The organism is Pseudarthrobacter sp. CCNWLW207 (assembly GCF_037203945.1).
Classification (GTDB): domain Bacteria; phylum Actinomycetota; class Actinomycetes; order Actinomycetales; family Micrococcaceae; genus Arthrobacter.
The window spans coordinates 1-56,676 of record NZ_JBBCBS010000012.1; the positions used below are offsets into that span (position 1 = coordinate 1).

At 64.3% G+C, this 56,676-nt stretch carries 53 protein-coding genes, 3 tRNA genes and 1 riboswitch (1 of these 57 only partly in view); of the genes, 14 read left to right on the plus strand and 42 right to left on the minus strand.

Annotation, left to right across the window (positions count from 1 at the left end; all coding sequences use genetic code 11):
• From V9L17_RS17665 to V9L17_RS17770, 22 genes are all read right to left on the minus strand, one after another.
• On the minus strand, positions 1-815 hold an 815-nt coding region (locus V9L17_RS17665; RefSeq protein WP_337352314.1), incomplete at its 3' end, for a carboxyl transferase domain-containing protein.
• 177 nt (positions 816-992) lie between these two features.
• Complete coding sequence (locus tag V9L17_RS17670; protein ID WP_337352315.1) at positions 993-2,318, minus strand: dihydrolipoamide acetyltransferase family protein; 1,326 nt, start codon at positions 2,316-2,318, stop codon at positions 993-995.
• Positions 2,315-3,325: an alpha-ketoacid dehydrogenase subunit beta gene (locus V9L17_RS17675; protein ID WP_337352316.1), complete on the minus strand. Its 1,011-nt coding sequence runs from the start codon at positions 3,323-3,325 to the stop codon at positions 2,315-2,317. Before V9L17_RS17675 ends, V9L17_RS17670 begins: the two co-directional genes overlap by 4 nt.
• On the minus strand, positions 3,322-4,422 hold the full coding sequence (pdhA, locus tag V9L17_RS17680) for a pyruvate dehydrogenase (acetyl-transferring) E1 component subunit alpha (RefSeq protein ID WP_337352407.1): 1,101 nt from the start codon (positions 4,420-4,422) through the stop codon (positions 3,322-3,324). Before pdhA ends, V9L17_RS17675 begins: the two co-directional genes overlap by 4 nt.
• 824 nt (positions 4,423-5,246) lie before the next feature.
• On the minus strand, positions 5,247-6,317 hold the full coding sequence (locus V9L17_RS17685) for an IS110 family transposase (RefSeq protein WP_337352317.1): 1,071 nt from the start codon (positions 6,315-6,317) through the stop codon (positions 5,247-5,249).
• A 978-nt stretch (positions 6,318-7,295) separates the two neighbouring features.
• Entirely contained in the window at positions 7,296-7,562 is a 267-nt protein-coding gene (locus V9L17_RS17690) for a recombinase family protein (protein ID WP_337352318.1), read from the minus strand.
• Between the two features lie 167 nt (positions 7,563-7,729).
• Positions 7,730-8,149 (minus strand): DUF1772 domain-containing protein, encoded by a 420-nt coding sequence (locus V9L17_RS17695; protein ID WP_337352319.1) that lies wholly within the window; start codon positions 8,147-8,149, stop codon positions 7,730-7,732.
• A 49-nt stretch (positions 8,150-8,198) separates the two neighbouring features.
• Entirely contained in the window at positions 8,199-8,333 is a 135-nt protein-coding gene (locus V9L17_RS17700; protein ID WP_443198049.1) for a hypothetical protein, read from the minus strand.
• Positions 8,334-8,335: 2 nt separating this feature from the next.
• The gene (locus V9L17_RS17705) at positions 8,336-8,623 is read right to left on the minus strand and encodes an ester cyclase (protein WP_337352320.1); all 288 of its coding nucleotides are present in this window, start codon (positions 8,621-8,623) and stop codon (positions 8,336-8,338) included.
• 47 nt (positions 8,624-8,670) lie between these two features.
• Positions 8,671-8,838, minus strand: a complete 168-nt coding sequence (locus tag V9L17_RS17710; RefSeq protein ID WP_337352321.1) for a hypothetical protein — start codon at positions 8,836-8,838, stop codon at positions 8,671-8,673.
• Between the two features lie 355 nt (positions 8,839-9,193).
• A tRNA-Ala gene (locus tag V9L17_RS17715) sits at positions 9,194-9,269 on the minus strand.
• A gap of 125 nt (positions 9,270-9,394) precedes the next feature.
• Positions 9,395-9,796: a ribosome silencing factor gene (rsfS, locus tag V9L17_RS17720; RefSeq protein ID WP_337348197.1), complete on the minus strand. Its 402-nt coding sequence runs from the start codon at positions 9,794-9,796 to the stop codon at positions 9,395-9,397.
• A 48-nt stretch (positions 9,797-9,844) separates the two neighbouring features.
• Positions 9,845-11,035: a hypothetical protein gene (locus V9L17_RS17725; protein ID WP_337352322.1), complete on the minus strand. Its 1,191-nt coding sequence runs from the start codon at positions 11,033-11,035 to the stop codon at positions 9,845-9,847.
• 7 nt (positions 11,036-11,042) lie between these two features.
• Entirely contained in the window at positions 11,043-11,669 is a 627-nt protein-coding gene (gene nadD / locus V9L17_RS17730) for a nicotinate-nucleotide adenylyltransferase (RefSeq protein WP_337348228.1), read from the minus strand.
• A gap of 40 nt (positions 11,670-11,709) precedes the next feature.
• Positions 11,710-11,940 (minus strand): hypothetical protein, encoded by a 231-nt coding sequence (locus tag V9L17_RS17735; RefSeq protein WP_337348199.1) that lies wholly within the window; start codon positions 11,938-11,940, stop codon positions 11,710-11,712.
• 76 nt (positions 11,941-12,016) lie between these two features.
• Positions 12,017-13,390, minus strand: a complete 1,374-nt coding sequence (locus V9L17_RS17740; protein ID WP_337352323.1) for a glutamate-5-semialdehyde dehydrogenase — start codon at positions 13,388-13,390, stop codon at positions 12,017-12,019.
• Positions 13,391-13,415: 25 nt separating this feature from the next.
• Entirely contained in the window at positions 13,416-14,513 is a 1,098-nt protein-coding gene (proB, locus tag V9L17_RS17745; protein WP_376046729.1) for a glutamate 5-kinase, read from the minus strand.
• Between the two features lie 43 nt (positions 14,514-14,556).
• Complete coding sequence (gene obgE / locus V9L17_RS17750) at positions 14,557-16,146, minus strand: GTPase ObgE (RefSeq protein WP_337348202.1); 1,590 nt, start codon at positions 16,144-16,146, stop codon at positions 14,557-14,559.
• A gap of 116 nt (positions 16,147-16,262) precedes the next feature.
• On the minus strand, positions 16,263-16,526 hold the full coding sequence (gene rpmA, locus V9L17_RS17755; RefSeq protein ID WP_009372867.1) for a 50S ribosomal protein L27: 264 nt from the start codon (positions 16,524-16,526) through the stop codon (positions 16,263-16,265).
• A 59-nt stretch (positions 16,527-16,585) separates the two neighbouring features.
• A complete protein-coding gene (rplU, locus tag V9L17_RS17760; protein ID WP_066291943.1) occupies positions 16,586-16,894 on the minus strand; it encodes a 50S ribosomal protein L21 in 309 nt (102 codons plus the stop codon).
• Between the two features lie 272 nt (positions 16,895-17,166).
• On the minus strand, positions 17,167-18,741 hold the full coding sequence (locus tag V9L17_RS17765) for a bifunctional hydroxymethylpyrimidine kinase/phosphomethylpyrimidine kinase (protein ID WP_337352325.1): 1,575 nt from the start codon (positions 18,739-18,741) through the stop codon (positions 17,167-17,169).
• A riboswitch (TPP riboswitch) is annotated at positions 18,724-18,820 on the minus strand. It overlaps the preceding gene by 18 nt.
• A gap of 132 nt (positions 18,821-18,952) precedes the next feature.
• Complete coding sequence (locus tag V9L17_RS17770; protein WP_337352326.1) at positions 18,953-22,318, minus strand: Rne/Rng family ribonuclease; 3,366 nt, start codon at positions 22,316-22,318, stop codon at positions 18,953-18,955.
• A 505-nt stretch (positions 22,319-22,823) separates the two neighbouring features.
• Between V9L17_RS17770 and V9L17_RS17775 the strand changes: the two genes are divergently transcribed.
• Complete coding sequence (locus tag V9L17_RS17775; RefSeq protein ID WP_337352327.1) at positions 22,824-23,504, plus strand: vitamin K epoxide reductase family protein; 681 nt, start codon at positions 22,824-22,826, stop codon at positions 23,502-23,504.
• Positions 23,505-23,602: 98 nt separating this feature from the next.
• Here V9L17_RS17775 and ndk read toward each other — a convergent pair whose 3' ends face one another.
• Genes ndk through ileS form a run of 4 tightly spaced genes read right to left on the minus strand, consistent with a single transcriptional unit; the run spans position 23,603 to position 29,186 of the window.
• Positions 23,603-24,022, minus strand: a complete 420-nt coding sequence (gene ndk, locus V9L17_RS17780; protein WP_267275371.1) for a nucleoside-diphosphate kinase — start codon at positions 24,020-24,022, stop codon at positions 23,603-23,605.
• A gap of 37 nt (positions 24,023-24,059) precedes the next feature.
• Complete coding sequence (locus tag V9L17_RS17785) at positions 24,060-24,497, minus strand: DUF4233 domain-containing protein (protein ID WP_337348206.1); 438 nt, start codon at positions 24,495-24,497, stop codon at positions 24,060-24,062.
• A 3-nt stretch (positions 24,498-24,500) separates the two neighbouring features.
• Positions 24,501-25,859 (minus strand): bifunctional folylpolyglutamate synthase/dihydrofolate synthase, encoded by a 1,359-nt coding sequence (locus tag V9L17_RS17790; protein WP_337352328.1) that lies wholly within the window; start codon positions 25,857-25,859, stop codon positions 24,501-24,503.
• A 3-nt stretch (positions 25,860-25,862) separates the two neighbouring features.
• The gene (gene ileS, locus V9L17_RS17795; protein ID WP_337352329.1) at positions 25,863-29,186 is read right to left on the minus strand and encodes an isoleucine--tRNA ligase; all 3,324 of its coding nucleotides are present in this window, start codon (positions 29,184-29,186) and stop codon (positions 25,863-25,865) included.
• A gap of 357 nt (positions 29,187-29,543) precedes the next feature.
• Here ileS and V9L17_RS17800 point away from each other — a divergent pair, with 357 nt between their 5' ends.
• Positions 29,544-30,620 (plus strand): endonuclease/exonuclease/phosphatase family protein, encoded by a 1,077-nt coding sequence (locus tag V9L17_RS17800; protein WP_337352330.1) that lies wholly within the window; start codon positions 29,544-29,546, stop codon positions 30,618-30,620.
• Here the strand turns inward: V9L17_RS17800 and V9L17_RS17805 are convergent, their stop codons facing one another.
• Entirely contained in the window at positions 30,621-31,394 is a 774-nt protein-coding gene (locus tag V9L17_RS17805; RefSeq protein ID WP_337352331.1) for an SDR family oxidoreductase, read from the minus strand. It lies immediately after the preceding gene.
• 82 nt (positions 31,395-31,476) lie between these two features.
• Here V9L17_RS17805 and valS point away from each other — a divergent pair, with 82 nt between their 5' ends.
• Entirely contained in the window at positions 31,477-34,095 is a 2,619-nt protein-coding gene (gene valS, locus V9L17_RS17810) for a valine--tRNA ligase (RefSeq protein ID WP_337352332.1), read from the plus strand.
• Between the two features lie 366 nt (positions 34,096-34,461).
• On the opposite strand, the gene V9L17_RS17815 is transcribed toward valS, so the two are convergent.
• The 6 genes from V9L17_RS17815 to V9L17_RS17840 all read right to left on the minus strand — a co-directional run bounded on the left by V9L17_RS17815 (position 34,462) and on the right by V9L17_RS17840 (position 39,683).
• The gene (locus V9L17_RS17815) at positions 34,462-35,076 is read right to left on the minus strand and encodes a mycothiol-dependent nitroreductase Rv2466c family protein (RefSeq protein ID WP_337348212.1); all 615 of its coding nucleotides are present in this window, start codon (positions 35,074-35,076) and stop codon (positions 34,462-34,464) included.
• A 51-nt stretch (positions 35,077-35,127) separates the two neighbouring features.
• The gene (gene clpX, locus V9L17_RS17820) at positions 35,128-36,408 is read right to left on the minus strand and encodes an ATP-dependent Clp protease ATP-binding subunit ClpX (RefSeq protein ID WP_337348213.1); all 1,281 of its coding nucleotides are present in this window, start codon (positions 36,406-36,408) and stop codon (positions 35,128-35,130) included.
• A 180-nt stretch (positions 36,409-36,588) separates the two neighbouring features.
• On the minus strand, positions 36,589-37,248 hold the full coding sequence (locus tag V9L17_RS17825; protein ID WP_267275380.1) for an ATP-dependent Clp protease proteolytic subunit: 660 nt from the start codon (positions 37,246-37,248) through the stop codon (positions 36,589-36,591).
• A 35-nt stretch (positions 37,249-37,283) separates the two neighbouring features.
• A complete protein-coding gene (locus tag V9L17_RS17830) occupies positions 37,284-37,907 on the minus strand; it encodes an ATP-dependent Clp protease proteolytic subunit (protein WP_337348229.1) in 624 nt (207 codons plus the stop codon).
• A 219-nt stretch (positions 37,908-38,126) separates the two neighbouring features.
• Entirely contained in the window at positions 38,127-39,524 is a 1,398-nt protein-coding gene (tig, locus tag V9L17_RS17835) for a trigger factor (RefSeq protein WP_337352333.1), read from the minus strand.
• Between the two features lie 84 nt (positions 39,525-39,608).
• Positions 39,609-39,683: transfer RNA gene (locus tag V9L17_RS17840), tRNA-Pro, on the minus strand.
• A gap of 161 nt (positions 39,684-39,844) precedes the next feature.
• Here V9L17_RS17840 and V9L17_RS17845 point away from each other — a divergent pair.
• A tRNA-Gly gene (locus V9L17_RS17845) sits at positions 39,845-39,918 on the plus strand.
• 171 nt (positions 39,919-40,089) lie between these two features.
• Here the strand turns inward: V9L17_RS17845 and V9L17_RS17850 are convergent.
• The 3 genes from V9L17_RS17850 to V9L17_RS17860 form a co-directional block, all read right to left on the minus strand.
• Positions 40,090-40,980: an Fpg/Nei family DNA glycosylase gene (locus V9L17_RS17850; RefSeq protein ID WP_337348215.1), complete on the minus strand. Its 891-nt coding sequence runs from the start codon at positions 40,978-40,980 to the stop codon at positions 40,090-40,092.
• A complete protein-coding gene (locus V9L17_RS17855; protein ID WP_337348216.1) occupies positions 40,980-41,474 on the minus strand; it encodes a ribose-5-phosphate isomerase in 495 nt (164 codons plus the stop codon). Before V9L17_RS17855 ends, V9L17_RS17850 begins: the two co-directional genes overlap by 1 nt.
• Before the next feature lie 92 nt (positions 41,475-41,566).
• Positions 41,567-42,577 (minus strand): hypothetical protein, encoded by a 1,011-nt coding sequence (locus V9L17_RS17860; RefSeq protein ID WP_337352334.1) that lies wholly within the window; start codon positions 42,575-42,577, stop codon positions 41,567-41,569.
• 135 nt (positions 42,578-42,712) lie between these two features.
• On the opposite strand from V9L17_RS17860, the gene pepN reads away from it, so the two are divergent.
• Positions 42,713-45,289, plus strand: coding sequence for an aminopeptidase N (gene pepN / locus V9L17_RS17865; RefSeq protein WP_337352335.1), 2,577 nt, complete (start codon positions 42,713-42,715; stop codon positions 45,287-45,289).
• Positions 45,290-45,298: 9 nt separating this feature from the next.
• On the plus strand, positions 45,299-45,772 hold the full coding sequence (locus tag V9L17_RS17870) for an OsmC family protein (protein WP_337348219.1): 474 nt from the start codon (positions 45,299-45,301) through the stop codon (positions 45,770-45,772).
• 77 nt (positions 45,773-45,849) lie between these two features.
• Here the strand turns inward: V9L17_RS17870 and V9L17_RS17875 are convergent, their stop codons facing one another.
• The gene (locus tag V9L17_RS17875) at positions 45,850-46,842 is read right to left on the minus strand and encodes an NAD-dependent epimerase/dehydratase family protein (protein ID WP_337352336.1); all 993 of its coding nucleotides are present in this window, start codon (positions 46,840-46,842) and stop codon (positions 45,850-45,852) included.
• Positions 46,843-46,962: 120 nt separating this feature from the next.
• Here V9L17_RS17875 and V9L17_RS17880 point away from each other — a divergent pair, with 120 nt between their 5' ends.
• A complete protein-coding gene (locus V9L17_RS17880; RefSeq protein ID WP_337348221.1) occupies positions 46,963-47,658 on the plus strand; it encodes a mechanosensitive ion channel family protein in 696 nt (231 codons plus the stop codon).
• 4 nt (positions 47,659-47,662) lie between these two features.
• Entirely contained in the window at positions 47,663-48,115 is a 453-nt protein-coding gene (locus V9L17_RS17885) for a globin (RefSeq protein WP_337352337.1), read from the plus strand.
• A gap of 31 nt (positions 48,116-48,146) precedes the next feature.
• On the opposite strand, the gene V9L17_RS17890 is transcribed toward V9L17_RS17885, so the two are convergent.
• The gene (locus V9L17_RS17890) at positions 48,147-48,806 is read right to left on the minus strand and encodes a hypothetical protein (protein WP_337352338.1); all 660 of its coding nucleotides are present in this window, start codon (positions 48,804-48,806) and stop codon (positions 48,147-48,149) included.
• A gap of 63 nt (positions 48,807-48,869) precedes the next feature.
• Between V9L17_RS17890 and V9L17_RS17895 the strand changes: the two genes are divergently transcribed.
• Positions 48,870-49,850 (plus strand): acyl-CoA thioesterase, encoded by a 981-nt coding sequence (locus tag V9L17_RS17895; protein WP_337352339.1) that lies wholly within the window; start codon positions 48,870-48,872, stop codon positions 49,848-49,850.
• A 95-nt stretch (positions 49,851-49,945) separates the two neighbouring features.
• On the opposite strand, the gene ettA is transcribed toward V9L17_RS17895, so the two are convergent.
• The 4 genes from ettA to V9L17_RS17915 all read right to left on the minus strand — a co-directional run bounded on the left by ettA (position 49,946) and on the right by V9L17_RS17915 (position 53,404).
• Positions 49,946-51,628 carry an energy-dependent translational throttle protein EttA gene (gene ettA / locus V9L17_RS17900; protein ID WP_337349033.1) on the minus strand — a complete coding sequence of 561 codons (1,683 nt, stop codon included), beginning with the start codon at positions 51,626-51,628 and terminating at the stop codon, positions 49,946-49,948.
• Positions 51,629-51,673: 45 nt separating this feature from the next.
• Complete coding sequence (locus V9L17_RS17905; protein WP_337352340.1) at positions 51,674-52,207, minus strand: DUF6993 domain-containing protein; 534 nt, start codon at positions 52,205-52,207, stop codon at positions 51,674-51,676.
• Between the two features lie 91 nt (positions 52,208-52,298).
• Positions 52,299-52,847, minus strand: coding sequence for a single-stranded DNA-binding protein (locus V9L17_RS17910; RefSeq protein ID WP_337352341.1), 549 nt, complete (start codon positions 52,845-52,847; stop codon positions 52,299-52,301).
• 239 nt (positions 52,848-53,086) lie between these two features.
• Positions 53,087-53,404: a helix-turn-helix domain-containing protein gene (locus V9L17_RS17915; RefSeq protein ID WP_337352342.1), complete on the minus strand. Its 318-nt coding sequence runs from the start codon at positions 53,402-53,404 to the stop codon at positions 53,087-53,089.
• A gap of 485 nt (positions 53,405-53,889) precedes the next feature.
• Here V9L17_RS17915 and V9L17_RS17920 point away from each other — a divergent pair, with 485 nt between their 5' ends.
• The 5 genes in view from V9L17_RS17920 to V9L17_RS17940 are tightly spaced (each overlapping or abutting the next) and all read left to right on the plus strand, a layout consistent with a single transcriptional unit that may run on beyond the window.
• Complete coding sequence (locus V9L17_RS17920; RefSeq protein ID WP_337352343.1) at positions 53,890-54,501, plus strand: hypothetical protein; 612 nt, start codon at positions 53,890-53,892, stop codon at positions 54,499-54,501.
• A complete protein-coding gene (locus V9L17_RS17925) occupies positions 54,498-54,731 on the plus strand; it encodes a hypothetical protein (protein WP_337352344.1) in 234 nt (77 codons plus the stop codon). The genes V9L17_RS17920 and V9L17_RS17925 overlap by 4 nt, the downstream gene beginning before the upstream one ends.
• Positions 54,728-54,925, plus strand: coding sequence for a hypothetical protein (locus V9L17_RS17930; protein ID WP_337352345.1), 198 nt, complete (start codon positions 54,728-54,730; stop codon positions 54,923-54,925). Before V9L17_RS17925 ends, V9L17_RS17930 begins: the two co-directional genes overlap by 4 nt.
• Positions 54,922-55,305: a hypothetical protein gene (locus V9L17_RS17935; protein ID WP_337352346.1), complete on the plus strand. Its 384-nt coding sequence runs from the start codon at positions 54,922-54,924 to the stop codon at positions 55,303-55,305. The genes V9L17_RS17930 and V9L17_RS17935 overlap by 4 nt, the downstream gene beginning before the upstream one ends.
• Positions 55,302-56,676, plus strand: the 5' portion of a protein-coding gene (locus V9L17_RS17940; RefSeq protein ID WP_337352347.1) for a ParB/RepB/Spo0J family partition protein. It continues 11 nt past the right edge of the window; the window shows 1,375 of its 1,386 coding nt (coding positions 1-1,375); its start codon is at positions 55,302-55,304; the stop codon falls past the right edge of the window. Before V9L17_RS17935 ends, V9L17_RS17940 begins: the two co-directional genes overlap by 4 nt.

Below are 56,676 nucleotides of genomic sequence, written 5' to 3' on the forward strand. Positions count from 1 at the left end.
GGGGCCGCCGGCCTGGGAAGGGTGGCCACGATGTCGCGGATGATCTGCAGGGCATGCTCGTCATTTTCGGCCAGGTGGTCCGTGACGCCGGAGACCTTCGAGTGCACGTCACCGCCGCCGAGCTCCTCCGCGGTCACGGTTTCACCGATAGCCGCCTTCACCAGCGGCGGACCACCCAGGAAAATGGTGCCCTGGTTCCTGACGATCACCGTTTCATCGCTCATGGCGGGCACGTAAGCCCCACCTGCCGTGCACGAACCCATCACCGAAGCGATCTGCGGGATCTTCGCGGCAGACATCTTCGCCTGGTTGAAGAAGATCCGGCCGAAATGCTCCTTGTCCGGGAACACCTCGTCCTGCTTCGGAAGGAACGCCCCGCCCGAATCCACCAGGTAAATGCACGGCAGCCGGTTCTCCAGCGCGATCTCCTGGGCACGAAGGTGCTTCTTCACCGTCATCGGATAGTAGGTGCCGCCCTTGACGGTGGCGTCGTTGGAAATCACCAGCACCTGGCGGCCATGGACCAGGCCGATGCCCGCAATGACCCCGGCACCGGGCGACTCATCGTTGTACATCCCGTTTGCCGCCAGCGGCGCGATCTCCAGGAACGGGCTGCCATCATCCAGCAGCCGGTCGATGCGCTCACGCGGCAGCAACTTGCCGCGGCCCACATGGCGCTCCCGCGACTTCTCCGGCCCGCCCAACGCGGCGTCAGCCAGCCTGGACCGGAGCTCGGAGGCCAGCGCGAGCTGGGCCTCGCGGTTCGCGGCATAGGCGGCGCTGGCGGCGTCTACCTGGCTGAAAATTGTCTCCACTGATACGTATCCATTCCGAGTCGTGGGGCACGACGTCTAATGCTGATTGGTACTAAATGCTGCGTTCTCTACCGCGGTACTCTTCCTGAACCGGCCTCGCACAGTGTCGATGTGAATGCCTTGTCCACGCGTCCGGTGGCTTCAATACCCTGAGGGCACCGGAACGTCTGGGGTGCCTTAGACCATCGCGAGGACCATACCCGGATCGGCTAGCATGGTCCCGAGGTCCTGGAGGAACCGCGAACCCTGCTCGCCATCGACCAGGCGGTGATCAAAGGACAGGCTCAGCGTCATGACCATGCGCAAGGCAACCTCGTCCTTGTACTCCCACGGCACCTTCCGGACCGCACCGAGGGCCAGGATGGCGGCCTCGCCGGGGTTCAGGATGGGCGTGCCCGCGTCAATGCCGAAGACGCCGATGTTCGTGATGGAGATCGTGCCGCCCGAGAGAGCCCCGGGACCCGTCTTGCCGGCACGGGCCGTGTCCGTCAGTTCCGTCAGCGCGGTGGAGAGCCCCAGGAGGGACAACCGGTCCGCGTCCTTGATGTTCGGAACCGTCAGCCCCCGCGGGGTCGCGGCCGCGATGCCCAGATTCACATAGTTGAACTGGACGATCTCCTGGCTGGCCTCGTCCCACCGGGCATTGAGCGTCGGGTGGTTCCGCAGCGCGATCAGCACCGCCTTGGAGACCAACGTCAGCGGCGTCAGCTTGTACCCAGCGAACACACGGCTGGCCTTAAGCCGTGCCAGGAGCTCCATCGTAGGGGTGACGTCAACGGTCAGGAACTCCGTGACGTGCGGTGCGGTGAAGGCACTGGCCACCATGGCGGCGGCCGTGAACTTCCGCACGCCCTTGATCGGGGTGCGGGTCTCCCGCTCGCCCTTGGTATGGGGCCCGATAGCTTCCGCCTGCGTTCCGACGCGTTCCTGGGCGGCCGCCGGCAGGTCCCCGCCGCCGACGACGTTCCGGACATCGTCACGGGTAATGAGCCCATCTTCCCCTGTGCCGGTCACAACCTCGAGGTCGACGCCGAGATCCTTGGCCAGCTTGCGCACCGGCGGGGTGGACCGCGGACGATCGACGAGTGGCGCTACGACCATCACCGGGGCAACTCGTTCTGGACGCAGGGCGGCGAGCGTGCGGGCGCGGCGGGCGGGCCTTCCGGAGGCTTCGAGGACAGCGCCGTAGCCCACCAGGTTCGGCTCGCGCTTGGCGTCCGCCGCGTCAGGCGCGGAACCCCCGGCCCCGTCGTCCTCAATCTCAAAGGAGACGATCGGCTTCCCAACCTCCACTACCGTGCCGGGCTCTTCGTGCAGGGCTGCGACCACGCCGGCGAACGGCGAGGGCAGTTCGACGACGGCTTTGGCCGTCTCCACCTCGGCGATGATCTGGTTGAGCGTGACGGTGTCCCCTACCGCGACCTTCCAGACGATGATTTCCGATTCGGTCAGTCCTTCGCCGAGGTCCGGCAGCCTGAATTCCCTGATCATTGTGGCGCTCATCCTTCCACCCCGCTGAGGGAGTTGGGGCGGCCCAGGGCACGGTCGACGCCGTCGAGGATCCTGTCCAAGCTCGGCAGGTGGTGCATTTCCAGCTTGGAGTACGGGTACGGGACGTCGAAACCTGTCACCCGGACCGGCGCGGCCTCGAGGTAGTAAAAGCAGCGTTCGGTGATGCTCGCGGTAACTTCGGCACCGAGCCCGCCGGACTGAGCGGCTTCGTGCGTGATGACCAGCCGGCCGGTCTTCCGGACCGAGGCCTCAAGGGTGGCGAAGTCCAGCGGGGCCAGCGAGCGGAGGTCGATGACCTCGACCGAGACGCCTTCGTCCGCGGCCGCTAGAGCGGCGTCGCGGGCGGTCTTGACCAACGGACCGTACGCCACCAGTGTGACGTCCTTGCCCTCGGTGACGACGCGGGCCTTTTCCATGGACGGCGCAGTGCTCAGGTCGAGGGACTCGTCCACCTCGCCCTTGTCGTGGTAGCGCCGCTTGGGCTCGAAGTAAAGCACTGGATCATCGGAGGCGACGGCCTGCTGGATCATGCTGTAGGCCTCCTGCGGGTTGGAGACGCTGATGACGCGCAGCCCGGAGGTGTGCGTGAAGTACGCCTCCGGGGACTCGGAATGATGTTCCGGCGAGCCTATCCCCCCGCCGAAGGGCACCCGGATGGTGATGGGCATCCTGACTTTGCCCTGCGTCCGATAGTGCAGCTTGGCTACCTGGCACACGATCTGGTCGAACGCTGGGTAAATGAACCCGTCAAATTGAATCTCGACAACGGGGCGGTAGCCCCGATAGGCGAGGCCAACGGCGCTGCCCATGATTCCGGCTTCCGCAAGGGGCGTATCGATGACCCGATGACTGCCGAAGTCTTTCTGCAGTCCATCGGTTACTCGAAATACGCCGCCCAGTTTACCGATGTCTTCTCCCATGAGTACGACCTTTGGGTCGTTCTCCAAGGCCCTGCGCAGGCCGGCGTTGATGGCTCGGCTGAAGGTCATGGTGCTCATCGGTCTATCCCTTCACTGCTGTCAACCGGGAAGGAGTCGAGGTATCGGGCGTAGTGTTCCTTCTGCACATCCAGTGACGAATTTGGCGTGCTGTACACATGGGCAAAAACATCCATAGGTAAGGGGTCCGGCATGTTGATGCAGGCTTCACGCATTTCCTTGGCAACGGCGTCCGCCTTGGCAGCGACGGAAGCCTCAAGTTCCGGCGTGAACATCCCTTCGTTTTCCAGGAGGGCTGCCACCCGGGCAATTGGGTCTCTGGCCGCCCAGATCTCGAGTTCGTTTGCGTCTCGGTAGCGGCTTGGGTCATCAGCGGTGGTGTGTGGGCCCATGCGATACGTGACTGCCTCGATAAATGTCGGGCCGCCTCCGGTTCGAGCCCGGTGCAGGGCGACACGCGTGGCGGCCATAACTGCCAGGACGTCGTTGCCGTCCACTCGCAGGGACGGGATGCCGAATCCGGTTGCCCGGGATGCGATGGGAATCTGCGACTGAAGCCCTACAGGTTCTGAGATCGCCCAATGGTTGTTCTGGCAGAAGAAAATCACGGGCACCTGGAAACTGGCAGCGAACACCATCGCCTCGTTTACATCGCCTTGGCTTGTCGCGCCGTCGCCGAAGTAAGCAACGGCGACAGAGTCCGCGCCGTCGTTCTTGATGCCCATGGCGTAGCCGGTTGCGTGCAGTGTTTGAGCGCCGATAATGACTTGGGGTGTAGCCATATTCACTTCAAAGGGATTCCATCCCGAGTGTGCATTGCCACGCCACACTCGGACGATGCCCCCGTAATCTACTCCCCTGCAATAGGCGACGCCATTCTCCCGGTAGCTGGAAAAGACGAAATCGTCGCTCCGTAGCGCCCGAGCCGATCCAATCTGTGCGGCCTCCTGGCCAAGAAGCGGCGGCCAGAGGGCGAGTTCCCCCTGCCGCTGGAGATAGGTGGCTTCCGTATCGATCCGGCGGATGACAATCATGTCTTCGTACAGCGAAGCAAGCTGCACGTCGGAGACGTCCTGTACCCACCGATCGAAGTCCGGATGTCCCACCCGATCACCTGCAGGGCTGACCAGCTGAATGAGCTGAGTGTCCCCTATCATCTCCGAATCCTGTCCGCTTGTGGAAAGGTTCAACTCATCTACACGCAAAGTTCACGCACCCTTTTGTCTCGACCTATGAGGACCCGAATCTTCGATGGTCCTGATGCGCGGGCTGTTGGCCCTGCACCTGTGACCGTACTCACGCGTTTGAACGCCTACAACACCCCGACGCCGGGTTGGACACTGTGCCCAATAACAACATCCTGGGTTGGGTGCCACTGAGCACCATGTACGTGTCACCCGGTTACGATGGTCCGCTTTTCGTCATTCTGCGGCGGGAGCGAGGATGACAAAGAACGGAAAATAGCCGGAAGAGGTCGGCTCGAGTTATGTCCCTCACGTCACGGCTGCCGGGCCAGTGGCCACCTTGGGCGAGAAGGCAGCGGCAACCGCAATCACTCGTTGCCAGACGTGAGGATGCCGCCGATGGTTTCGGTGTGGTGTTCGCGGCGGAGTGCATCGTCGACGAGGGCAATGTAGAAGTTGAGTTTCCCGAGATCATGAGCAGCTGCGCATATTCGGCTGCTCGGGTTTGATTTTTCCCGCCTTCAGTTCCACCACAACGCAACTGGTTAGCCGCACTAACTTACTGCTGTCAGGGCACATGGTCTATGCAAGTCTTCTGCGAGTCACCACAGCATGCGACACGGCAACCGCGTGTCGGGAAAACGCGCTGTGACTCACGCTCGTCTGGCTCGGGCAGGAATTATCCAAAGCTCACTGGACAATTGGCGGATGCCGACCGCTGCGATTACGGAAAAGTGGTCCTCGTAGGATCACGATTCAGCGAGACGTAAGGTCCAGTATCGACTCTTCTATGGTTGTCAACGTAGCGATGGCTTGAGGCAGTTGGCATTAAGCGTGCGGTAGATCCGTCGGGCGCGGTAGCGTTTCACGCACCGACGGATCTCCTTCTTGGTTAGACCTTCTGCCTTCCGTTTGGCTACGTATGCGATGGTTTCTGGATCGAATGCCATCCTTGTTAGAGCAATCATGTGCAGTGCTTTATTGAGGGTCCTGCCGCCTCCGCGGTTGAGCCTGTGACGGACGGTATTTCCGGATGAAGCGGGAATGGGGTTGACTCCGGCCAGGGAGGCGAAAGCTGCCTCGGACCGTACTCGGCCCTGATGAGACCAAGCGGTGAGACAAATGGCTGTCGTGACTGGTCCGAAGCCGGCTTCCTGCAGCAGGGGCGCGGCTTCGCTTACCTCAACCAGTTCGGTGATCCGGGAGCCGTTTGCTTTGATTTCAGCATCAAGGTCGCCGATGCGCTTAGCGAGCCTAACGGCTTCGGAACGGGCCACCGACACCGCAAGAGGTTCTTCACGGGCCCGCCAGCGCGACACCTCCAGTATCTGACTCCCGGTCAACGAGCTGCGCGCATCCAACCCCAAATCATTCGTCCGGAGCAGTGCGGTCAACGCATTCACGGTCCTGGTCCGGTCGGTTGTCATCGACTGACGTGCACAGACCAGGACCCGCAAGGCCGCGCGGACCCCGTCGTTCAACCGTGGCCGGCGCAACTTGTCCTCTTCCAAGGCAAGGACCGCAGAAGCGATCCGGTGCGCGTCCAACGGATCCGACTTTCCAACCCCACGACGCGGCAGGGCATCCATGCGCGTGGCTTCGGCGACCTGGTAACCGGCGGCTGCGACAGCCCCGGCCAGCACGGCACCATAAGAAGCGGCGCCCTCGATCACCCAAAGAGTGGCTAGATCGGCTTCGGTGCGACGAGCGACCCAAGCTATAGCGCGGTTGATCCCGGCGCCCGTCGCTGGGAAATCCCGGTTGTCGATCCGTTCGCCGCTTGGCACGGCGATGATGGCGAAGACGTGCTTCCGGGCGTGGGTGTCGACACCCACGACAAACGGATGGGAATGGGCAACGATAGTCATAGCGGTTCTGGCACCTTCCTCATTTCGCGGATATGGTCAGGCCGTTACGGGCCGGTACCAGTCCGGGTAGAGGTCACTTCGGAACAGCACTGTGACGAGCCACGCCCCGTACGGAGCGGACAATCTTCTGATCAAGTCACCGAGGTGGGCCGGGCAGGTGCCGGCCGCGCCACCCAGCAGACGGACATGTCGATAACAGGACACCCAGAAAGAGCCGGGGCCAAGCGTTTAATGAGTCACGACCGCCAGGGTGGAACGGCCTGCACTTACTCTGCCAGCCAATCCCAGACCAGCCACCCCAATCCTCACAGGCGTTTAACTTGGCTCGCAGTAGATGCAAAAACGCGCATCTGGTCTGTGGTTTCTACCAAAGGGGGGTGCGGCGGATGGGTGTCGCTCCGGGTTTCGTCCCGCAGATGCTGGTGGATTACGATGTTGCGCTTTTTCGAGCCGACGAGCGGAGTTTTCACGACCTTGCTGGATGGCCGGCGGGCACAGATGCTGGCCCGTAAGCTCACGACACAGATCCTCAAGCGGAGCTGCCACCTGTAACTGGGTAAGGGAGCGTGCCGCTACCGGGCGTCGGTGACGGGCGAGACAGGGTAGAGCTGACAGGCGTTGGGCACGGTTTCGTCCGAGCGCCGTTAGATGAACACCATCGTCTCGGCCGGCGTTGGACGCGTCCCCGCGTCAACACGAGCACAGGCGTCTAATGCCCCGATCCCGCCTCCCTGGAATAGCTGGTGCCAGCGATGGAGATCTTGTCTTCGACGTGCAATCGAAGAATCCGCCACGGCTCGCTGCCATCCCTGTCGCAGCTACAGCATTGCGGTTTCTCGTAACAGTGAGGGCCGGCTTGTGGCTGTAGAGAGTTGCCCGGCTCCACGCGACGAGACGTACCCGCCACTTCGGCAGTGCGGCCCTTCGCGCGGGCTTCCGTTACGGCGCGGAGGGTGTCGGCCATTACGTCCGGATCGGCTAGTGGCTGGCGAATCTGGTTCCGCCTTTTCTAGCTGTGGCGATGCCGGCGTTCACGCGTTCTACGATCAACACCGGCTCGTACTCAGCCCAGGTCGCGAGCATGTTCAGCATCAGCCGGCCCGATATTGTTGCGGGGTCACTGCCGTCCGACATGGATCTCAGGTCCACACCCGCGTTTCCCCGGTTGGTCACCGTGTTCAAGACATTCCGGACGTCGTTGTTTCCTTCGCTCTCCAGAGCATGACATCCATGTCTTGAAAACATGTACCATCATTGAGGCATTCGATCGGACGCCATTCGAAGGTTGTTTGCCGTGCGCGATGTGAAGTTGGCAGAGGTTGTCAAAGTGACTCGTCTCCCTGGCCAGATGAGCCGGCAGGCCCACCCCGGCGCGCGGCGTTTCTACTCGATCGCGTACGACCATGGGCGGGTCAACTGATGATGAGGCTGGCACCGAGAGCGAGGATGGCCAGACCCTGTAGAGTGGCGCGGAGCACAATGATGCGGTCCCAGCCGGTTTGGAGCGCCCGGGCATTGGCCGGCGTCTCGTGATTGTCGACTGCGGCGGTTAGGATGCGGTTGATCGGCGCGCTGATTCGCGCATAGAGCACCGTCCAGACGACCAGCAAAACAACGGCCACTCCCGCGGTGACAGCTTGGGCAGGATTGCCGCCGAACGTGGCGAGCATCCCTGCGGCCGCGGCGGCGACGAGGCCAACGACGCCCGGCACGGGCATCCGCCGGTCACCGTATCGATGCACGTTGCCCATCACCGCGGTCAGCGCTACGTCGTCGACCCGGGCGAGCGCCGGCCGCTGGACAAGCGCGCCGAAGGCGTCGGTGCCGTACACAACCCCACGCCCATGACCGCGAGGAGCGCGGTGAGCTGTGCCAGGAGGATCATGACAGGCCCTCGATGGTTCCACCGAGAGGCGGCAGCACGCCCACCTGCTGGAACACCTCCATAAGGTTCAGCTCGTCCCAGTGCTCGACGAACAGGCCATCTCTGACACGCCAGATGTCGATGCTGCGCATTTCTATCTGCTTGCCGCTAGCCGGGATGCCCAGGAGGTCCCCGGTGTGCGTGCCGCGGACACGAAGCGACCGACGACACGGTCGCCCGCAATAACCAGATCATCCATGATGGCCGTCAGGTCCGGCACACCCATGAAGAACGCGGTCCAGAATTTCCGGTTGGCTTCACGCCCATCGGCCACTACTGCGTTGTGATTGATGTAGTCCACGGCTACGAACTCGTCGACCAAGTCCGCGTCGTGAGTGTTGAGCATCCTGAGATAGGTCTCGGCGAGTGCTTGTTCGGTCATGGTGATCTCCTACCTCCAAGGTCTGAGGTTAGCGCCGCTAACCGACGCTACAGGACTGCGACGCCAAAGAAGAGAACCTGCTCGATCTCGCCGCCGACGGCACTATAGCCAAGGACAAGATCCGCACGCGACTGACCGACATCGAGCGCCAGCGCACCAGAGTCCGCGAGCAGCTCAACAGCGTCGAATCCAATCTGGAAGCAGGAGCCCGCCATCTCGAAACCTACCTGGACCTACTGACCGCTCCGGAAGCCCTGTACCAGGCAGCCAGCGACCAAGAGCGCCGCCAGCTCAACCAAGCAGTCTTCGTCAAAGTCCTCGTCGAAGACGAAGAAATGCCTGGGACGCTTCTGGCTGAACCGATTGCCACGCTGGCTGCCGCTCACGCAGGCCACCAAGCACTCCGTGCTGGCGCTGCCCGCGCGGACGCCCTTGGTCGCGCACAAGCCTTCCAAGCGGCCCACAGCGGCACAGAAAAGGGAACCACCAGATCTGGTGGTTCCCTTTTCGTATCTGCTGAGGACTTACTCAATGGCATCGACTCTGTCGATGGTTCGAATAAGGTCAATATGGTGGAGCTGAGGGGACTCGAACCCCTGACCCCCTGCATGCCATGCAGGTGCGCTACCAGCTGCGCCACAGCCCCAGATTTCTTCATTGCTCCAGCGTTTCCCCCGAAGCAACTCAAATATCTTAGAACAGCATTTCCGAAAATTCCAAATCGGGCATATTCGGCCTGCCAGTGCTGCTCCCGGCGTTTTCGCGAAGCGCCTACTCCGCCTCGGAAGCAGCGGCAGCCTTGGCGGAGGTGTCATCGCCCAACTGGAGGTCCACCACCGGGCAGTCCTTCCACAGCCGCTCCAGGGCGTAGAAAACACGGTCTTCCTCGTGCTGGACGTGGATGACGATGTCGGAGTAGTCCAACAGCACCCACCGGCCGCCGGAACGTCCTTCACGACGGACGGGGCGGAGGTCCTGCTTGGACAGTTCCTCTTCAATACCGTCAACGATGGCGTTGACCTGGCGTTCACTCGGTGCGGAAGCAATGAGGAACACGTCGGCCAATGCCAGGCGCTCACTGACATCCAAGGCCACGATGTCCTGGGCTATCTTGTCCGCGGCCGCTTTGGCTGCGTGGCGGGCTGTGGCGATGGATGAATTTGATGCAGTCACGGGACTCCTTGTAGTTTTCAAAAACGATAATTGGTGGCCGCAGCCAGGTCAGCGCGTGATGCCGCTGATAATAAGCATGATCCCGGAGACCAGGGCGAGGATTCCGAAGGCCAGGACGCAATACTGAATGACACGCATCCTCTTGGCACGGGCGAGCCCTGCTGTTGCCGCGTCCAGCGGCTCCAGTCCGTACGCCGAACTTGCCGGTATCCGTGGCAGGTCATCAAAAAGATCTTCCGACTGCCCGGCCGCTTCAGCCGGGGTGAAGATCACCGGCTTTGGCCGGGTGGAAGCCTTGGCTGCGGCCTCTGCGCGTGCGATCACTCGTGAGCGGCCACTTGCACCAGGGGCGTCGGCGTCGTCGGCTGTCCGCGGGGCATCAGCCGGACGGCGGCCCTTGCCGGCTGATGGCTGGAGTGTGGGTCCCGGATTGGTGACGACCGGGACATAGGACGTCGCCGGCGGCTTCATAACGGGACGGTCAATGCCCGGTACCTTGACGAACTCCAGCGGCGTGACCATGGCGAGGTTGCTTGCCGCGGAAGGGGCGGGGCGGGGCGGGGCGTCCTGAGCCGGCGGGGCTGCCTGTTCTGCCAGTTTCTGCTTGGCCATGGCGCGGCGGTTCAGTACAGCCGCACGCTCGGCCAAAGCAATCTGCTCAGCAAGGATTTCCGGGTCCACAGCCTCCGGGTCCAGGGAGGCGATGTGTTCCATTTTGGCCAACTGGTTCTTGGCCTGTTCGGCGATCAGGGACCTGGCCGCCAACGCCTGTTCAACGCTCATGCCATCCGGGATACGTGGGCTGTCAGGCGAAGCAGGGGACTTCCGGGACGCGGCAGCTTGTGGTGCTGCCGGAACCGGTGCGGCCTCAGGTTGAGGTGTTTTCGAGGCAGCGCTTTGGCCGGACTCGGGAAGCGCAGGGGCAACAACAGGGTTGGCAGAGGTAACGGCCTGTTCCTTGAGCTGCTGGAGCCGCAGCTGCCGGCGGGTGGGCGGTCCGCCGGCCGCGAGCTGTCCCTCTTTCTCTTCGAGTTCCTTGATGGTGCGCAGGGCCGCCCTGTCCCGTGCCCTGATCTGCGAGGAGCGCTGTGCCTGTGCATGGTCAGCTGCGGGGCTTGCCGGAGGTTGTTTAGAGGCAGGCGAAACCTGGCCCGGACCGGTGGATCCGTTAGCCTGCTTCTCATCTCTGGCCCGCCGAAGTTCACGGCGGCTGCGGACGGGGGGCTGTTCCTGACTCATTGAGAACTCATTCAGTACTGGCTGGTTCGTCTGTTTTGGTAGTTGGTTCACCATTGGCGGCGCCCTCGGCATACAGTCCATATTTGGCGATGTACTGAACCACTCCGTCCGGCACGAGGTACCAGACAGGGTTGTGCTGGGCTACCCTGGCGCGGCAGTCCGTGGAGGAGATGGCCATGGCCGGGACCTCCAGGAGACTGACGTCCTTCCGTCCCATGCCGTCCAGCACGTGCCCGGGCCTGGTTACCCCAACAAAATGTGCCAGCGACCAGAGCTCGTCGATGTCTTTCCACGACAGGATCTGCGCCAAGGCGTCGGCGCCGGTGATGAAGAAAAGGTCGGCGTCCGGACGCTGGGTCCGAAGGTCACGCAAGGTATCAATGGTATACGTTGGACCGGGCCGGTCCACATCCACCCGGCTCACGGTGAAACGCGGGTTGGATGCCGTAGCGATCACTGTCATCAGGTAGCGGTGCTCCGGCAGGCTGACCTGCTTGTGCGTTTTCTGCCATGGCTGGCCGGTGGGGACGAACACCACCTCGTCCAGGCCGAATTTGGCGGCTACTTCGCTGGCCGCGACCAAGTGGCCGTGATGGATCGGATCGAAGGTCCCACCCATCACGCCCAGCCGCAGCCGCCCTTCGGCACCTTGATGGCGCAGAATGCGGGAAATGTTAGTGGCCCTGGCCGTGATCGTGCTTGTTAGGGTGCTGGCGGTGCGGATCAGCGTGCTCTTCCGTGGCGGTGTGGCGGTTCCCGAGGTTGGAGTAGGACAGCGTGACGAACATCAACACCAGCAGGATGGCGAAAATGGCCACACCGAAGACCCACGGTTCAGCCCACAGCGGGGCGAGTTCGTGTTCTTCGCCTTCGGCGATGGTCGTGGCGATCTGCTGGAGCAGCATGTTCTCCCCTAGGGTTCAAAGGATGTGGCAGCGGATATCCCCGCCGTTCCGGACTTCTGTCTATGTTACCGCGTTGCTACCCGCGGACTTGGCCCTCGCCCTGCACGATCCACTTGGTGGTGGTGAGCTCGGTCAGCCCCATAGGCCCGCGGGCGTGCAGCTTTTGGGTGGAGATTCCCACTTCGGCGCCAAGGCCCAGTTCGCCGCCATCAGTAAAGCGGGTGGATGCGTTGACGATGACTGCCGCGGAGTCCACCTCCGCGATGAACCGCTCGGCGTTGGCGAGATCGTTGGTGAGGATGGCTTCGGTGTGGCCCGTGGACCAGGTGCGGATGTGCTTGACGGCCTCGTCCAGGCTGTCCACCATGGCTACTGCCAGGTCCAGGTCCATGTACTCCGTGCCCCAGTCCTCGTCCGTGGCCGGCTCGGACACAATCGATGCAGGCAGTGCCGCCCGGATGCGCTCGTCCGTGTGCAGCGTAACGCCGGCCTCACGCAGGGCCGCGGCGACCGCGGGGAGCACGGTGGATCCCGAGTGAACCAAAAGCGTCTCCACGGTGTTGCACACGCTGGGACGCTGGGTCTTGGCGTTCAGCAGGATTTCCACGGCCATGGTTTCACTGGCCGATTCGTCGATGAAGATGTGGACGTTGCCTTCGCCGGTCTCGATGACGGGCACCGCGGAGTTGGTGACGACGGTCTGGATGAGTTCCCGGCCGCCGCGGGGAATCAGGACGTCGACCTTTCCGCGGGCGCGCATCAGCGCATTGGCGCCTTCGCGGCCGTACTGGTCGACGGTTTGCACGGCGTCGGACGGAAGTCCGACGGAATCCAGGGCTTCGCGCAGGACCTGGACGAGGGCCTCGTTGGTGGCTGCAGCGGCAGTTCCGCCGCGCAGGATCACGGCATTGCCACTTTTGAGGGCGAGGCCGGCGATGTCCACGGTGACGTTGGGGCGAGCCTCATAAATGGCTGCCACTACTCCCATGGGAACGTTGATCTGGCGCAGGCGCAGGCCGTTGGGAAGGGTCTGCCCGCGGACGACGTTTCCCACGGGATCGGGCAGGCTGGCGAGTTTTTCCAGTGCGGCCACGAGTCCATCGATCCGGGCGTCCGTGAGGGTGAGCCGGTCCAGCAGGGCAGCGGAGGTACCGTTGGCTTTCCCAGCGGCAATGTCCTCCGAGTTAGCGGCAAGGATCACATTCCTGCGCTCCAGCAGGGCGGCACCGATAGCCCGCAGGCCACGATCCTTCCACGCACGGTTTGCCCGCGCCATCCTCCGGGCAGCCTGGCGTGAGCGGTCTGCGATGGCATGGACCGCGGCTTCGACGTCCTCCACGGACAACGGCACGGCAGCGGCGTGCGGCAGGTTGCCGGGCTCAGGAGCAGCGGGGGAAGCAGAGATGTCCCCGGACGTCGCAGCGGTGTTGTGGATCAGTGCCTCAGTCATGTTCCAAGTTTAGGCGAGGTCAGGCTCAGACAAGCACCAGGTCATCAACATGAACAACTTCACGGTCATAACCACGGCCCAGGGCCCTGCCCAGTTCCTTAGTGGAACGGCCAAGCATCTGCGGCAATTCGGCAGCTGAGTAGTTGACCAGTCCGCGCGCAATCACGGTGCCGTCCGCGCTGACCATCTCGACGGCGTCCCCTGCTTCAAAATCGCCGTCGACGCCGGAGATGCCGGCCGGGAGCAGCGATGTGCGGCGGTGCCGGACCGCCTTGACGGCGCCGTCGTCGAGGATCAGCCGGCCATGGACCGATGCAAGGTGTGCCAGCCACAGGAGGCGGACGGGCTTGCGGGCGCCGTTCACCGTGAACCAGGTGCCTACGTCTTCCCCGGCCAGAGCGGCGGCGGCGTTGGCCGTGGAGGTGACCAGCGCGTGGATGCCGGACCCGGCGGCGATAGTGGCTGCTTCGACTTTCGTGGTCATGCCGCCAGTGCCAACGCCGGCTTTGCCTGCCTTGCCGATGGTCACTCCGTCGAGGTCGTGCGGGCCCTCCACCAGGGGAATCCGTTTCGCCCCGTGCGACGGCGGTCCGTCGTAGAGCGAATCGACGTCAGAGAGCAGGACAAGGGCGTCGGCCCGGACCAGGTGCGCGACGAGGGCGGCGAGGCGGTCGTTGTCGCCGAAGCGGATTTCGTGCGTGGCGACGGTGTCGTTTTCGTTGACCACCGGGACCACACCGAGGTTGAGGAGCCTGTCCAGTGCACGGAAGGCGTTGGTGTGCTGGCTGCGGCGCATCAGGTCATCAGCGGTGAGGAGCACCTGGCTGACCGTGACCCCGTGTGCTCCGAACGCCTGCGTGTATCGGGCCATGAGCAGGCCTTGGCCGACACTCGCCGCAGCTTGCTGCGTGGCGAGGTCACGCGGCCGCTTGGCCAGCCCCAGCGGGGCCAGACCGGCAGCAATGGCACCAGAGGATACGAGGATGATCTCGGTGCCGGAGTTCCGCTTGGCTGCCAGCGCGTCGGCGAGTCCGGTCAGCGACTCCTCGGAGATGCCTCCCTTAATACTGGTCAGCGACGACGAACCGACTTTGACAACGATCCGGCGCGCGCCCGAGAGCATGCTCCTGTCCGCGATGCCCCGGGCGGGCACAGTGGTGGCGGCGCTACTGGTCATCTTCTGCGCCCAGTCCACTCTCCTTGAGCGGCTTCGCAACGCGGCGGCTACTGACGGATTCGGTCCAGATCCCGGCCTTGCGCTCGGCTTCGAGTTCGGCGCGGGCGGCCGCCTTGGCGTCCTTGCGTTCCTGCTGCTCGTCTCGCTTCTGGCCGCGTGTAGGGCGGTCGCCGATGTCGGCGAAGCGGACGTCCGTGCCGCGGGGCGATGCCAGAAGCTCCGCGCCGGCCATCATGGTGGGCTCCCAGTCGAAGACGACGCCGTCGTCCTCGCCGATCACCACGGTGTCGCCGGGCTTGGCGCCCTGCTTGAACAATTCGTTTTCGACACCGAGCTTGGCCAGGCGGTCCGCAAGGTAGCCGATGGCTTCCTCGTTGGTAAAGTCGGTCTGCTTGACCCAGCGCACCGGCTTTTCGCCCAGGACGCGGAACAGCGGCTCGAGGTTCTTCTCTTCACGGCGGATCTTAAAGCCGGACTCGTTGACGGCCCGGGGCTTGAGCACAACCGGCTGGACCTTCGGCGGCGCGGCAGCAAGGGAGTCGCGGGCGGCCTTAACGATTTCAGCCATGGCGAAGCCCAGTTGGCGCAGGCCTTCGTGGCTGGTGGCGGAAATTTCGAAGACGCGGTAGCCGCGGGATTCAAGTTCAGGCCGGACAAATTCCGCCATGTCCTTGCCGTCCGGGAGGTCCACCTTGTTTAGGGCAACCAGGCGGGGGCGGTGGTTCAGCGGGACCACTTCACCGTCCTGCCCGGCGTAGCTCATATCGACGGCGTACTTCTCCAGTTCCGCCTCGATGACGGCGAGGTCGGAGAGGGGATCACGGTCCGATTCGAGGGTTCCGCAGTCCAGGACGTGCACCAGCGCGGCGCAGCGTTCCACGTGCCGCAGGAAGTGGTGGCCCAGGCCCTTGCCCTCGGACGCGCCTTCAATCAGGCCGGGGACGTCGGCAATGGTGAAGCGGACATCGCCTGCCTGGACCACGCCGAGGTTGGGGATCAGGGTGGTGAAAGGGTAGTCGGCGATCTTGGGCCGCGCCGCGGACATGGCGGCGATCAGGCTCGACTTGCCGGCGGACGGGAAGCCAACCAGGGCGATGTCCGCAATGGACTTCAGCTCCAGCACGACGTCGCTGGACTCACCTTCGATGCCCAGCAGCGCGAAGCCGGGCGCACGCCGCTTCTGGGAGGAGAGCGCGGCGTTGCCGAGGCCGCCTTGGCCGCCGGCCGCCGCGACGTATTCCGTTCCTTCGCCGACGAGGTCCGCCAAAACGGTGCCGTCCTTGGACTTGACCACGGTGCCGTCCGGGACGGGGAGGATGAGGGTTTCACCGTTTTTGCCGCCGCGCCAGTCCCCCATGCCGGGTCCGCCGTTGGTGGCGTGCCGGTGCGGGGCGTGGTGATAGTCCAGCAGGGTGGTTGTCTGGTGGTCCACGCGGAGGATGACGTCGCCGCCGTCGCCGCCGTTGCCGCCGTCGGGCCCGCCCAGGGGCTTGAACTTCTCGCGGTGGACGGAGACACAGCCGTGGCCGCCGGTACCGCCGGATACGTGCAGTACTACCCGGTCTACAAAGCTCGCCACGTGGATCTCCTCAGTGCTGTTTCCTGGACGCTGCAAAGCGCCAAGACGATTGTAATGCGGTTAAAAGAACAGTGGAGCGGACCAAATGGCCCGCTCCACCGCTTCAGAACTATGAGTTACTCTGCAGCTGCAGCAGCAACGATGTTGACAACGCGGCGACCGCGGCGGGTGCCGAATTCAACGGCGCCCGGGGTCAGTGCGAACAGGGTGTCGTCGCCGCCACGGCCTACGCCGGCGCCCGGGTGGAAGTGGGTGCCACGCTGGCGGACGATGATTTCGCCTGCGGAAACTACCTGGCCGCCGAAGCGCTTGACGCCGAGGTACTGGGCGTTGGAGTCACGACCGTTGCGAGTGGAGCTCGCGCCTTTTTTATGTGCCATTTGAAATGCCTGCCTCTAAATTCTGGGGAATCTGCTGAAAACCTGAACAGTAACGAAGGTTACTTGATACCAGTGATCTTGACCTTGGTCAGTTCCTGACGGTGACCCTGGCGCTTCTTGTAACCGGTCTTGTTCTTGAACTTCTGGATGACGATCTTCGGACCACGGAGGTCATTGAGGATCTCAGCCGTAACAGTTACCTTGGCCAGGTCCGCAGCGGCGGAGGTGACCTTGTCACCGTCTACCAGGAGCAGTGCGGGCAGCTGAATGGTGCTGCCGGCTCCACCGGGGACGCGGTTCAGGGTAACGAAGTCTCCAACGGAAACCTTCTCTTGGCGGCCGCCTGCGCGGACAATCGCGTACACCACTTGGGAACTCACTTCTCTCGACGTTTATTACTAGATTTGCGTGCGGAACCTGGGCCTATATTTGGCTGGGCTCTCGCTGTGCCTCAACGCCGTGGGGTCGTAACCCAAGTGTTGGCGTAAGCACCGAAGATCTAGAATACGCTAATTTTGCCTTCGGCCGCAAATGAGGCTGGTTCCGGCGGGCTGTCCGTGATAAGCGCCACAAACGTGCGCACCACTGACAATCCGGAACCGTGCCCGACTATCGTACCGGCTGGATGGGCCGGGGAGCGTCAGGCGTGCAGCCGCGGCGCGTCGAAGAAATCAACTTCGAAACGGCACGACTGGTTGAAAGCGACGACCATGGCAGCACGCTCGTCCTCCGAGCCCCGGCGTCCGGCTTCGTCGGCCAGGGCAATAGCTGCACGGGTGGCCTGCGCGAAGTCCTCGTCGGCGTACGTCCGCAGCCACTCGGCGTACGGGTGGTCCGCCGGGGCGCCCGCGGCAAGGAATTGCGCGTGGAGGGTCTGTCCGACTTCGGCGTAGAGCCAGAAGCAGGGCAGGACCGCTGCCACCAGCACCGCGTAACTGCCCGATGCGGAGGCGGCCAGCAGGTGGTCCACATACGACTTCGTGACAGGACCGAGGACGGGCTCCACGGTTCGCGTACTGAGCCAGGTCCGATGCAGCTCCGATTCAACCTCCAGGCATTGCTGGGCTGATCGGGCCCAAAACAGCTGTGCGGCTTCGGTGGGGGCCAAGGCGCTGGCCCGTGCCAGCACCCTTGAGTACCCATTGAGGTAGATGGCATCCTGGGCCAGGTAGTAGGCGAACTGCTTTTCGGGCAGGCTTCCTGCCACGAGGTTCCGGATGAACTCGAGCTCATAGATGGCGGCGAGGTCTGCGGTGGCCTCCGCACGGAGGAGCTCGGCGAAGCCGCCCTCGCCGAGCGGGGACGGGTCCAGGACAGGCCCTGTGGCCGCCTGCAGGTGGTGGAAGTGGTGGACGGGACCGTTTCCCGCACCGACGTCCAGGCCGTTCGAGGACTCCAGGGCACCTGCCAGCCAGGGCTTGACGTGCCGCAGTGAGGCCTCCCAGTCCCCCAGCCGGGCCTGTGCCGTTGCCATGGCCGACGAGAGCGAGCAGCCCGTCCCGTGGCTGTTCCGGGTGGGGATCCTGTCCCCCGGAACCTCCACAATTTCCTGGGCAAGCAGTCCGCCGGTATTGACGAGGGCATCCGGGCAGGCGGCGCCGTCGAGATGTCCCCCCTTCACCAGGATGGTGGAGCCGGTGTCCGCCGCCAACCGCCGGCCCTGTTCCAGCGCTTCTGCCCAGGAGCCGGCCTGGGCCTCTCCGAGCAGCATGGCCAGTTCAGCGAGATTGGGCGTGATCAGGTCCGCCAGCGGGAGCAGTCCGCGGAGGGCAGCCTCGGCAGACGCCTGCAGGAGCCTGTCGCCGCTGGTAGCCACCATGACGGGGTCAAGGACTACGACGCCGGGACGCACCTTTTCGAGCCAGCTGCGGACCGCGGCCACCACCTCGGCATCGCCCAGCATGCCGATTTTGACGGCATCAATGGTGATGTCATCGCTCACGGCTTCCAACTGCTGGACCAGGAAGGCGGCCGGCGGCACGTGCACCGCGCGGACGCCCTGAGTGTTCTGCGCTGTCAGCGCGGTGATCGCGGCCATCCCGTAGCCGCCGTGGGCTGCGATGCTTTTCAGGTCGGCCTGGATGCCGGCGCCGCCGGACGGGTCGGACCCTGCGATGGACAGCACCCGCGGAACGTCCCGGAGGACCGGGGCCGGCGCTGCCGGGCTGAGTACAGGTGCCGGGGGCAGGACAGTAGTTGAAGACAAGGAAGACATCCCTTCGCCGGTGCTAGCCGGACAGGTTCAACGGGTGTGGATCTCAGCCGGCCCTTGCGCGGCACCCCGTGTCGGTAACCAAGCCTAGCGTTTCAGTGCCCGGCCCGGTGTCAAATGGCCTGGTCACATGAAGCCGTTAACGCGCGATGCCCGGACGCGCCCCTGCGAAGGGTCGTGTCCGGGCATCCTGGCTGATGTCCTTTGCGGAGGATCAGAGCTCGGAAGCAGGTACTCCTACCCCGAGGATGATTGGCGCCTCTGCCTGTTTCTTGTCGCCTGCGGCGGTTGTGGCCGGCTCAGGCGCCTTGGCCGCGTGGGAGTGGCCGCCGGCTGCTGCGTGCGTTGCCTCGTGGTGTTCTACCGAGGTTGCGTTTGCCGCGCCCTGGGCCCGGCTGGCGCTGCGGTTGCGGCGGGGCCTGCGGGTACGGGACTGCTCAGCGGTGTGGTCTGAGTAATCCTTCTCCTCTACCGCAGCACGCGGCACGTCGGTGCTTGGCTGCGGGGCAGCCTGCGCAGGCTCCGGAGCGGCAACGGGGGGCTCGCCGAGGTGCGCGAAGGCTTCCGCGAGCCTGTCGAGCGTCAGGGCCGGCTGCTGCGGCTGGTCTGCCGCGTGCTCCACGAACGGCAGCGCCACCTGTTCCCCGCCGAAAGTGAGCACGGCAGCAGGACGTCCGGACGCGTCGGCGTCATGCTGACGGGCTGTTGCCGGTGCCTGGCCTGTTGGTGCCTGGCCTGTTACTGCCGGGGCGCCGTGGGCCTGCTCCGTCGTCGTCCGTGCTGCCGCTGCAGGGCTTCCGGCCGCCGCGGCTCCAGCAGCGTGGGCTACCTCGTCGTCGTGCAGGTGCGCTGCGTGCGCCGCCGCGGCGATGTTGGCCAGGGCCAGCCTGGTGGCCTCAGCCTTGGCGTGCCGCTCGGCGTCGCTGGGATCCGGGTGGACCGTGTGGATCTGGACCGGTGCGGACGGTGCCGCCTCCAAGGGAACGCCTCCGCGTCCACGGCGCCGCTTGCGGTCGCCACGTGCGCCGGGCTGGCTGTCGGCCCGCTGGCTTTCCGGGCGCTGGTCGGGCCGCGGGGTGTCCGTGCGGTGAGTGTCCGTACGCTGCACGTGGTGCTCGGCAGCCACCGTGTTGGCGCGACGGTGCTCCACGGGATCGTCGTGGGTGACCACGCCGCGGCCGGCACAGGTTTCGCACTGCTCGCCGAAGACTTCCAGCAGCCCGGTGCCCATGCGCTTGCGCGTCATCTGAACGAGCCCCAGCGACGTTACTTCTGCCACCTGGTGCTTGGTGCGGTCGCGGCCCAGGCATTCCACCATGCGGCGCAGGACGAGGTCGCGGTTGGATTCCAGGACCATGTCGATGAAGTCGATGACGATAATGCCGCCGATGTCGCGGAGCCGCAACTGGCGTACAACTTCTTCGGCAGCTTCGAGGTTGTTCTTGGTGACCGTTTCCTCGAGGTTGCCGCCGCTGCCGGTGAACTTGCCGGTGTTGACGTCCACCACGGTCATGGCTTCGGTTCGGTCGATGACCAGCGAACCGCCAGAGGGCAGGAAGACCTTGCGTTCGAGTGCCTTATGGATCTGCTCGTCGATCCGCCAGGCCGCGAAGATGTCCTGGTCCTTGGTCCACTTTTCCAGGCGGCCCACCAGATCGGGGGCCACGTACGTGACGTAGGCCTCGATGGTGTCCCAGGCCTCCTCACCGGAGACGATCAGCTTGGAGAAGTCCTCGTTGAAGACGTCCCGAACCACCTTGATGGTGAGGTCCGGTTCGCCGTAGAGAAGTTCCGGGGCAAGGATCTTCGTGGACGTGGACTGGCTTTCAATGCCCTCCCACTGGGCGCGCAGACGGTTGATGTCGTGCGTGAGCTCCTCTTCCGAGGCGCCTTCTGCGGCCGTGCGGACGATGACGCCGGCATGCTCCGGCAGGCGGTCCTTGAGGATGCGCTTGAGCCGGTTGCGTTCGACGTCGGGCAGCTTACGTGAGATTCCCGTCATGGAGCCGCCGGGTACGTAGACCAGGTAGCGGCCGGGGAGGGAGATCTGGCTGGTCAGGCGCGCGCCCTTGTGACCCACGGGGTCCTTGGTGACCTGGACCAGGACGGTGTCGCCGGACTTCAGGGCGTTCTCGATCCGGCGCTGCTTGCCTTCGAGGTTGACGGCTTCCCAGTTCACCTCACCGGCGTACAGGACGGCGTTGCGGCCGCGGCCGATATCAACGAACGCCGCTTCCATTGATGGCAGGACGTTCTGCACCTTGCCGAGGTAGACGTTCCCGATCAGGGAGTCCTGCTGCGTCTTGGAGACAAAGTGCTCGGCCAGGACGCCGTCTTCGAGGACTGCGATCTGGATTCTGTCGTCGCGTTGCCGGACGATCATCTGGCGGTCCACGGATTCGCGGCGGGCCAGGAACTCTGCTTCGGTGATGACGGTGCGGCGGCGGCCAGTATCGCGGGATTCACGGCGGCGCTGCTTCTTGGCTTCCAGCCTGGTGGAGCCCTTGACGGACGTCACGCGGTTGTTGACGGGCGCTTCGGTCACGGCGCGGGGAGCGCGGACGCGGGTCACTGTGTTGGGCGGATCGTCATCCCCGCCACCGGTCAGTTCCAGGTCCTGGTCACCGCGGCGGCGCCGACGACGACGGCGGGAGGTTACGCCCTCGTCTGGCTGGCCCGCTGATTCCTCGTCAGCTTCCTCTGTTTCATTGTCGCTGCCCTCGCTGTCGCCCTCGAGGTCGCGGTCGCCTGCGCGGCTGCGCCCGCGGCGACCACGGCTGCGCCGCCTGCGACGGCCGTTGGCGTCGTCATCTTCGGTGAGTTCGGCGTCGTCCTCTTCCGCTTCCTCCGCCGCCGCGGCGGGTGCCGGGGCGGGACGGACCACGGTGCTCAGGTCCGGTGCCTGGAACAGGACGGAGGTTGCCGACCCGGGCTCCAGGAAAAGGGAGCCGAACGGGCTGGCCGGTGCTGGCTGTGCGGGTTCTGCGGCTTCAGCGTCAGGCGCGGTGGTTTCGGAAGCTGCGGGTGCCGGCGTTTCCACCGTTGCCGCTTCCGGCACCTGGGTTTCCTCCACTGCGGCCTCAGGCTCGGGAGCCTTCGACGCCGGGGTTTCCACTACGGGAGTTTCAACAGCTGCTGCAGCAGCCGCAGGCGCCGCCTCGGTCCCGGGGACGGCTGCGACGTCAGGAGCCGACGTCTTGCGGGTTGCGACGCGGCGGCGACGGACCGGCTTTGCCTCCGGCTCTGCTTCGGGGGCGGCAACGGCGGACGCGGCTTCGTCGGCGTGGCCGGAGCCTGCCTCAGCGACCGTTTCGGGGGCCGCTGCCTCGGCTGCGAACGCAGGCAGTGGCTCGGCGGCCTCGACCTTTTTGCGCGCACGGGTGCGGCGGACCGGCGGAGCCGCCTCAAGCGCAGGTTCTTCAGCGCCAGGCGTCGCGGAGGCATCCGCTGCGGTCACTTCCGGGGTGGCTTCCGGCTTTGGCGCGGCCTTCCGCCGGGTCCTCGTGGCCTTCTTCGGCGCGTCCGGAGCCTCGGCTACCGCTTCATCGTTGTTAACGGCAAATACTTGTTCATTTTCCATATGTGGCAACACTCCTGCCCCTGACGTACCGCCACATCCGGCACCCATTGGGGCACATATTTGTCAAAACCCGCAGGCATTGACAGAAGTCAAGTGGATACTCCCAGGTTCGCACCGGCAGTGGGGTGCGGCAGCCCGTGGGAGCCGGCAGCAGCATTCTGAAACCCGTTGTTCTACATGCCACAACCAGGTGCCGACCAATGGAATGGCGGGAAGACGGATCAGAGAATCCGAAGCCTGCCAGCTCATCATTGGCGGTCTTGGGAACAAAGCCACCGGACCGGAGTCCGAATGTGGGTCGGCCTCCAGCCAAGTTCATTCTCTCACACGCCGACTAAAAGACGGGGGAAGCAAGATCGGCCGATCATTGCGAGCCTGCCTGCCTGCTGGGCGGACAGCCCGGAGCCGAGGGCGCTGACGGGCAGAAAGCTAAGCTGGGCGCCGGATTCAGGCTCCGGCGTTACAATCGGGGCAAAGAGCACCCGATGAAAAGGACGCCTGAACCATGCCAAGCATTTCGCCCGTCAGCGGCGCCGAAACCGGCAGCCCGGCCTCCGCGCGCCCGGCGACGGCCCCGGAGACTCAGGGGACAGTTCCTCCGATGACGCGCAACCGGCCACTTGGCTGGCTGATGGTGGCCACCGGAATCATCGGCTGGCTCGCCTCGGGAACGCTCGTCCTCGAGAAGCTCGAAGTACTCAAGGACCCGAACCACACCACCGTCTGCGACGTTAACCCATGGATTTCCTGCGGGCAGGTGATGCAGACCTGGCAGAGTTCCGTCTTCGGATTCCCCAACATGTTCATCGGCATTGTGGCGTTCGCGGTGATCATCACCACCGGCATGGCGCTGCTGTCCGGCGCTACGTTTGCCCGGTGGTACTGGGCAGGCCTTCAGGCCGGAGTGACCCTGGGCTTCGCTTTCGTAGTGTGGCTCTGGTCCCAGGCCCTGTACGAGATCCACATCCTGTGCCCCTTCTGCATGATTGTCTGGGCTGCCATGATCCCGCTGTTCGTCTGGGTGACGGTCAGGAACGTCACCCACGGAGTCCTCCCCCTTCCCTCAGGGGTGGCGCGGGTGCTGGGCGACTCGGGCTGGATCATCACGGCGCTGCTCTACGTAGCTGTTATCGCAACCATCTTCTTCGCCTTCATCCAGGTGTTCGCGGGCACGTCAGGCTTCTGACGCCTGCCGCAGACCCACCGAAGTGACACTTAAGGCCAATGTCCGCGCCGGACATTGGCCTTAAGTGTCACCTCGATGAGGCGTGTGGGTACAGGACGTTAGTCCTGGAACCAGATCTTGATTTCGCGCTCAGCTGAGTCCACGGAATCCGAGCCGTGCACCAGGTTCTGCTGGACCTTCAGGCCCCAGTCCCGGCCGAAATCGCCGCGGATGGTGCCCGGGGCGGCCGTGGTGGGGTCCGTGGTGCCGGCCAGGGACCGGAAGCCTTCGATGACGCGGTGACCTTCGAAGATCGCTGCCACAACCGGGCCGCTAAGCATGAATTCCACGAGGGGTTCGTAGAAGGGCTTGCCAACGTGCTCTTCGTAGTGCTGTTCCAGGAGTTCCCTGCTGGCATCAACCTTCTTCAGCTCGGCAAGGGTGTAACCCTTGGCCTCGATGCGGCTCAGGATGGCGCCGCTGAGGTTGCGTGCCACGCCGTCGGGCTTGATCAAAACGAGGGTGCGCTCAATGCTCACGGTTGCTCCAATGCGTTGGTGGGGTTTCGGGTCAATTCTACGAGGCTTCCGGGTGCGCGGCGTTCCACTCTGCCTGCTCGCGTTCGCGCTGGGCGGCCTCGGAGTCGATCCGGATGCCGGTCCTGATCCCGTACCACCAGGCAAGGCCGAACAGCCCGCCCACCAGGAACATCAGGGGCTCCACGAGGCCGGTCAGGATGAGTACGATTTGCAGGATCCAGCCGAGCGCCACGCCCCAAGGTTTGGACAGCACAGCGCAGGCAAGGATCATGATGACGCTCAGGCCAATGCCGACTCCGAGGATCAGCGCCGGGGGCAGTTCCCCGCGCTTGAGGCCGAAGACCGCGAGCGTGGCAAAGAACGCCACAAAGGCCTCCAGCAGCAGAACAGTGGAGGCGAACATCACCTTGGTGGAACGGCGCTTCTTGGGCATCCCCGGGCGCCATTCCCGCTGGGCCCTGGTCAGTTTGGCCACGAGCTACACCTCCGTCTTTCCCAGGAGGATCCGGGCTTCGGCCACCAGTGTGATGGAACCGGTTACGAGAACTCCGCCAGCGAGGTCATCGTTGGACTCCGCGCGTTCAACTGCCCATTCCAGGGCGTTATCCAGTTTCTCCTCGATGTGGATGTTGTCCTCCCCGAAGCCCAGCTCCACAGCCAGTTCGGCGAGTTCGGCAGCTGGTACTGCACGGGGCGAGTTGGACTGCGTGAAGCAGTATTCCTCAGCGAGGCCTGCCAGGGAGTCCTTGAGCTGGCGCAGGATTTCTTCCGCGTCCTTTTCCTTCAGCACCCCGACCACCGGAACGAGCTTGCTGAAGCTGAAGGCCTCCTGGATGGCTTCGGAGGAGACTCGGATGCCGTCGGGGTTGTGCGCTGCGTCAACGATGATGGTGGGTGCGGTCCGGACAACCTCCAGCCGTCCCGGCGAGGTGACGGATGCGAAGGCTTCCTGGAGCACGTCGGCGTCGAGTTCCTTTTCGCCGCCGAAGAATGCCTCCAGCGCGGCCACCGCAACGGCAGCGTTCTGGGCCTGGTGGGCCCCGTGCAAGGGGACCATCAGTTCCGGATAACGTCCGGCGATCCCCTGGATGCTGACGATTTGGCCGCCGACGGCCACGGTCCGGGATTCGACCCCGAATTCCACGCCTTCAAAGCGGAACGGAACGGACACTTCCCGGGCCTTTTCCAGCAGCACCTGGGCGGCGTCAACCGGCTGCGCCGCGCTGACCAGGTACCCGCCCGGTTTGATGATGCCGGCTTTCTCGTAGGCGATGTCCTCCGTCGTGTCGCCCAGCAGGTCCGTGTGGTCCAGGGAGATGGGTGTGACCACGGAGACCTGTCCGTCGCCTACGTTGGTGGCGTCCGTGACGCCGCCGAGGCCTACTTCAATGACGGCAACGTTCACCGGCTGGTCGGCGAAGACCGCGAAGCCGAGGATGGTGAGGCACTCGAAGTAGGTGAGCCGGGGCTCCCCCGCAGTGGTGAGTTCGTCGTCGACGATCTGCAGGTAGGGGCGGATCTCATCCCAGATGCGGACAAACGTCTCATCCGACACCGGGGCGCCATCGATACTGATCCGCTCAGTGACCTTGGATAGGTGCGGGCTTGTGTAGCGGCCCGTGCTCAGTCCATGGGCGCGCAGTCCTGCCTCGATCATCCGTGCCGTGGAGGTCTTGCCGTTGGTGCCGGTCACGTGGATGATCGGGTACGCCTTGTTGGGCTCCCCCAACACGTCCATGGCGCGGAACAGCGGCGCCAGCCGTGGTTCCATCTTGTTTTCGGGGGCACGCCCCAGGAGCTCGGCGTAGACGCTTTCCACGGAAAATTCGTCGGTCATGTCCTAGGCCTCGATCTTTTCGACGGTGATCTGCAGCTCGGTGCCGTCTCCGTTGGAGAACAAGCCAAGCTCCAGGGTCAGGGTTTCGGTGACTACAAGGTTTTCGTGGGCTTTCACCGCGTCCACAACATCCATCGTGGCGGTGACGTTTGTCCGGATGCGGTCACTGACGTTCAGCCCGGCATCCTTGCGCGCCTGCTGGATGGCACGGACCATGTCGCGGGCCGTGCCCTCGGCCTCGAGCTCGGGGGTAACCTCGGTGTTGAGAACCACAAATCCGCCACCTGGCAGAACGGCCGCCGCGCGCGAGCCGGCGCCCGCCGCCGCTTCTGCCACCACGGTTTCCAGGGCGTATTCCTGCGGTTCCAGTTCCAGGCCGCCGGCAGTAACCACGCCGGCGTCGGAAACGGACCAGTCGCCGGACTTCGAGCCCTTGATGGCCTGCTGGACGTTTTTGCCCAGGCGCGGGCCCGCGGCCCGGGCGTTGACGACGAGCTTCTGCTCGATCCCGAACTCCTCCGGGGAGGCGCTATCGGCATCGAGCAGGCGGACCGAGCGGATGTTCAGTTCGTCCGCGACGACGGCGGCGAAGCCTTCCAGCGCATCCGCGCCGGGTGCCACCACTGTCAGTTCCTGCAGTGGCAGCCGGACGCGAAGGTTTGCGGCCTTGCGCAGCGAGGAGCCGGTGGAGCAGATCTGCTGGACACGGTCCATCGCTTCGACCAGCGTTGCGTTGGATGGGAACAGGTCAGCATCCGGCCAGTCGGCCAGGTGTACGGAACGGCCGCCCGTCAGGCCGCGCCAGATCTCCTCGGAGACCAGCGGCAGCAGCGACGCCGCCACCCGGGAGACGGTTTCCAGCGCGGTGTACAGCGCATCGAAGGCGTCAACGCTCTCGTCGAAGAAGCGCTGGCGGCTTCGGCGGACATACCAGTTGGTGAGCATGTCAAGGTAGCTGCGGAGTTCATCGCAGGCGCCGGAGATGTCGTAGCTGTCCAGCTGGGTGGTCATGTTGCGGACCAGGTCGCCGGTGTTGGCCAGCAGGTATTGGTCCAGGGTGTCCGCGTAGCCGTCGTACCGCAGCTTCGCTTCGTAGCCCTTGCCCCCTGCAGCGGCGTTTGTGTACAGCGTGAAGAAGCTGTACACATTCCACAGCGGCAGGATGACCTGGCGGACGCCGTCGCGGATGCCCTGCTCGGTGACCACCAGGTTGCCGCCGCGAAGGATGGGGCTGGACATCAGGAACCAGCGCATGGCGTCGGAGCCGTCGCGGTCCAGGACCTCTGAGACGTCCGGGTAGTTGCGCAGGCTCTTGGACATCTTCTGACCGTCCGAGCCCAGCACGATGCCGTGGCTGATGACGTTCCGGAAGGCCGGACGGTCAAACAACGCCGTTGAGAGGATGTGCAGCATGTAGAACCAGCCGCGCGTCTGGCCGATGTACTCCACGATGAAATCTGCGGGGTTGTGGGTGTCGAACCAGGCTTCGTTCTGGAAGGGGTAGTGCACCTGGCCGTATGGCATGGAGCCGGAGTCGAACCAGACGTCCAGGACGTCTTCGACGCGGCGCATCACGGACTGTCCCTCTTCGGGGGTCCGGGGGTCGTCGGGGTTCGGGCGGGTGAGTTCGTCGATGAATGGGCGGTGCAGGTCAACCTGGCCATCCGCATTCACCGGCAGGCGGCCAAAGTCGGCTTCGATCTCGGCCAGGGAACCGTAAACGTCCGTCCGCGGGAATTCGGGGTCGCTGGACTGCCACACGGGGATGGGGCTGCCCCAGTACCGGTTGCGGCTGATGGACCAGTCGCGGGCGTTTTCCAGCCATTTGCCGAACTGGCCGTCCTTGACGTTGCCGGGGATCCAGTTGATCTCCTGGTTCAGTTCGGACATCCGGTCCTTGAATTTGGTGACCTCGACGTACCAGGACGACACTGCACGGTAGATCAGAGGGTTCCGGCAGCGCCAGCAGTGAGGGTAGCTGTGTTCATAGCTGGCCTGCCGGACCAGGCGGCCCTGGGCGCGGAGCACCTGCGTGATGGGCTTATTGGCCTCGAAGACCTGGAGGCCCGCGATGTCATGCAGGTCGCCGTGCTTGAACAGTGGCAGGAATTTGGCGCCCTCGTCCACGGACAGCACCACGGGGATGCCGGCCTCTTCACAGACCTTCTGGTCATCCTCGCCATAGGCCGGTGCCTGGTGGACGATGCCCGTGCCGTCCGTGGTGGTGACATAGTCGGCCACCAGGATGCGCCAGGCGTTCTGGGTGCCGAATTTTTCGGTGTCGCTGAAGTCGTTCCACAGCGGCTGGTACTGCAGGCCCTCCAGCTCTGCCCCGGTGTGGGTGGACGTGACCGCGGCCTCGGCGGCCTCAACATCCTCGTAGCCAAGGTCCTTGGCGTAGGTGGCCAGCAGGTCCGCGGCCAGGAGGAAGCTTCCCGTGACGGGCGCCTCCGGCGAGGCGGCCTTGATGCCGTTGGGTCCGGCGGGCAGTACGGCGTAGGTGATGGAAGGCCCGACGGCGAGCGCCAGGTTGGTGGGCAGGGTCCACGGGGTGGTGGTCCAGGCAAGCGCCTGCACGCCGGCCAGCTGCCGGGAAAGGGCGGACTCCCCTGCCGTGATGGGGAACGTCACGGTGACAGTCTGGTCCTGGCGGTTCTTGTAGACGTCGTCGTCCATGCGCAGTTCATGGTTGGACAGCGGGGTTTCGTCTTTCCAGCAGTACGGCAGCACACGGTACCCGTTATACGTCAGGCCCTTTTCGTGCAGTTGCTTGAAGGCCCACAGGACCGACTCCATGTACTCGACGTTGAGGGTCTTGTAGTCGTTGTCAAAGTCCACCCAGCGGGCCTGCCGCGTGACGTAGCTCTGCCATTCATCGGCGTACTTCATGACCGACGCCCGGCAGGCGTCGTTGAACTTGTCGATGCCCATGGCCTCGATCTGGGTCTTGTCAGTCATGCCGAGCTGCTTCATCGCTTCCAGCTCAGCAGGCAAACCATGGGTGTCCCAGCCGAAGCGGCGTTCCACGCGGCGGCCGCGCTGGGTTTGATATCGCCCCACCAGGTCCTTCGCGTAGCCGGTCAGGAGGTGTCCGTAGTGCGGCAGGCCGTTGGCGAACGGCGGGCCATCATAGAAGACGAACTCGTTGCTGCCGGGTTCGCCGCCGGGGGCGTCAGCGCTTCGCTGGTCGATGCTTGCCTGGAACGTGCCGTCCTCGTCCCAGTACTTCAGGATGCGTTCTTCGATTTCCGGAAACTTCACGGAAGCGGAAACACCTGCGCCCGGTGCGGCCGAAGGGGAGGCTGAGGCTTTGGGGTAATACGTCATTCTCGACATCCTGGGTTGAGCTGGTGAACCGTCCAGCCGTTGCTGTCGGGCTCCGTTCAGGATGCGAGGACGGCTCCTGCGCAGTCCGGGGACTGCACGCTTACCGCGGTACCACCTCACTTACCGGCACTCCGTCACGCTCCTTGGAACGTGCTGTTGCGCCGGCCGCTCATTACTGCTGTGACGGGCTTACCCGTCCGGTTCTACTGACACTGGCCGCCAGGTGCCTGGCGATATGTGCGTTCTTCCGGAAGCTCACCGGTGATAGCCGGGTCATAACCGTCTTCAAGTCTACTATCGCCCGGCGGCCCACCGCCATTCCCGGTGCGGGAAGTGTTATTGCCTAGACTCAGGACCATGACTGCTTCCGCCCGCGGCTCCACCGCTGCACCTGGACAACAACCGAAGGCAGCTGCAGTTCCTGCCCAAACTATGCCGCCTGCGCCCGTTCCGGCCAGGAAAATCCTTGCCCCGGCCTGCCGCTGGCTGTCGCTCCTGGCCTCCCTGCCAGTGATGGCTATGTCGGTGGTCCGGGCGGTTCCAGGGGCATGGCCGGTCCTGGCAGTCCAGCTGGTTTCCTTTACACCGTGGCTGGCCGTGCCAGCCATGGTGGCACTGGTCCTGGCGCTGCTCGGCCGGAGCAGGTGGCTGCAGGTGTGCACTGCGGCGTTGCTGCTGTGCCAGGTGTTCTGGCTCTTTCCGTTTGATGCGGCCCGGCCGTCCGCAGCACCCGGCGCCGCAGCCACGGTGGAGCTGAAGGCCATGACCATCAATGCGGAGTATGGCCAGGCGGACGCCACCCGGATCATGGAGCTGGTAAGGGATAACGGGATAGGTCTCCTGACCGTCCAGGAGCATTCGCAGGCCCTGCAGGACCGGCTGGCGGCCGCAGGCCTGGACACCCTCCTGCCGCACCGGATCAGCGACCCCACCGATGACGCCGCGGGCGGTGCCGTCTATTCCAGCCATCCCCTCGAACAGGTGGGCCTCATCCCGGACACGCCGTTCCGGATGCCGACGGTCCGGCTAACAGCGGAGGCACGAGGATCAGTCGCGGTTCTGGAGGTAACGAATGTCCACGCGCTGCCGCCGGTGGATGTCCGGGTGGACCAGTGGCGCAGCGACCTCGCGTCCGTGGGCAGGCTGGCCGGGCGTCCTGGCAACAGGCTGCTGGTCGGTGACTTCAATGCCACATATGACCATTCCGAGTTCCGGCAGCTTCTGGGTGCAGGCCCAGGACTTGTCGATGTGGGGACAGCCTCGGGTTCCCGCCTGGTGCCCACGTGGCCTATGGAAGGGGTCTGGCTGCCCGGGATCACCCTCGACCATCTGGTGACCAGCCGGCAGGTGGGCAGTTCGGGCTACCAGGTCCACAAGGTGCCGGGTACGGACCACGCGGCCGTCCTGGCCACGCTCGCCGTACCGGCCACCTGATCAGCCTTTGCGGATGAGCTTGTAATTGGCGGCCTGCGCCACAGGGCGGATGACAATCTGGTCCAGGTTGACGTGGTGCGGCGCGCTGACGGCATACCGCACTACGTCAGCCACATCAGCCGCGGTCAGCGGCTTCTCCACGCCCTCGTATACCTTTTTGGCCGCCTCCGGATCGCCGAGCCGGTTCAGCGCGAACTCCTCCGTATAGACCAGTCCGGGGGCCACTTCAATAACGCGGACATTGTGCTCGGCCTCTTCCAGCCGGAGCGCGCCGGTCATGGCGTGTTGGGCGAACTTGGCCGCGTTGTAGCCTGCGCCGCCTTCGTAGGCCGCCAGCCCGGCCGTGGACGTGAGGTTCAGGACGGTGCCTTCACCATTGGCGCGGAGCATGGGCAGGAAGGCTCGGGTGACCTTCATGGTGCCGAGCACGTTGACCCGGTACATCCAGTCCCAGTCCTCGGTGTTGGCAGCGCCCACGAAGTCGGCTCCGCGCGCTCCGCCGGCGATGTTGATGAGCGTTCCCACGCCCCCTGCTTCGGTGACGTGGGCAAGGAGCCGGGCGACGTCGTCGTCCTCGGTGATGTCGGCGGGAACCCCGACGGCGCCCGTCTCGGCTTCGAGCGCGGCCAGCCGTTCGGCGCGACGGGCTACAGCGAAAACCGTCCACCCCTCAGCGCGCAGCGCGCGGACGGTGGCCTCGCCGATACCGGTACTCGCCCCCGTAACTACTGCTGCACTATTCTGCCTTGCCGTGGTGCGTGAATCCTCAGTCATGGCACCACCCTAACGGCCCCGGCAGGGACCATGCCCCAACCGATGTCGCAGGATTAAGTCCGGGCCATGAAACAATTGGCAGATGGCTGAAGCACATCAGGGTACAGACACGCCCTCCACCGCCCCTATCAACGTTCCGGACAAGCCCGCCCTTGAGGGGCTTGAAGCCGCCCTCACGCAGCGCTGGCTTGCCGAAGGGACCTACAAGTTCAACCCGGACACCACCCGGGAGCAGGTCTACTCGATCGACACTCCCCCGCCCACCGCGTCAGGTTCGCTGCACGTGGGGCACATGTTCTCCTTCACGCAGACCGACGTCCTGGCCCGCTACCAGCGCATGATCGGCAAGAACGTCTTCTACCCGATGGGCTGGGATGACAACGGCCTGCCCACCGAGCGCCGCGTGCAGAACTACTACGGCGTGCGCTGCGACCCGGCCATCCCCTACGACGCCGCGTACCGGCCGCCGGCCCAGCCGGCCAAGAACCAGCGCGATTTCGACGTCGTCTCGCGCCGGAACTTCATCGAGCTCTGTGAAGAGCTTGCCGTTGAGGACGAGAAGGTTTTCGAGAGCCTGTTCCAGCAACTCGGACTGTCCGTCGACTGGAAGCTCACGTATCGGACCATCGACGACGCCTCGCGCGAAGTCTCCCAGCGTGCCTTCCTCGCCAACCTCGCAGCCGGCGACGCCTACATGGCAGAGGCCCCCACGCTGTGGGACGTGACGTTCCGCACGGCCGTTGCGCAGGCCGAACTGGAAGACCGCGAAGTGGCCGGGCACTACTACCGGTACCCGTTCTTCACGGAGGACGGCGAGAAGATCTACATCGAGACCACCCGTCCCGAACTGTTGGCGGCCTGTGCGGCCCTGGTGGCAAACCCCGACGACGAACGGTACCAGCCGCTGTTCGGCAAGAAGGTCACGTCCCCGGTCTTCGGCGTTGAGGTTGAAGTCAAGGCCCACCCGCTGGCCAAAGCGGACAAGGGGTCCGGCATTGCCATGGTCTGCACCTTCGGTGACCTCACCGACGTCACCTGGTGGCGCGAGCTCCAGCTGCCCACCCGGGCCATCGTGGGCCGTGACGGACGCATCATCGGCGACACCCCGGACTGGATCAGCACCGACGCCGGCCGTACGGCGTTCGAAGCCATCGCGGGCAAGACTGTCTTCAGTGCCAAGGAAACCGTGGTGGAACTCCTGGCCGCCGAGGACCTGATCGACGGTGAGCCGAAGAAGATCATGCACCCCGTGAACTTCTACGAAAAGGGCGACAAGCCGCTCGAAGTGGTCACGTCCCGCCAGTGGTACTACCGCAACGGGGGCCGCGAAGAGGACCGCCGCGAACGCCTCATCGCCCGCGGCCACGAGATCGACTTCCACCCTGCCTTTATGCGGTCGCGCTTCGAGAACTGGATCTCGGGCCTGAACGGCGACTGGCTGGTTTCCCGCCAGCGTTTCTTCGGCGTTCCCATCCCCGTCTGGTACCCGCTCGACGCCGACGGCAACCCGCAGTACGACACCCCGATCGTGCCCTCGGATGAGCAACTGCCGGTTGACCCCGCGGCAGATGCAGCACCGGGCTACGACGAGGCCCAGCGCGATCTCCCAGGCGGCTTTACCGGTGACGCCGACATCCTGGACACTTGGGCCACGTCCTCTCTGACGCCCCAGATCGTCGGCGGCTGGAGCCGGGACGAGGACCTTTTCGCCAAGGTCTTCCCGTTTGACCTGCGCCCCCAGGGCCATGACATCATCCGCACGTGGCTCTTCTCCTCGGTGGTCCAGGCGGACTCGCTGCAGAACACCGCGCCGTGGAAGCATGCCGCCATCTCGGGCTGGATCCTGGATCCGGACCGGAAGAAGATGTCCAAGTCCAAGGGCAACGTGGTGGTTCCCACCGACGTGCTCGACGAGTTCGGCTCCGACGCCGTCCGCTACTGGGCCACATCGGCCAAACTCGGCGCTGACACAGCGTACGAGATTGCCCAGATGAAGATCGGCCGCCGCCTGGCGATCAAGCTCCTGAATGCCTCCAAGTTCGTCCTGAACCTGGGCGCCACGGAGAATTCGGTGGTGTCCGGGGACCTCTCCGTGCTCACGAATCCGCTGGACCGTGCTGTCCTGGCACAGCTGGCCGACGTCGTGCGGCAGTCCACCAAGGCGTTCGAGAATTACGACTACGCCAGGGCACTGCAGATCACCGAGAGCTTCTTCTGGCAGTTCACGGACGACTACGTCGAACTCATCAAGGACCGCTCGTACGGCGCGGCCGGCGAAGAGGAGCAGGCTTCGGTCCTTGCCGCCCTCGCCACGAGCCTGGACACCCTGCTGCGTCTTTTTGCCCCGTTCCTCCCCTTCGCCACCGAAGAGGTCTGGGGCTGGTGGCGCAACGGGTCAGTGCACCGTGCCGAATGGCCCACGGCCATAGAGGTCGACGGCGACACCACCCTGCTCGCCACCGTGGGCATTGCCCTCAGTGGTGTCCGCAAGGCAAAGTCTGAGGCCAAGGTGAAGCAGCGGACCGAGGTCCTCTCTGCCACCATCACTGCCTCCGAGTCGCTGACCACCCAGCTCAAGGCCGGCCTGGCGGACCTGAAGGCGGCGTCGAACGCCCGCGAACTGACGCTGGTAGCCGGAGAAGGCGAACTGACGGTCAGCGACGTCATCCTGGCTGCGCCGGAGGAACCCGCACAGGGCTGACCGGATCCGGGCCTGTTTCAAACAGGCCCGGATCCCGACGGCCTGTTTTTGGGCAAAGGGGAAGCCCCATCAGCGTTTTGCCGTTGGTGGGGCTTCGACTTTTCGGCCATCTGGTGACGTCTTTGATGGTCTGGCAGGATCCGCTGATCTTCAGGTCTTCCTACCTCGTCACTGGTAGCTTGTACCTGGCTTTGCCGAAGGCTGCGTCAGATACATATCACTGAATCTTTGGTTCCTGCGTCCCTCTTCTTTCGAAGTGGGTAAAAACCATTCTGGTCCCGGAGATGGGGATACGCAAGGGCCCCGGAAGAACTACATCAGAGTAGTTCTCCCAGGGCCCTTTTCGGTGTGTCTGGACGCAGGAATTCAGTCGAACCGGGGACGTTCAGTACGGCTCCGCTTAATCTCAAAGAAGTGCGGATAGGAGGCCAAGGCCACGGTCGCGTCCCACAGCTGGCCAGCCTGCTCGTCCCGAGGAATACGGGTCAGCACGGGGCCAAAGAAGGCCGTTCCGTTAAAGGCGACCACCGGGGTTCCGACGTCCTGGCCCACCAATGAGATGCCCTCATCGTGGCTGGCGCGCAGCTGGGAATCAAACGCATCCGACGTGGCGGTCTCGGCCAGTCCGGCTGGGAGGCCGCATTCTGCCAGCGCCTTGCTGATCACAATGGCGAAGTCCTTCTGCCCGCCTTCATGGATCTGCGTTCCCATGGCGTCGTACAGCGGCTTAATGACGTGATCGCCGTGCTGCTCCTTGGCTGCGATGATGACGCGCACCGGGCCCCAGGCGTTGTCCATGGACTTCCGGTAGTCGGGGTCCAGGTCGCGGCCCTCGTTGAGGACTGCCAGGCTCATGACGTGCCAGGCAGTCTTGATGTCGCGGACAGCCTCCACCTCGCCGATCCATCGTGAGGTGATCCACGCGAACGGGCATACGGGATCGAACCAGAAGTCGGCCTGGTTCGGGGTGGTTTCAGTCATGCGTCATTCCTCTGCGTCGTTCAGCGTGATGGTGTGTGGCGGCGGGTGCTGTCAGGCTGACTTACGGCGTTTGGTCACGTGCGGAATCATGGTGGGCTCAGCCTTGCTGAGTACCACGTCCGCCGTGATCACCACGCTGGCGATGTCTTCGCGGCTGGGCAGGTCAAACATGACGGGAAGCAGCACTTCCTCCATGATGGCGCGGAGGCCGCGTGCGCCCGTGCCCCGCTCAAGGGCCTGGTCCGCGATGGCATTCAGGGCGTCGTCATCGAAGGCGAGCTCCACGCCGTCGATCTGGAACATCTTCTGGTATTGCTTCACCAGCGCGTTCTTGGGAGTGGAGAGGATCTGGATCAGGGCGTCACGGTCCAGGTTGGATACCGTCGTGATCACGGGAAGCCGGCCGATGAATTCCGGGATCAGACCGAATTTCAGGAGGTCCTCTGGCATCACTTCGCCGTAGGAGTCGATCTTGTTGCTGGCCTCGTTAAGCGGAGCGCCGAACCCGATTCCCTTACGGCCGGAACGGGAGCCGATGATCTCTTCCAGGCCAGCGAACGCGCCGGCAACGATGAAGAGCACGTTGGTGGTGTCGATCTGGATGAATTCCTGGTGCGGGTGTTTGCGGCCGCCCTGGGGCGGGACCGAGGCTACCGTTCCTTCAAGGATTTTCAGCAGTGCCTGCTGGACGCCTTCGCCGGACACGTCCCGGGTGATGGAGGGGTTCTCGCTCTTGCGGGAGATCTTGTCGATCTCGTCAATGTAGATGATGCCCTGCTCGGCCTTTTTGACGTCGTAGTCCGCGGCCTGGATGAGCTTGAGGAGGATGTTCTCCACATCCTCACCCACGTAGCCGGCCTCGGTCAGGGCGGTGGCGTCAGCAACGGCGAAGGGGACGTTGAGGCGGCGGGCCAAGGTCTGGGCGAGGTAGGTCTTGCCACAGCCTGTAGGACCGATCAGGAGGATATTGGACTTGGCGATCTCGACGTCGTCGTGGTGGCCGCCGTCGGCGAGGCTCCCGCTCTTGGGCGCATGGCCCGCCTGGATCCGCTTGTAGTGGTTATAGACAGCGACGGCGAGGGACCGTTTGGCCGGCTCCTGGCCGATGACGTATTCCTGCAGGAAGTCGAAGATTTCCCGGGGCTTGGGCAATTCAAAACTTCCCAGATCCGCGACTTCGGCGAGCTCTTCCTCAATGATCTCGTTGCAGAGTTCAATGCATTCGTCGCAGATATAGACACCGGGCCCGGCAATGAGCTTGCGTACCTGCTTCTGGCTCTTTCCGCAGAAAGAACACTTCAGCAGATCCGTGCTCTCGCCAATCCGAGCCATATGTGAACCCCTTAGTATCTTGCTGCCAGGCAGCTGTGCACCGTTGCTGGAATCTGTTCCGGCCTGGGAGGGCCGGCTGTGACAACATCCACTCTAGGTCACATTCGGTCCCAAGGGTGGAAAGCGAAGGCCGGTGCGGCCCAAATGAACTGGACCGCACCGGCCTGAAGCAGAGCCGTACTACCTGGTAATTGCCTGCGGCTTGATCTTGCGTGAATCCAGGACCTGGTCGATGAGGCCGTAGTTCATGGCCTCTTCCGCCGTCAGGATCTTGTCACGCTCGATGTCGTTGTTGACCTGCTCAGAGGTCCGGCCCGAGTGGTGGGCGAGGGTGTCCTCGAGCCAGGACCGCATCCGCATGACTTCAGCGGCCTGGATCTCTAGGTCCGAAGCCTGGCCGCCCTGACCGCCGGACAGTGCCGGCTGGTGGATCAGGACACGGGCGTTGGGAAGCGCCAGTCGCTTGCCGGGCGTTCCGGCCGCCAGCAGCACTGCAGCGGCGCTGGCAGCCTGTCCGAGGCAGACGGTCTGAATCTCGGGCCGGATGTACTGCATGGTGTCGTAAATGGCCGTCATGGCCGTGAACGAGCCGCCCGGCGAGTTGATGTACAGGGTGATATCGCGGTCCGGGTCCGTGGACTCCAGAACCAACAGCTGCGCCATGACGTCGTCGGCAGAGGCGTCGTCCACCTGCACGCCGAGGAAGATGATGCGGTCCTCGAACAGCTTGGTGTACGGGTCCTGGCGCTTGAAGCCGTAGGGCGTGCGCTCCTCGAACTGGGGAAGGACGTAGCGGCTGGTCGGAAGATTACCGGCAGTCGATCCGAAGTTGTAAGTCATTGTGTTGCTCCTGATCTAAGTGTTCTAGTGCCGGGTTACTTCTCGGATGCTGGCTCGCCGGACGAACCGTTGGCGGTTCCGCCGCCGCCGGAAACGGAACCGGCGTGGGCCGCGATCTTGTCAAAGAAGCCATACTCCAGGGCTTCCTTGGCGGTGAACCACTTGTCGCGGTCGTTGTCCTTGAGGATGGTGTCCACAGTCTGGCCGGTCTGCTCGGCAGTCAGCTCAGCCATGACCTTCTTCATGTGCAGGATCAGCTCGGCCTGGATCTTGATGTCCGAGGCAGTACCGCCAATGCCGCCGGAAGGCTGGTGCATCAGGACGCGGGCGTTCGGCGTGGCGTAGCGCTTGCCCTTGGTGCCTGAGGAAAGCAGGAACTGTCCCATAGAAGCGGCAAGGCCGGTGGCCACGGTGACAACATCGTTCGGGATGAACTGCATGGTGTCGTAGATGGCCATCCCTGCGGTGACGGAGCCACCGGGAGAGTTGATGTAAAGGTAGATGTCCTTGTCCGGGTTCTCGGCGGACAGGAGCAGCAGCTGCGAGCAGATCGCGTTGGCGTTGTCATCGCGCACCTCGGAACCCAGCCAGATGATCCGCTCTTTCAGGAGGCGGTTGTAGATGTAGTTGTCCTGGGCTGCAGGATCGACTGTCGCCATTCGTGGGGCCTCTGCGTGCTGTGACATGTGTACTTACCTCTCGCTGGTGACGGTGACATCACTGAACTTCACTACTTGGACACTAACCGTTTTGACGGCCGATTTGTTCGCCCGAATCGCGCTGTTCGCTGACGGCGCACGAGCCGGAAACCGGCTGTTAAAGCACCCAGCCCCTGGACCGGTCGGGTCCAGGGGCGGGCGGCGGAAACTATTTCCGTACTAGAACTTCACGGCAGCGGGGTCGTCGTTCGCTGCGGATTCGGCTTTGGCCTCTTCAGCTGCGGCTTCCGTAGCTTCTTCCTCGACGGCGGGAGCTTCCTCTTCGCCACCGGGACGCACGAAGTCGCTCAGGTCAACGTTGTTGCCGGCGGTGTCGGTAACAGTTGCCTGGCCCAGCACAACGGCCAGTGCCTTACGGCGGCGCACCTCGGAAACCATCATGGGAACCTGGCCACTCTGATCGATGATCTGGGCGAACTGGTTCGGGTCCATGCCGTACTGGCTGGCAGTGGAGACGATGTAGTCGATCAGCTCGTTCTGGCTGACGTTGACTTCTTCCTTTTCGGCGATGGCGTCAAGGATGATCTCGTTCTGGAAGGCGCGGGCGGTGTTGGCCTTGACCTCGGCGCGGTGCTCCTCGGTGTCGTGCTCGCCTTCACCGTGGCCGCTGCCCTCCTTGAAGTGCGCTTCGAGCTGCTCTTCAACGACGGAGTCCGGAACCGGAACCTCAACGAGCTCAACGAGCTTGTCCAGGACCTTGTCGCGGGCTTCGACGCCCTGCTCAACAACCTTGGAGTCCGCAGCCTGCTTGGCCAGGTCCTCGCGGAGTTCAGCCAGGGTGTCGAACTCTGAAGCCAGCTGGGCGAAGTCGTCGTTGGCCTCGGGGAGCTCGCGCTCCTTGACGGCCTTCACAATAACCTTGACCTGGGCTGCTTCGCCGGCGTGCTCGCCGCCAACCAGCGTGGTGTCGAAGATGGAGTCTTCATCGGCGCTCAGGCCGGTGACTGCCTCGTCCAGGCCCTCGAGCATGGTTCCCGCGCCAACCTGGTAGGACAGGCCCGCTGCGGAGTCCACCTCGGTGCCGTCAACGGTGGCGGTGATGTCGATGGTCAGGAAGTCGCCATCGGCGGCCGGGCGGTCCACGGACTTCAGCGTGCCGAAGCGGCCACGGAGTTCGTCCAGGGCCTTGTCGACGTCTTCATCGGAGGATTCCGCAGCGGCAACCTCAACCTTGATGCCGGCGTAGTCAGGCAGCTCGATCTCGGGGCGGACGTCAACCTCGGCGTGGAACTTCAGTTCCCCGTCCGTGGACGTGGGGTCCGGAACTTCGGTGATCTCAACCTCGGGGCGGCTCAGGGGGCGGATGCCCGATTCCTGCACAGCGGCCTGGTACCAGCCGTTGAGGCCCTCGTTGATTGCGGTCTCCAGGACGTAGCCGCGGCCAACGCGCTGGTCGATCAGCTTGGACGGGACCTTGCCCTTACGGAAGCCAGGGACCTGGATCTGCGAAGCAACAGTCTTGTATGCCTCGTCGATGCTGGGCTTCAATTCCTCAAAGGGGACCTCAACATTGAGCTTGACCCGCGTGGGGGTGAGGTTCTCGACAGCGCTCTTCACGGTCTAAGTACTCCTGGGATTGTGGGATGGGTTTCTGCAAACGCATGTGTGTTCTGTCCAGGCCGTCCGGTCCGGGCCGCAGAGTCGGGGTGACAGGATTTGAACCTGCGACTTCCTGCTCCCAAAGCAGGCGCTCTAGCCAAGCTGAGCTACACCCCGTAAGTGCACAGGCAAGTCTACGGTCAAACCGGCCGTGATTGCACATTTGACACGTGGGGCATGAATTAGGTTTAGTTATATCCGGCTTGATCAGCCAGCCCGAAAGACCGGCAGTAGCATTGACAGTGCAGGACATGTTAATGCAGGACTGCTGTTCTCCCGGGGACGTAGCTTAATGGTAAAGCCTCAGTCTTCCAAACTGATTACGCGGGTTCGATTCCCGTCGTCCCCTCCATAACGAGTCCGTTCAACGGACAAACACCAAAAGGGCCCCTCGCTGAGGGGTCCTTTTTGTGTTGGCGTCTACCCGGAAGGCACCGCCCATCCGGCAGCCCGTGCTCCGGCAGACTCCGATGGAGCCCGTCACATACTGATCGTGGGCGGGCGGCGCGTCCGGGTGCAGCCCCTAGTTCTCCTGGCAGCCGGGACACCAATAGAGTTTCCGGCCTCCCAGCTCTGCCAGGGCCACCGGGACGGCGCAGACCCTGCACGGCAGCCCCTGGCGTTTGTAGACGTAGTGCGCTTCGTCCCCCGCAGGCAACGCGGCACCCGCTGACCAGTACGACGGCGGCGTGGTGATGATCCTGCCGTCGCGGACGCCGTCACCCATCACCGCTGCGGTGTCATCCCACAACATTTCCGCGGATTTCCGGGGCAGCGAAGTGCCCGGCAGCAGCGGATCGATCCGCTGGCGGAAGAGGACTTCGGCCCGGTAGACGTTTCCGACGCCGGCAATCACCTTTTGGTCCATCAGCAGCGCCGCGATGGGCGTCTTTCGTGACTGCACGCCCGTCACAAAGCGTTCCCGGTCCGGCGGCAGATTGCGCAACGGATCCGGTCCCAGTCTCGCGAGCACGGCAGCGGCTTCGGCCGTGGTGATGGCAGCGCAGGTAGTGGCGCCGCGCAGGTCCGCCCAGCCGTGCCTGCCCACCAGCCTGACCCGGACTGCGCCGACCGGAGCAGGCGGGCCGGCGTAGTGAAGCCCGCCGCCGTCGTCGAACGTTTCCCGCTCCCCCACTTTCCGGGGCGCGCCAATGCTGGAGGCGCCCCGGAAGGCGGCGTCGCCGCCGAAATCCCATGCCCCGTAGAGACCCAGGTGGACATGGAGCACCAGGGCGTGGTCAAAATGCAGGAACAGGTGCTTGCCGTGGGCCTGCGATTCGGTCAGCGTGTGGCCATCGAGCAGGGCGGCGCCGGCCGCGAACCGCCCCTGCGGACTGCTCACAGCCAGCGTCTCGCCGCCGAAAACATCGCCGAACTGGCGCGCCAGCCGGCGTACCGAGTGGCCTTCGGGCACTACTCGATAACCTCGCCGGTGGTTTCGTAGGCGGCAATCTTGCCGATCCTGCGCACGTGCCGTTCATCATTGCTGAACGGTTCCGCCAGGAAAGCCTCGATCAGCGCTGTGGCTTCTTCGACAGTGTGCTGCCGGCCGCCGACTGCCACCACATTGGCGTCATTGTGTTCACGGGCCAGCGTGGCAGTGGAGTGGTTCCAGGCCAGCGCTGCGCGAACGCCCTTGACCTTGTTCGCGGCGATCTGCTCACCATTGCCGGAGCCGCCCAGCACGATTCCCAGGGCGTGGACGCCGGCTTTCTGGTCAGCCACCACGGCCAATGCGGCGTTGATGCAGAAGGAGGGGTAATCGTCCTGTGCGTCGTACTCCTTGGGACCGTGGTCCACTACGTCGTAGCCCTTTGCCGTGAGGTGGGTGACGAGGTGGGCGCTGAGTTCCATGCCTGCGTGGTCGGTGGCGATGTGTACCCGCGGGAAGGCAGGGGAAGAAGTCACGACAGTATCCGTTCGGTTTAGCGGTGATGGGCAGAAATGTTGGCTCAGCGGCGCCGGCTCGAGCCAGGGTCAGATCAACAGGGACAAGAATACTAGGACTCTGCACCCGCCGCGCCGGAGGCTCCGCCATGCGCCCGCGCGGCCACCCGGGTCAGGACTTCGGCCAGGCGGGCAGCGGACGCCGGGCTGCCGCCGCTCACTGCGAGGCTGTGGCCGTCTGTTTTCCGCACGACGACGGCGGGGCCGCTGCTTACCAGCATGGCGGCAGTGCCGCTGTGGTTCCGGTAGCCCCACCCGCCGTAGTCAGCGGCCTTCACCTCCGAGGCGTTGGCCTCCGAGATGGCCGCTGCGGGCACGTCCATCACCGGGAACACGCCGGCCACCAGCACCCGCAGGCCGCTGCGGTCGGCCTTGACCCTGGCGCAAAGGAACGCCGCGGCCACGACGGCCAGCCCTGCGAGGACGGCTCCCAGCCACGGCAGGGCAATAGTGATCAAGGCTGCGGGAAAGAGCGTGGCCACGGTGATCATGACAAAAACCGAACTGCGCGCGTGGACCCAGAGCCGGATCGAATCGCGGGCGAGGTCAGGGTCCAGTTCCCTGGCGAGGGCCAGCTCGAAGGCCCTGTCGTCTTCCGGCGACCACTGCCTGTCGGCCTTGAAAACAAAACCCATAATGACCCCCAGTGAAAGCGCTGCACCGCTTCCCAGAGCCAGGACTGTCAGGTCAACCCGGGATTCGCGGGCGTCTGCAAGTCCGGTCTGGCCCACCAGCCCGGCTGCCAGGACGCTGGTAATGAAGAGGCTCAGGAACAGTCCGGCCCCCATCATGATCCTGCGCATCACGGCCGGACGGGAGACCGGAACGGCCTGGGACAGGACCAGCCAGCCCGCTGCCACGATGATCAGCGCCCCTCCCCACGCATAGGCGGAAAACGACGCAAAGGAGGCGCCGCCGTCGTCCGTCCAGCTCACGGCGAGCGGCTCCGGAAGGTCAGGCCGGAGGAGGAAGGCACAGAAAACAAAAGCCGCGGCCAGTAGCACCGGAAACCCGACAGCAAACCGCAGCGCCTTGGCATCCACCGCATCCCTGAACTTGCCCATGCATTAACGCTACTCCCGCCGTGTCGGGATGTGATCGCGGTAACTTGCCAACCGCCCAAGAAATGAAAGAATGATTTCACAGTGCCCGGCGCAGGCCATCACCCGCCGGCAACAGCAACCCTTCTGGAGGCCCCCTTGCCAGGTATTAACCTGACGCGCACCGAAGCCCGCGAGCGCGCCGAACTGATCACTGTCGATTCCTACGCGGTCAGCCTGGACCTGACCAGGGGCGAGAAGGTCTTCGGAAGCACCACAACGGTAAAGTTCGAAGCCGAACCGGGTTCCTCCACGTTTATCGACGCCATTACCCACACGGTCCACAGCGTCACGCTCAACGGGCGTGCCCTGGACCCCGGCACCGTCTCCGACGGCATCCGGATCCAGTTGCCGGACCTGGAGGCCACCAACGAGCTCACGGTGGTTGCCGACGCCCCGTACATGAATACTGGCGAAGGCCTGCACCGGTTCGTGGATCCGGTGGACGGCGAGGTTTACCTGTACACCCAGTTCGAGGTGCCCGATTCGCGCCGCATGTTTGCCGTCTTTGAGCAGCCGGACCTCAAGGGCACGTTTACCTTCAACGTCACCGCACCGTCGCACTGGGACGTTATTTCCAACTCCCCCACCCCCGCGCCGCAGGAAACCACTCCCGGGGACAACGGCGGGGCGCGCTCCGTCTGGTCCTTCGCACCGACGCCCAGGCTTTCTTCCTACGTCACCGCGCTGATCGCAGGCCCCTACCAGTCGGTCCGGAGCGAGGTGGCCAGTTCTGACGGACGGGTCATCCCGCTGGGCGTCTTTGCCCGGAAATCACTGATGCAATACCTCGATGCCGAAAACATCTTTGAGCTGACCCGGCAAGGCTTTGAATTCTTCGAGGCCCAGTTCGGCTGCCCGTACCCGTTCGAGAAGTACGACCAGCTGTTTGTGCCCGAGTTCAACGCGGGGGCCATGGAAAACGCAGGCGCGGTCACCATCCTCGAAGGGTACGTCTTCCGTAGCAAAGTCACCGACGCGCAGATCGAACGGCGGGCCATCACGGTGCTGCATGAGCTCGCGCACATGTGGTTCGGCGATTTGGTGACCATGCGCTGGTGGAATGACCTCTGGCTCAACGAATCCTTCGCCGAATACATGTCCCACCTCGCCGCCGTGGAGAACACGTCCTTCACCAGTGCGTGGACCACCTTCGCCTCCGTGGAGAAGTCCTGGGCCTACCGCCAGGACCAGCTGCCCACCACGCACCCGATCTTCGCCGAAATCAACAACCTGCAGGATGTGGAGGTCAACTTCGACGGCATTACCTACGCCAAGGGCGCCTCCGTGCTGCGCCAGCTGGTGGCCTGGGTCGGTCCGGAGCAGTTCATGGCGGGCGTGCGGGAGTACTTCAGCAAGCACGCCTGGCAGAACACCGAGCTCAGCGACCTCATGGTGGAGCTGGAGAAAGCCAGCGGCCGGGATCTTGACCGATGGGGCCAGTTGTGGCTGGAAACGGCCGGCGTCAACACGCTCAAGCCCGAGCTGGAGGTGGACGGCGACGGGAACCTCACCTCCTTCGTGATAGTCCAGTCGGCCGTTGAGGAGTGGCCCACCATCCGTCCGCACCGCCTTGCCGTTGGCTTCTACAATCTCAATAGCGCCGGCAAGCTCGAGCGCGTGCACCGGGAGGAACTCGACGTCGACGGCGGGCGCACCGAGGTGCCGGCCCTGGCCGGACTGGCGCAGCCGGACCTGATCCTGGTCAACGACGACGACCTCGCCTACGCCAAGGTTCGGCTGGACGAAAAGTCCCTCGCGACGGCCACAGCACACCTGAAGGACTTCAGTGAGAGCCTCCCGCGCACCCTGGTGTGGAATTCCGCGTGGGATGCGGCGCGCGACGGCGAGACCCCCGCTCGCCGCTACGTTGATCTGATCCTGGCCAACGTCGCCGCGGAATCGGATTCCTCGGTGATCCTGGTCCAGCTGCGCCAGCTGGCCACCACGCTGAACTTCTATGTCGCTGAGCAGCACCGCGAGGCCACTGCTGTGGCAGCGGTGGACACGCTGTGGGAACTCGCCAACACTGTGCCGGGCGGATCCGACGCCCAGCTGCAGTTCGTGAAGTCTTTTGCCCTCCTGGCCCGCAGCACCGGGCAGCTGGATACCGTTGCCGGCCTTCTGTCCGGCGCAACACCCCTGGACGGGCTGGCCGTGGACCAGGACCTCCGGTGGGAGCTCCTGGCATCCCTGGTAGCCGGCGGCCGCCTGGGCACGGAGGACATCAACGCCGAACTGGAACGGGACAACACCGCCAGTGGGCAGAACGCGGCGGCCCTGGCCAAGGCCGCGATCCCCACGCCCGAGGCCAAGGCGGCCGCGTGGGAATCGATCGTGGTCAAGGGCGAACTGTCCAACGCACTCCAGGGCTCTGCGGTGACCGGATTCACCCGGGTCCTGGACCGGTCCCTGCTGGAGCCGTACGCGGAAAAGTACTTCGAGGCGGTTCCTGGGATCGTGGCCACCCGCACCCACGCACTGGCCCAGCAGATCGTCGTCGGGCTCTACCCGGCCCTGCTGACCACCCAGGCCACCATCGACCGGACTGACGGCTTCCTGGCCGCCCTCCCGGCAGAAAGCGCCGCGTTGCGGCGGATGATGCTGGAAAACCGCGACGGCGTTGCCCGGGCACTGCGCGCCCGTGCAGCCGACGTCCTTCCCGGCGATGCCTAGGCGTGCGGCATGAGCCTGGGTGAGCACCGCTATGAACTGACGGTGCAGTGGACCGGCAACCTTGGGGAGGGAACGTCGTCCTACCGGGGCTACTCGCGGGACCACGACGTCCTGATTCCGGGGCTGCCGGTGCTCCCGGGCTCCGCTGACCCGACGTTCCATGGCGACAGGTCACGCTACAACCCCGAGCAACTTCTCCTCGCCGCTCTCGCCCAGTGCCACATGCTGTCCTTCCTGCACGTGGCGGTACGGCACGGCGTCATCGTTACGGACTACCGGGACGAAGCCACGGGGACGATGCGCCTGAACCGGGACGGCAGCGGGCAGTTTGAGTCAGTGACCCTGCACCCGAGGGTGACGCTGGCGGACCCGGCCCACGTGGCTCTGGCGGAGCAAATGCACCACGAAGCAAACCAGGTCTGTTTCATTGCCCGGAGCGTCAATTTCCCCGTGCACCACGATCCCGTGACCCTGACAGCATGACCCCAACTGAGTAGCAGCAGATGTCGTTTTGAGGGCTCAGAACAACATCTGCTGCTACTCAGTTGGGCGGGCGGGACTCATACGCTTCGGCGGAGCTCGTCCACGAGACGGGCTTCCGTGGCGGGGGCAAGCCCGGCCTTGCGGCGGCGGTTCAGTCCGCGGCGGCGCTCGTCCTCGAGGGTGTCCGCCACAGTCTCCTGCCAGGGGCGCGTTGTCAGTCCGGCGGCACGGGCAGCCATGTTGCTGCGTGTGCAGAAGCCGTCGTGGCCCGGCGGCAGCCACAGCGGGAGGGAATCAGGCCCGGCCCAATAATCGACTCCATGGTCCACGAGCCAGTCCTCCGGCGCCGTTAGGACCTCGCCCTGGTAGCCGGCGGCGGCTTTCGAGCCCTCAAGGTAGTCGGCGAAGGGCACCTGGTCCCCCAATGCATTCAGTGCGCCCGTGACACCCTTCTCCGCGGCGTGGAGAATCCATAGGGACAGGTCGCGGACGTCGATGACTTGGGTGGCGTGGCCGGGTATGTCGGGGACGACGACGGGTCCATTGTCCCGGGCGAACCTCGCCGGCCAGTAGCCGTAGCGATCCGTTGTGTCGCCGGGACCGCCGATGAGTCCGGCCCGGCAGAGATGCGCCTTGGCTGCGGCCGCAGTCAAGGTTGCCTGCTCGATGGCCGACTTCGACTCCCCGTAGTTTTCGGGGGCGGATACCGTACCGGCGGGCAGGGGAGGCAGGAGGGCGGCGTCCTCCGCCTCTCCCGGGGTCGAATGGTCGGCGTAGACCGAACAGCTGGACACAAACGTCCAATGGCCGGCTCTGTTTGCCAGTGCGTCCAGAGCATCCGTCGCCTGGACGGTATCGCGGGCCACGTCAATGACTTCGTCCCAAACTCCGGTGGCCCCGTCATAAGCGTTCGCGCCCAGTGAACGGTCCGCCCTCAACCATTGAGCGCCCTCCGGCGGTTGAGCCGCCGAACCGCGGGCCAGGCACGTAACATCGTGCCCCGCAGCCACTGCTTGCCGGACTATTTCTGCGGACAGGAAGGCAGTTCCGCCCAATACAAGGATGCGCATGGGTCCACGCTACGGCGCTAGGGTTGAAAGAGAACAGAGCCTTCCGCGCCGGGCGAAACCCGAGCGCCGGCGAGCACCATCCCGGCCCCCGCCGGAGACCCCCAAGGAGTTTTACCGTTTATGTTCAGCACGTTGTCGATCACCCCTTCCCTCGCCTCCGAGCCCGACGGCGTCAGCGTCACCGGCATTGTCATCAGCCTGGGCGTCGGCGTAGCTATCTGGTTGGTGGCAACCTTCGTGATTTCCCGGATCAGCAGGCGGGTGGCCTCCGGGAGCAACTTCTTCAAGAAGGCCCACTTCAAGTGGGTGGCCCCGGCGATCCGGGCCTTGGATCATGAGCGCCGCGTCCAGCGCGCGGAAACCATCGGATCGCTGCTCAACAGCATCGTAGGCGTGCTGGTGGCCGTCATCACCAGCATGTATGTCCTCCAGAACCTGGACATCAACATCGCCCCGCTGCTGACAAGCGTGGGAATCCTCGGTGTGGCCATTGGCTTCGGCGCCCAGCAGCTGATCCGGGATTTCCTGGCCGGCATCTTCATCACCATCGAGGACCAGTACGGAATCGGCGACGTCATCGAAACCAGCGAGGTGGTGGGGGTTGTGGAATCCATGGGCCTGCGCATCACCCGGGTCCGGTCCGAGGACGGCGCCATCTGGTACCTGCGCAACGGCGAAATCCTCCGTGTCGGCAACCGTTCCCAAGGAAACTACGCGCCGGTGCCTGATGCGCCCGCCGCCGGCCCGGAAACTGCACTGCACGAGCCTGCCACCAACACCGAGACTAAAAAGACTGACCAGAAAGCCGGAGAATAGGGACATGAGCACACCCGCCGAGCCGCAGCAGCCGCGCCAGCTGATGCAGAACGACCCTTTCAGCCAGCCAGGCTACACGGACAACTTCTACGATGCAGTGGGCGGCCATGAGACGTTCGTTCGCCTCATCGATGTCTTCTACGACGGCGTGGCTACCGACCCGCTGTTGCGTCCGATGTACCCGGAAGAGGACCTTGCCCCGGCCAAGCGCCGTTTCCTGATGTTCCTGGAGCAGTACTGGGGTGGCCCCACCACGTATGGCGAGGAACGCGGCCACCCCCGGCTGCGGATGCGGCACATGCCGTTTCGGGTCACGCCCGAGGCGAAGGACCGTTGGCTCTTCCACATGCGCGCGGCCGTGGACTCGTTGGGGCTGCCGCCGTTGTACGAAGGCACGCTATGGGACTACATGGAGCGTGCGGCACTGTCTATGGTGAACAGCCCGTCCGACAGCTGAGCCCGGGTCCGGGCTGTTTGCCAAGCCGGGCCTAGCCCAGTCCGCTCCCGGTGCGCGCAAGGACGTGCCCGCGGGCGCCGGTAAGGCGGAACCACCGGCCAGTGCGGTAGAGCTTCTGGTCACCCTCGCCAAGGAACCCCAGCGTCAGCGCGGCGAACGCGGCTCCAGCCGGAAGCCCCGAATCGTCCAGGGGCCGGCCCCAGACTGCGGCCCGGGCATTGTTGACGATCAAGGCGCCCGGCTTGTCCGGCACGATGCCGGCAACTTCGGCGATGCCGGCATCGGCGGCCTGGCGCAGTTCAGCATCCGGTACGGACCGGATCAGTTCCCAGCCTGTCCTGGGGGCGCCGACTCCGGTCCAGGATTCGGTGACGGTGGACGGCGGAACCGGCAGCTCGACGTCGCCCTCCCCTGCCCTGGCGAGACGATCCAGGACCGCAGACAGCGGGACCGTGACATCAGTTTCAGAACGTTCAGCGAGCCCCATAGTGCGCAAACCCAGGATGGTGGGGGTTGATTCGCCCAGCAGCCTTGGCCTCAGCACGCAGACGTACGCCGCCAGGACTGAGCCTGCTGCCTGAAGCCGAATGGCGCCGTCGTCGATTGTTTTGGCGCGCGTGGCGAAGGTACGCAGGTCGGCGAGATCACGCGGATCGGCGAATCGGAAGGACTGGGTGAGTAGATCAGACACACTAAGAACACTACCGGCTGTACGTTGTTTGAGCGGTGCCGGGGTGGCGTCTAGAGTCGAACCATGACTGAAGCCGACGCCGGATTGCTGGCCCCGCCCAGCGGTGACCCCACCACATCACTGATCAAGCTCCTGGACCTGGGCGAACTGGAGGGGGCCCGCACCGACGAGGACATTTTCCTGGGGCCCTCACAGCAGCAGCCGCACCAGCGGGTCTTCGGCGGCCAGGTCCTGGCCCAGTCCCTCATCGCCGCCACCCGGACGGTGGACCCTGAGCGCCACGTCCATTCCATGCACGGCTACTTCCTGCGGCCAGGCGATGCCAACAAAACCATCACCTTTGGCGTCCAGCGCCTGCGCGATGGCCGCTCGTTCTCCGCACGCCGGGTCCATGCCTACCAGGAGGGTGTGCCCATCCTGTCGATGATCGCGTCCTTCCAAGGCGAGGATGAAGGCATCGAGCACGAATCAGCCATGCCCAAAGGAATCCCGGATCCCGAATCGCTGCCGAGCACAGCCGACCTCCTGGGCAAGTTCGACCACCCGGTGGCCCGGCACTGGGCCTACGAGCGGCCATTCGACATCCGCCACGTGGATCCGCCCCTGTATGTGTCTGCCAAAGGCAAACGGGAAGCGCGGAATGCCGTGTGGATGAAGACGTTTGGACCGATGCCCGACAACGCCAACCTTCACCGAGCCGCTTTGGCCTACGCCAGCGACTACACACTGCTGGAGTCCATTCTCCGCCGGCACGGGCTCAGCTGGATCACCCCCGGCATGAACGTGGCCAGCCTCGACCACGCTATGTGGTGGCACCGCCCGGCCCGCGTGGACGAGTGGCTGCTCTACGTCCAGGAATCCCCCAGCGCCCAGGGCGCCCGGGGGCTGGCCACGGGTAAGATCTTCAACAGGGCCGGCCAGCACGTGGCGTCCGTGGCGCAGGAGGGGATGGTCCGGGTTCCCACCGACCTCAAGAACAAGGTGGTGGGGGCTTTCCAGTCCAAAGTCCTGGAGCACCAGATCCGCAAGGCCGGGCGCGACTAGCTCGCTTCGCGTCTCACTGACTTTCGCTTAACGAGAAAGGCCGGCACCCTGCAGGGTGCCGGCCTTTCCGCTTCGTACTGTCAGTGCGCGGTTGTTCAGTCGCGGGTGAGGCGGCGGTGCGTGACCCGGTGCGGCTTCGCGGCGTCCGGACCCAGGCGTTCCACTTTATTCTCCTCGTAGGATTCGAAGTTGCCCTCGAACCAGTACCACTTGGAGGGGTTTTCCTCGTCGCCTTCGTAGGCGAGGATGTGGGTGGCAACCCGGTCCAGGAACCAGCGGTCGTGCGAAACCACCACGGCGCAGCCGGGGAATTCCAGCAGTGCGTTCTCCAGGCTGCTGAGGGTTTCAACGTCGAGGTCGTTGGTGGGTTCGTCAAGGAGCAGCAGGTTTCCGCCCTGCTTGAGCGTCAGGGCCAGGTTCAGCCTGTTGCGCTCACCGCCGGAGAGTACGCCGGCCTTCTTCTGCTGATCCGGGCCCTTGAAGCCGAACGCGGCGACGTAGGCGCGGGACGGCATTTCCACGTGGCCCACCTGGATGTAGTCCAAGCCGTCAGAGACGACCTCCCACAGGGTCTTGTTGGGGTCGATGCCTCCGCGGCTCTGGTCCGCGTAGGAGATCTTGACGGAGTCACCGATCTTCAGCTCGCCGCCGTCGAGCGGCTCCAGGCCCACGATGGTCTTGAACAACGTGGACTTGCCCACACCGTTGGGGCCAATGACGCCAACGATCCCGTTGCGGGGAAGGCTGAACGAGAGTCCGTCGATCAGCGTGCGGTCGTCGAAGCCCTTCTGCAGGTTCTTGGCTTCCAGGACCAGTCCGCCCAGGCGCGGTCCTGGCGGGATCTGGATCTCTTCGAAGTCAAGCTTCCGGGTACGGTCCGCCTCGGCGGCCATTTCCTCGTAGCGGGCCAGGCGGGCCTTGGACTTGGTCTGCCGGCCCTTGGCGTTGGAGCGGACCCACTCAAGTTCTTCGGTGAGGCGCTTAGCCTGCTTGGCGTCCTTCTTGCCCTGGACTTCAAGGCGGGCGCGCTTCTTCTCCAGGTAAGTGGAGTAGTTGCCCTCATACGGGTAGAGGTGGCCCCGGTCAACCTCGGCGATCCACTCTGCAACGTGGTCCAGGAAGTACCGGTCGTGGGTGACGGCCAGGACGGCGCCGGCGTAGTTGGACAGGTGCTGTTCAAGCCACAGCACGCTCTCGGCGTCCAGGTGGTTGGTGGGCTCGTCGAGCAGCAACAGGTCAGGCTTCTGCAGGAGGAGCTTGCACAGGGCGACGCGGCGGCGTTCACCACCGGAAAGGAGCGTGACGTCAGCATCGGCGGGCGGGCAGCGGAGTGCGTCCATGGCCTGCTCCAGCTGGGAGTCCAGGTCCCAGGCATCGGCCGAGTCAATGGCTTCCTGCAGGTGGCCCATCTCTTCGAGGAGGGTGTCGTAGTCAGCGTCGGGGCTGGCCATTTCCTCGGAGATCTCATTGAAGCGCTGAATCTTGCCGTAGATCTCGCCCACGCCTTCCTGGACGTTGCCGAGGACGGTCTTTTCTTCGTTCAGGGGCGGTTCCTGGAGCAGGATTCCCACCGTGTAGCCGGGGCTGAGCCGCGCTTCGCCGTTCGACGGTGTGTCCAGTCCGGCCATGATCTTAAGAATGGTGGACTTACCGGCACCGTTCGGGCCAACAACACCAATCTTGGCGCCCGGGAAGAAGGACATGCTTACGTCGTCGAGAATAAGTTTTTCGCCAACGGCCTTACGGGCCTTGGTCATTGTGTAGATAAATTCCGCCATGGTTCCAAATCTAGTGGGTTGGCGGGGATAACTCACATTCGTCCGTCAGGCGGGAGCCCCTACAAAGCATTTGCCGCTCGCCAGCACCGGCAGCACCGTGACTGTGACGCTGCCGTCGCGGATTTGCCCGATGACACAGTCCGCGCCCTGCAGGACAGCCGCTTCGATGGCGTCGGCATCCAGCCCGGTGGGTGTGCGGCTTTCGGAAACCTCCAGGGCCGCCTTCGGGATACCCACCCCGGCAAGTGCATCCGTTACCTGGGCCGTGGCGGGCTTTGGAGTGCTGGCGGCCAGGCGGTTCAGGGCGTCGGCAAGGGTCTGCTTCAGCGTGGATGTGGCAGGGTCTTCTTCCGCTGCCGGGCCGGTTGCCTGGGCAGCGGCCGGCGCCGTGGTACCCGCCGGCATCGTGGCACTCGGGTCTGCTGTGGATGTCGCGGTGCAAGCCGTCAGTGCTGCGGCACCGGCAAGGCAGGCGACAACCGCGATGAGTACCTTGCGGGAGGAAGCGCCGGATGATGACGGAAATCCCGGCCGGGGAGCTTCTTGATGGTTCGGCCGGTGATTCGTCGTGCTCGTCATGCCGCCATTCTGCCACGCCGCAACGCCGGGGGTTGTTGCGGCGTGGCGGGCCGTGGAGCGGCCGCCCGGCGTGGCATGAAGCGCGGCGCCCTCAGGTCGCGGCCCCTGCGAGCTCGCCCGTTTCGGTGTCCAGGGTGACGTAGTCGCCATTGGTGTCCTCGATGGTGACGTCCTTCGGGATTCCGTCTTCCTCCGTGTAGTCATCAGGCTCAGGGTCCCCTCCTGTCCCGTCATAACCGTCGCCGCCGGGCCGGTTTGCCACCTCAGAGTCCGGCAGCTCGTTCTTCGGGGTCCGGTTGTAGTTAGCTGAGCCCCACTTCAGATCGTGGCCCACGGCGTCGGCGTTTATTTCAGCCGTGTGGAAGACGCGTCCGTCCCGTTCCCAGCTCGCCAGCTTCAACCGGCCAACCACGATGACCCGCTGGCCCTTCTTGATGCTGCAGCCCATATTGCCGGCCAGTTGGCGGTAGCCCTGGACCGTGAACCAATTCATGTGGTCCTCGACCCATGTGCCCGAAGTTTTGTCGAAATGACGGGAAGGGGATCCAAGCCGGAACGAGGCCGTCCCAACGCCGGTGGTGGTGGTCGACGTGGTGACGTCTGTGGCCACAAAGCCCCGGATGGTGATGATGTCGCTCATGATGAAGTCCTGTCTCGAAGGTGGTGCCCAACCGGGCAAAACCAGCTTCGCGTGGACTCTGTGCTCCCGCGAGGGGCAATTTTTCGTATGTGAACAACGCTTCCAAGAACGGCGCTGTGGAGGACGGGTGCCTGCGTGAGCGTCGCAGCAGCCGGGGCCATGTAAACTTTTGATGCGCCCGGAATATAGGCTCCGGACACCACGTGCCCCAGTAGCTCAGGGGATAGAGCAGCGGCCTTCTAATCCAAAGGCTTGCGATCTGAGACCGACTCAGGTTTTGGGGTGCTTTCGCCGCCGTCCGGATCACACGGGTTGATGGCCGTTGCCATCCCCGTCTTCAGCCATTCGACATCTACGTCGCATACGACAGCCCAGGCGTTCACAACAAGCTTGCCTGGCATCGTGTTGCCCCGCTCATAATTCGACACTGTGGCTCGGCTGATGCCAAGCTCCCCGGCAATGTCAATCTGCTCAAGGCCTTTCAATTCTCGCGCTAAACGGAGCCGGTCTTTCAGCTGAAATTCCGGGACTCGACTGTGCATCGGTTGGGTGCTCATGAGTCAAAGCTATGTCACAGACAAAGCTTTGTCTAGATTCGCAATCACAATTTTTATGTAATTCAACACACATGTCTTGATGCTTTCTTGAGACAAGCCTTTGACATATGCCAACCATGCGCTATCTTTGACACATGCCAAAAACCGCACCCAGCCTGATCACGACAGCGCAAGCGTCCGAGGTCTCGGGCAAGAACTGGCGGACCATTATTCGGCTCGTTGAGCGGGGCGACCTAAGCCCAGCTCAGAAGCTCCCTGGTCTTCGCGGTGCTTACCTGTTCCACCCCAGCGATATAGAGGCCCTCAAGCCAGCGGAAGCTGCGCCGGCGGCCGAATCTCCCTAACAGCCTCGGTCTCCCCAGGCAACAAAGAAGCGGTCCAGTGACCTCTCGCCAAAGAAATCCACTGGACCGCCATTCGATAACCCAAGAGCCAGGCCCTTTGCGACGGGTCACCTGGCTCTCGAATCAGAATCGAGTCTATCAATGGACGCTTCGAGTTCACAGGAAAAGATCGTGGAGCCGCCCCGGCACCTGTTCTTCGGTGTCGAGGACCGCCGCCTCGGCGGCCGTGCCGGGCTGACCGATAAGCACATTGCAGTTGAGAAGACCCGCCGGCACCAGCTGGCGGAACACGTCATCAACTCCGCCATCCAGGTAACCAACGCCGTCCGCACCATGCGGACCTTCGACCGAACCGGCAACGCCGACCAGGTACTCGACCACCTCTCCTGCTCGCTGGAAGACCTGGTCAAACAGACGAACAACCTCATTGCCGAGGTAGAGAAGTCAGTAGACCGCTACGGCGACGGGCTGGAGGAGCTGGCCGCCCGCGACGCAGCCGAAGCCGCCGCCGACCTGAACCGCTGCGCCCACTCCCCTGACAAGGTCTGTGACAACTGCGAGCCCGCGCACATCGAAAGCCACCTCCCCGCCGTTGAGACTCCGGCAGCCGCGACGCCAACCCCCCAGGCGCTCGCGGCTGCCGGCCCCAAACCCGGCCCCCGCCCGATCGCCGTCGTCAACGTCCACAACGCCGACGACGTCGCCCAGGTCAAGGCGAACCTTGGCCTGGCTTTGGACAGGATCTCCCGGTGAAGGCGCGCATCAAGCGGTTCGCCGTCGTCCACCCCGTGGGCCACGCACCTTATAAGGAACGCGCTGACTTGCACTACCGGGACAACAAGGAGCTGGCCGCCCAGCTCACCACGTACGCCCGCGGGAAGTGGCCGGCGCCGCAGACGATCGACGTCGACGTCCACGCCAAGCACATCCTGATCAACGGCGTGCACCGCGCCAATTTCTCAATCCACGAGTACCGGTCATGAGGCCCCCATCAGTGCGGGTCGGCCGGAATCGCCGCCGCACGTTCCTCTACACCCCGCTCCTGATCCTCGGGGCCCTCGCCTTCATTGCGTCCCTGGCTCCCTTCCCGATCATCAACTCCGGCTATCTGGCCGGCGTCACCTTCCTTATAGCCGGCACCGCCGGATTCGTACTTGAGACAGGACCAGAGTCATGACCGAACAGCCAGTCGAGACAGAACAGCAGTTCCTCGGCAACGATCCTATGGAAGGACTTGCAGGCGTCGTCTCCGTGCAGGTACTTCCCATCCTCACGGACGGACAGCAGGAAGTACTGGAGAGGGCCAGGCAGCACTACGTGCCTGGCGCGCACCTCCTCCGCGGCCCGCTCTGGTCACCGGCCGACAACGTCGAGCTTTCGGCTCTCGTCCGCAAGTGCACCAACGCCAACAAGCTGCTGGCCATCGCCAAAGCCGAGGCCGCGAAAGCAGAAGACGCCTTGAGTCTCGCGCTCGGCGTTGAGAACGAAGCCGCCGAAGCCGTCCGCGCTGCCGAGCTGGACCTGATCGACTTCACCAGGAAGGACACCGGACTGTGAGCACCCGATTCCAGGAGATCCACATCGACCAGCTGGTCGTCCACCCGAAGAACGTCCGCCGCGACGTCGGCAACGTCGTTGACCTCGCCAACAGCATCAGCGAGCAGGGCATCCTCCAGCCCCTGGTAGTCGCCCCGTACCTCGGCAGCCCCGATGACAACCCCGTGACCGGCTCCCGATACATCATCATCGCGGGCCACCGCCGGCACGCGGGCGCCAAGCTCGCCAACGTCGATAGCCTCCCCTGCGTTATCCGCGACGACATCAACACCGAGCCCCGCCAGCTCGAAGCCATGATCGTCGAGAACACCCAGCGCACCGACCTGACGGTCCTCGAAGAAGCCGAGGGCTACCAGGCACTCCTCGAGTTCCCCGGCTACTCCGTCAAGTCCGTAGCCAAAGCCACCGGGCGCTCGCAGGCCACGGTCCGGAAGCGTCTGCTGCTGAACAAACTCAATGAGGACGCTAAGGGCAAGCTGGAGGATCACACCCTCAACGTTGACCAGGCACTTGTTCTTGTCGACTTCGCCGAGGACCAGGACGCCACGGAGAAGTTGCTCGAAGCCGCGGCCAGCGGGCGTGACTGGAACTTCACTGTCCGGATGGAGACCCGCCGCCGCGATGCCCCGGCGAAGAAAGAGCAAGCGACGAAGGATCTCGAAGACGCCGGCGCTAAATACGTCCCCGAAGCCACCCTGTACACCGGCGGCTGGAATCGGATCTACGAGAACGAAGCCAACGCCATCACCATCGCGGAGCACGTCGCCGCCGGTCACCAGTGCATCGTGGACACATGGGGCGACATCCAGTGGCACGAGAAGCCGGCCAAGGCACCCAGAGCCGCGAAGCCGGAGATGACCGAGGAAGAGAAGGAAGCCAAACGCCGCGACGCCGCCCTCACCGCCGCGCTGGATATCGCCCACGCCGTCCGCGCTGAGCACATCAAGACCGTGATCAAGGCGCCACCCGAAGGCGCCGCCGACGAAGCCCTTTACCGGCTCCTGCTCGACCACCTGCACCGTCGCACAACGTTGTTCGCCGAGATCACAGGCCGGGCCCCGAATAAAGAAGATGACCACTTCGCTATCAAGGCAGCCCTTCAGGACATGACCGTTGAACAGATGGCGCTCCTGCTGCACCTCGCGAGCAAGTCCCAGGAAGACGAACTGCTGAAGCTCCAAGGATGGGACGCCGGGGACTTCACCTACAAGTGGCACACAAAGGGCTGGATCGAAGACCTGGGCACCGTGTACCACTACGAACTCTCCAGCGTCGAACAGGAAGTACTTGACCACTTCCAGACCGAATACGACGAGCGGATGGCAAGCCTCATGTCCGAACCCGATGATGACCAGGAAGAAGAAGACGAAG

Coding starts and splice junctions, on each gene's coding strand:
- V9L17_RS17670 (WP_337352315.1), bottom strand. CDS start 2,318: ATGAGCGCCACAATGATCAGGGAATTCAGGCTGCCGGACCTCGGCGAA.
- V9L17_RS17675 (WP_337352316.1), bottom strand. CDS start 3,325: ATGAGCACCATGACCTTCAGCCGAGCCATCAACGCCGGCCTGCGCAGG.
- pdhA (WP_337352407.1), bottom strand. CDS start 4,422: ATGATAGGGGACACTCAGCTCATTCAGCTGGTCAGCCCTGCAGGTGAT.
- V9L17_RS17685 (WP_337352317.1), bottom strand. CDS start 6,317: ATGACTATCGTTGCCCATTCCCATCCGTTTGTCGTGGGTGTCGACACC.
- V9L17_RS17690 (WP_337352318.1), bottom strand. CDS start 7,562: ATGTTTTCAAGACATGGATGTCATGCTCTGGAGAGCGAAGGAAACAAC.
- V9L17_RS17700 (WP_443198049.1), bottom strand. CDS start 8,333: ATGCGCAGCATCGACATCTGGCGTGTCAGAGATGGCCTGTTCGTCGAG.
- V9L17_RS17705 (WP_337352320.1), bottom strand. CDS start 8,623: ATGACCGAACAAGCACTCGCCGAGACCTATCTCAGGATGCTCAACACT.
- V9L17_RS17710 (WP_337352321.1), bottom strand. CDS start 8,838: ATGGCGGGCTCCTGCTTCCAGATTGGATTCGACGCTGTTGAGCTGCTC.
- V9L17_RS17725 (WP_337352322.1), bottom strand. CDS start 11,035: ATGAGTCAGGAACAGCCCCCCGTCCGCAGCCGCCGTGAACTTCGGCGG.
- V9L17_RS17735 (WP_337348199.1), bottom strand. CDS start 11,940: ATGCTGCTCCAGCAGATCGCCACGACCATCGCCGAAGGCGAAGAACAC.
- V9L17_RS17740 (WP_337352323.1), bottom strand. CDS start 13,390: ATGACTGAGGCACTGATCCACAACACCGCTGCGACGTCCGGGGACATC.
- proB (WP_376046729.1), bottom strand. CDS start 14,513: ATGCTCTCGGGCGCGCGCCGGATCGTTGTCAAAGTCGGTTCGTCGTCG.
- rpmA (WP_009372867.1), bottom strand. CDS start 16,526: ATGGCACATAAAAAAGGCGCGAGCTCCACTCGCAACGGTCGTGACTCC.
- V9L17_RS17765 (WP_337352325.1), bottom strand. CDS start 18,741: ATGTCTTCCTTGTCTTCAACTACTGTCCTGCCCCCGGCACCTGTACTC.
- V9L17_RS17770 (WP_337352326.1), bottom strand. CDS start 22,318: ATGGAAAATGAACAAGTATTTGCCGTTAACAACGATGAAGCGGTAGCC.
- V9L17_RS17775 (WP_337352327.1), top strand. CDS start 22,824: ATGCCAAGCATTTCGCCCGTCAGCGGCGCCGAAACCGGCAGCCCGGCC.
- V9L17_RS17790 (WP_337352328.1), bottom strand. CDS start 25,859: ATGACCGACGAATTTTCCGTGGAAAGCGTCTACGCCGAGCTCCTGGGG.
- ileS (WP_337352329.1), bottom strand. CDS start 29,186: ATGACGTATTACCCCAAAGCCTCAGCCTCCCCTTCGGCCGCACCGGGC.
- V9L17_RS17800 (WP_337352330.1), top strand. CDS start 29,544: ATGACTGCTTCCGCCCGCGGCTCCACCGCTGCACCTGGACAACAACCG.
- V9L17_RS17805 (WP_337352331.1), bottom strand. CDS start 31,394: ATGACTGAGGATTCACGCACCACGGCAAGGCAGAATAGTGCAGCAGTA.
- valS (WP_337352332.1), top strand. CDS start 31,477: ATGGCTGAAGCACATCAGGGTACAGACACGCCCTCCACCGCCCCTATC.
- V9L17_RS17815 (WP_337348212.1), bottom strand. CDS start 35,076: ATGACTGAAACCACCCCGAACCAGGCCGACTTCTGGTTCGATCCCGTA.
- clpX (WP_337348213.1), bottom strand. CDS start 36,408: ATGGCTCGGATTGGCGAGAGCACGGATCTGCTGAAGTGTTCTTTCTGC.
- V9L17_RS17825 (WP_267275380.1), bottom strand. CDS start 37,248: ATGACTTACAACTTCGGATCGACTGCCGGTAATCTTCCGACCAGCCGC.
- V9L17_RS17830 (WP_337348229.1), bottom strand. CDS start 37,907: ATGGCGACAGTCGATCCTGCAGCCCAGGACAACTACATCTACAACCGC.
- V9L17_RS17860 (WP_337352334.1), bottom strand. CDS start 42,577: ATGGGCAAGTTCAGGGATGCGGTGGATGCCAAGGCGCTGCGGTTTGCT.
- V9L17_RS17870 (WP_337348219.1), top strand. CDS start 45,299: ATGAGCCTGGGTGAGCACCGCTATGAACTGACGGTGCAGTGGACCGGC.
- V9L17_RS17875 (WP_337352336.1), bottom strand. CDS start 46,842: ATGCGCATCCTTGTATTGGGCGGAACTGCCTTCCTGTCCGCAGAAATA.
- V9L17_RS17880 (WP_337348221.1), top strand. CDS start 46,963: ATGTTCAGCACGTTGTCGATCACCCCTTCCCTCGCCTCCGAGCCCGAC.
- V9L17_RS17885 (WP_337352337.1), top strand. CDS start 47,663: ATGAGCACACCCGCCGAGCCGCAGCAGCCGCGCCAGCTGATGCAGAAC.
- V9L17_RS17895 (WP_337352339.1), top strand. CDS start 48,870: ATGACTGAAGCCGACGCCGGATTGCTGGCCCCGCCCAGCGGTGACCCC.
- ettA (WP_337349033.1), bottom strand. CDS start 51,628: ATGGCGGAATTTATCTACACAATGACCAAGGCCCGTAAGGCCGTTGGC.
- V9L17_RS17905 (WP_337352340.1), bottom strand. CDS start 52,207: ATGACGAGCACGACGAATCACCGGCCGAACCATCAAGAAGCTCCCCGG.
- V9L17_RS17910 (WP_337352341.1), bottom strand. CDS start 52,847: ATGAGCGACATCATCACCATCCGGGGCTTTGTGGCCACAGACGTCACC.
- V9L17_RS17915 (WP_337352342.1), bottom strand. CDS start 53,404: ATGAGCACCCAACCGATGCACAGTCGAGTCCCGGAATTTCAGCTGAAA.
- V9L17_RS17920 (WP_337352343.1), top strand. CDS start 53,890: ATGGACGCTTCGAGTTCACAGGAAAAGATCGTGGAGCCGCCCCGGCAC.
- V9L17_RS17930 (WP_337352345.1), top strand. CDS start 54,728: ATGAGGCCCCCATCAGTGCGGGTCGGCCGGAATCGCCGCCGCACGTTC.
- V9L17_RS17935 (WP_337352346.1), top strand. CDS start 54,922: ATGACCGAACAGCCAGTCGAGACAGAACAGCAGTTCCTCGGCAACGAT.